At 36.6% G+C, this 57671-nt stretch carries 56 protein-coding genes, 1 pseudogene, 1 riboswitch and 1 other annotated feature (2 of these 59 running past the window's edge); of the genes and pseudogenes, 31 read left to right on the plus strand and 26 right to left on the minus strand.

Features of this window, described 5'->3' with window-relative positions; all coding sequences use genetic code 11:
• The 3 genes in view from MHI40_RS02295 to ptsP are tightly spaced (at most 24 nt apart) and all read left to right on the plus strand, a layout consistent with a single transcriptional unit that may run on beyond the window.
• Window positions 1-1122, plus strand: partial view of a mannitol-1-phosphate 5-dehydrogenase gene (locus MHI40_RS02295; RefSeq protein WP_340761351.1) — the 3' portion only. 45 nt of this gene lie to the left of the window's left edge; the window shows 1122 of its 1167 coding nt (coding positions 46-1167); its start codon lies beyond the left edge, outside the window; it ends in the stop codon at window positions 1120-1122.
• A 24-nt stretch (window positions 1123-1146) separates the two neighbouring features.
• Entirely contained in the window at window positions 1147-1410 is a 264-nt protein-coding gene (locus tag MHI40_RS02300; protein ID WP_340761352.1) for a phosphocarrier protein HPr, read from the plus strand.
• Between the two features lie 2 nt (window positions 1411-1412).
• On the plus strand, window positions 1413-3131 hold the full coding sequence (gene ptsP / locus MHI40_RS02305) for a phosphoenolpyruvate--protein phosphotransferase (RefSeq protein ID WP_340761353.1): 1719 nt from the start codon (window positions 1413-1415) through the stop codon (window positions 3129-3131).
• Between the two features lie 55 nt (window positions 3132-3186).
• On the opposite strand, the gene MHI40_RS02310 is transcribed toward ptsP, so the two are convergent.
• Together MHI40_RS02310 and MHI40_RS02315 are read right to left on the minus strand one after the other, a co-directional pair.
• The gene (locus MHI40_RS02310; protein ID WP_139219902.1) at window positions 3187-3342 is read right to left on the minus strand and encodes a YfhD family protein; all 156 of its coding nucleotides are present in this window, start codon (window positions 3340-3342) and stop codon (window positions 3187-3189) included.
• A gap of 207 nt (window positions 3343-3549) precedes the next feature.
• Window positions 3550-3981, minus strand: a complete 432-nt coding sequence (locus tag MHI40_RS02315) for a hypothetical protein (protein ID WP_093536064.1) — start codon at window positions 3979-3981, stop codon at window positions 3550-3552.
• Between the two features lie 210 nt (window positions 3982-4191).
• On the opposite strand from MHI40_RS02315, the gene MHI40_RS02320 reads away from it, so the two are divergent.
• Window positions 4192-5178 (plus strand): SEC-C domain-containing protein, encoded by a 987-nt coding sequence (locus MHI40_RS02320; protein WP_340761355.1) that lies wholly within the window; start codon window positions 4192-4194, stop codon window positions 5176-5178.
• Between the two features lie 284 nt (window positions 5179-5462).
• Here the strand turns inward: MHI40_RS02320 and MHI40_RS02325 are convergent, their stop codons facing one another.
• Window positions 5463-5657 (minus strand): hypothetical protein, encoded by a 195-nt coding sequence (locus tag MHI40_RS02325; RefSeq protein WP_093536058.1) that lies wholly within the window; start codon window positions 5655-5657, stop codon window positions 5463-5465.
• Between the two features lie 136 nt (window positions 5658-5793).
• On the opposite strand from MHI40_RS02325, the gene MHI40_RS02330 reads away from it, so the two are divergent.
• The 6 genes from MHI40_RS02330 (at window position 5794) to MHI40_RS02355 (ending at window position 11164) form a co-directional block, all read left to right on the plus strand.
• Window positions 5794-6021 (plus strand): hypothetical protein, encoded by a 228-nt coding sequence (locus tag MHI40_RS02330; RefSeq protein WP_340761356.1) that lies wholly within the window; start codon window positions 5794-5796, stop codon window positions 6019-6021.
• Window positions 6022-6107: 86 nt separating this feature from the next.
• A complete protein-coding gene (locus MHI40_RS02335) occupies window positions 6108-6545 on the plus strand; it encodes a YusW family protein (protein ID WP_340761357.1) in 438 nt (145 codons plus the stop codon).
• 888 nt (window positions 6546-7433) lie between these two features.
• A complete protein-coding gene (locus MHI40_RS02340; RefSeq protein ID WP_340761358.1) occupies window positions 7434-8279 on the plus strand; it encodes a general stress protein in 846 nt (281 codons plus the stop codon).
• Between the two features lie 99 nt (window positions 8280-8378).
• Entirely contained in the window at window positions 8379-9296 is a 918-nt protein-coding gene (locus MHI40_RS02345; protein WP_340761359.1) for an exonuclease domain-containing protein, read from the plus strand.
• Window positions 9297-9367: 71 nt separating this feature from the next.
• Window positions 9368-10216, plus strand: a complete 849-nt coding sequence (locus MHI40_RS02350) for an MBL fold metallo-hydrolase (protein WP_340761360.1) — start codon at window positions 9368-9370, stop codon at window positions 10214-10216.
• A gap of 102 nt (window positions 10217-10318) precedes the next feature.
• Window positions 10319-11164, plus strand: coding sequence for a DUF1028 domain-containing protein (locus tag MHI40_RS02355; RefSeq protein ID WP_340761361.1), 846 nt, complete (start codon window positions 10319-10321; stop codon window positions 11162-11164).
• Between the two features lie 100 nt (window positions 11165-11264).
• Here the strand turns inward: MHI40_RS02355 and MHI40_RS02360 are convergent, their stop codons facing one another.
• From MHI40_RS02360 to MHI40_RS02390, 7 genes are all read right to left on the minus strand, one after another.
• A complete protein-coding gene (locus tag MHI40_RS02360; RefSeq protein ID WP_340761362.1) occupies window positions 11265-14984 on the minus strand; it encodes a DUF6359 domain-containing protein in 3720 nt (1239 codons plus the stop codon).
• A 364-nt stretch (window positions 14985-15348) separates the two neighbouring features.
• Window positions 15349-16263, minus strand: coding sequence for a hydroxymethylglutaryl-CoA lyase (locus MHI40_RS02365; RefSeq protein WP_340761363.1), 915 nt, complete (start codon window positions 16261-16263; stop codon window positions 15349-15351).
• Window positions 16264-16281: 18 nt separating this feature from the next.
• Window positions 16282-17637, minus strand: coding sequence for a tripartite tricarboxylate transporter permease (locus tag MHI40_RS02370; RefSeq protein ID WP_340761365.1), 1356 nt, complete (start codon window positions 17635-17637; stop codon window positions 16282-16284).
• Window positions 17634-18080 (minus strand): hypothetical protein, encoded by a 447-nt coding sequence (locus MHI40_RS02375; RefSeq protein WP_340761366.1) that lies wholly within the window; start codon window positions 18078-18080, stop codon window positions 17634-17636. Before MHI40_RS02375 ends, MHI40_RS02370 begins: the two co-directional genes overlap by 4 nt.
• A gap of 1 nt (window position 18081) precedes the next feature.
• Window positions 18082-19350: a hydroxymethylglutaryl-CoA reductase, degradative gene (locus MHI40_RS02380; RefSeq protein ID WP_093536037.1), complete on the minus strand. Its 1269-nt coding sequence runs from the start codon at window positions 19348-19350 to the stop codon at window positions 18082-18084.
• 199 nt (window positions 19351-19549) lie between these two features.
• Complete coding sequence (locus MHI40_RS02385; protein ID WP_093536035.1) at window positions 19550-20113, minus strand: helix-turn-helix domain-containing protein; 564 nt, start codon at window positions 20111-20113, stop codon at window positions 19550-19552.
• Between the two features lie 251 nt (window positions 20114-20364).
• Complete coding sequence (locus MHI40_RS02390; protein ID WP_340761368.1) at window positions 20365-20865, minus strand: TspO/MBR family protein; 501 nt, start codon at window positions 20863-20865, stop codon at window positions 20365-20367.
• 134 nt (window positions 20866-20999) lie between these two features.
• Here MHI40_RS02390 and MHI40_RS02395 point away from each other — a divergent pair, with 134 nt between their 5' ends.
• Window positions 21000-22388, plus strand: a complete 1389-nt coding sequence (locus tag MHI40_RS02395; protein ID WP_340761369.1) for a bifunctional metallophosphatase/5'-nucleotidase — start codon at window positions 21000-21002, stop codon at window positions 22386-22388.
• Between the two features lie 29 nt (window positions 22389-22417).
• A complete protein-coding gene (locus MHI40_RS02400; protein WP_093536716.1) occupies window positions 22418-23443 on the plus strand; it encodes a DmpA family aminopeptidase in 1026 nt (341 codons plus the stop codon).
• 177 nt (window positions 23444-23620) lie between these two features.
• Here MHI40_RS02400 and MHI40_RS02405 read toward each other — a convergent pair whose 3' ends face one another.
• Window positions 23621-25759, minus strand: a complete 2139-nt coding sequence (locus MHI40_RS02405; protein WP_340761370.1) for a type IA DNA topoisomerase — start codon at window positions 25757-25759, stop codon at window positions 23621-23623.
• Between the two features lie 233 nt (window positions 25760-25992).
• On the opposite strand from MHI40_RS02405, the gene MHI40_RS02410 reads away from it, so the two are divergent.
• The 4 genes from MHI40_RS02410 to MHI40_RS02425 are packed head-to-tail and all read left to right on the plus strand — an operon-like array spanning window position 25993 to window position 28734.
• Window positions 25993-26763 (plus strand): isocitrate lyase/PEP mutase family protein, encoded by a 771-nt coding sequence (locus tag MHI40_RS02410; RefSeq protein ID WP_340761371.1) that lies wholly within the window; start codon window positions 25993-25995, stop codon window positions 26761-26763.
• Between the two features lie 21 nt (window positions 26764-26784).
• A complete protein-coding gene (locus tag MHI40_RS02415) occupies window positions 26785-27357 on the plus strand; it encodes a bifunctional transcriptional activator/DNA repair enzyme AdaA (protein ID WP_340761372.1) in 573 nt (190 codons plus the stop codon).
• The gene (locus MHI40_RS02420; RefSeq protein ID WP_340761373.1) at window positions 27357-28265 is read left to right on the plus strand and encodes a DNA-3-methyladenine glycosylase family protein; all 909 of its coding nucleotides are present in this window, start codon (window positions 27357-27359) and stop codon (window positions 28263-28265) included. Before MHI40_RS02415 ends, MHI40_RS02420 begins: the two co-directional genes overlap by 1 nt.
• Window positions 28258-28734, plus strand: a complete 477-nt coding sequence (locus MHI40_RS02425) for a methylated-DNA--[protein]-cysteine S-methyltransferase (protein WP_340761374.1) — start codon at window positions 28258-28260, stop codon at window positions 28732-28734. Before MHI40_RS02420 ends, MHI40_RS02425 begins: the two co-directional genes overlap by 8 nt.
• Window positions 28735-28982: 248 nt before the next feature.
• Here the strand turns inward: MHI40_RS02425 and MHI40_RS02430 are convergent, their stop codons facing one another.
• The gene (locus MHI40_RS02430; RefSeq protein ID WP_093536009.1) at window positions 28983-29303 is read right to left on the minus strand and encodes a general stress protein; all 321 of its coding nucleotides are present in this window, start codon (window positions 29301-29303) and stop codon (window positions 28983-28985) included.
• Between the two features lie 154 nt (window positions 29304-29457).
• On the opposite strand from MHI40_RS02430, the gene MHI40_RS02435 reads away from it, so the two are divergent.
• Together MHI40_RS02435 and MHI40_RS02440 are read left to right on the plus strand one after the other, a co-directional pair.
• Window positions 29458-29955 (plus strand): flavin reductase family protein, encoded by a 498-nt coding sequence (locus MHI40_RS02435; protein ID WP_340761375.1) that lies wholly within the window; start codon window positions 29458-29460, stop codon window positions 29953-29955.
• 462 nt (window positions 29956-30417) lie between these two features.
• Window positions 30418-30666 carry a hypothetical protein gene (locus MHI40_RS02440; protein WP_093536005.1) on the plus strand — a complete coding sequence of 83 codons (249 nt, stop codon included), beginning with the start codon at window positions 30418-30420 and terminating at the stop codon, window positions 30664-30666.
• 225 nt (window positions 30667-30891) lie between these two features.
• On the opposite strand, the gene MHI40_RS02445 is transcribed toward MHI40_RS02440, so the two are convergent.
• From MHI40_RS02445 to MHI40_RS02455, 3 genes are all read right to left on the minus strand, one after another.
• Window positions 30892-31623, minus strand: coding sequence for a metallophosphoesterase family protein (locus tag MHI40_RS02445; RefSeq protein ID WP_340761376.1), 732 nt, complete (start codon window positions 31621-31623; stop codon window positions 30892-30894).
• Window positions 31624-31640: 17 nt separating this feature from the next.
• Window positions 31641-32330, minus strand: a complete 690-nt coding sequence (locus tag MHI40_RS02450; RefSeq protein WP_340761377.1) for a TVP38/TMEM64 family protein — start codon at window positions 32328-32330, stop codon at window positions 31641-31643.
• 135 nt (window positions 32331-32465) lie between these two features.
• Complete coding sequence (locus tag MHI40_RS02455; protein ID WP_340761378.1) at window positions 32466-33668, minus strand: MFS transporter; 1203 nt, start codon at window positions 33666-33668, stop codon at window positions 32466-32468.
• Window positions 33669-33730: 62 nt separating this feature from the next.
• Window positions 33731-33991: a binding site (T-box leader), on the minus strand.
• Window positions 33992-34113: 122 nt separating this feature from the next.
• Here MHI40_RS02455 and MHI40_RS02460 point away from each other — a divergent pair.
• Window positions 34114-35361: an erythromycin esterase family protein gene (locus tag MHI40_RS02460; RefSeq protein WP_340764360.1), complete on the plus strand. Its 1248-nt coding sequence runs from the start codon at window positions 34114-34116 to the stop codon at window positions 35359-35361.
• 50 nt (window positions 35362-35411) lie between these two features.
• Here MHI40_RS02460 and MHI40_RS02465 read toward each other — a convergent pair whose 3' ends face one another.
• A complete protein-coding gene (locus MHI40_RS02465; RefSeq protein WP_340761379.1) occupies window positions 35412-36077 on the minus strand; it encodes a DUF1129 family protein in 666 nt (221 codons plus the stop codon).
• Window positions 36064-36408, minus strand: a complete 345-nt coding sequence (locus tag MHI40_RS02470; protein ID WP_340761380.1) for a PadR family transcriptional regulator — start codon at window positions 36406-36408, stop codon at window positions 36064-36066. Before MHI40_RS02470 ends, MHI40_RS02465 begins: the two co-directional genes overlap by 14 nt.
• Before the next feature lie 215 nt (window positions 36409-36623).
• Between MHI40_RS02470 and dacB the strand changes: the two genes are divergently transcribed.
• Entirely contained in the window at window positions 36624-38105 is a 1482-nt protein-coding gene (dacB, locus tag MHI40_RS02475) for a D-alanyl-D-alanine carboxypeptidase/D-alanyl-D-alanine endopeptidase (protein WP_340761381.1), read from the plus strand.
• Window positions 38106-38226: 121 nt separating this feature from the next.
• On the opposite strand, the pseudogene MHI40_RS02480 reads toward dacB, so the two are convergent.
• Window positions 38227-38828, minus strand: a pseudogene (locus tag MHI40_RS02480) (SDR family NAD(P)-dependent oxidoreductase).
• A 203-nt stretch (window positions 38829-39031) separates the two neighbouring features.
• On the opposite strand from MHI40_RS02480, the gene MHI40_RS02485 reads away from it, so the two are divergent.
• Both MHI40_RS02485 and MHI40_RS02490 read left to right on the plus strand, forming a co-directional pair.
• Window positions 39032-39610: a TetR/AcrR family transcriptional regulator gene (locus tag MHI40_RS02485; RefSeq protein ID WP_340761382.1), complete on the plus strand. Its 579-nt coding sequence runs from the start codon at window positions 39032-39034 to the stop codon at window positions 39608-39610.
• Window positions 39611-39678: 68 nt separating this feature from the next.
• Window positions 39679-41805, plus strand: a complete 2127-nt coding sequence (locus MHI40_RS02490; protein WP_340761383.1) for an MMPL family transporter — start codon at window positions 39679-39681, stop codon at window positions 41803-41805.
• Window positions 41806-41856: 51 nt separating this feature from the next.
• Here MHI40_RS02490 and MHI40_RS02495 read toward each other — a convergent pair whose 3' ends face one another.
• The 3 genes from MHI40_RS02495 to MHI40_RS02510 form a co-directional block, all read right to left on the minus strand.
• A complete protein-coding gene (locus tag MHI40_RS02495; protein WP_093535987.1) occupies window positions 41857-42426 on the minus strand; it encodes a manganese catalase family protein in 570 nt (189 codons plus the stop codon).
• A 15-nt stretch (window positions 42427-42441) separates the two neighbouring features.
• Window positions 42442-42708, minus strand: a complete 267-nt coding sequence (locus MHI40_RS02500) for a spore coat protein CotJB (RefSeq protein ID WP_340761384.1) — start codon at window positions 42706-42708, stop codon at window positions 42442-42444.
• Between the two features lie 340 nt (window positions 42709-43048).
• Window positions 43049-43936, minus strand: coding sequence for an AEC family transporter (locus MHI40_RS02510; RefSeq protein ID WP_322788065.1), 888 nt, complete (start codon window positions 43934-43936; stop codon window positions 43049-43051).
• 193 nt (window positions 43937-44129) lie between these two features.
• On the opposite strand from MHI40_RS02510, the gene MHI40_RS02515 reads away from it, so the two are divergent.
• From MHI40_RS02515 to MHI40_RS02530, 4 genes are all read left to right on the plus strand, one after another.
• Window positions 44130-44696 carry an NADPH-dependent FMN reductase gene (locus MHI40_RS02515; RefSeq protein ID WP_340761385.1) on the plus strand — a complete coding sequence of 189 codons (567 nt, stop codon included), beginning with the start codon at window positions 44130-44132 and terminating at the stop codon, window positions 44694-44696.
• A 108-nt stretch (window positions 44697-44804) separates the two neighbouring features.
• Window positions 44805-45575 carry a 3-hydroxyacyl-CoA dehydrogenase gene (locus MHI40_RS02520; RefSeq protein WP_340761386.1) on the plus strand — a complete coding sequence of 257 codons (771 nt, stop codon included), beginning with the start codon at window positions 44805-44807 and terminating at the stop codon, window positions 45573-45575.
• 457 nt (window positions 45576-46032) lie between these two features.
• Window positions 46033-47184 (plus strand): thiolase family protein, encoded by a 1152-nt coding sequence (locus MHI40_RS02525; RefSeq protein WP_340761387.1) that lies wholly within the window; start codon window positions 46033-46035, stop codon window positions 47182-47184.
• An 11-nt stretch (window positions 47185-47195) separates the two neighbouring features.
• Window positions 47196-48344 carry an acyl-CoA dehydrogenase family protein gene (locus MHI40_RS02530; protein WP_340761388.1) on the plus strand — a complete coding sequence of 383 codons (1149 nt, stop codon included), beginning with the start codon at window positions 47196-47198 and terminating at the stop codon, window positions 48342-48344.
• A gap of 87 nt (window positions 48345-48431) precedes the next feature.
• Here the strand turns inward: MHI40_RS02530 and MHI40_RS02535 are convergent, their stop codons facing one another.
• The gene (locus MHI40_RS02535; RefSeq protein WP_340761389.1) at window positions 48432-48737 is read right to left on the minus strand and encodes a hypothetical protein; all 306 of its coding nucleotides are present in this window, start codon (window positions 48735-48737) and stop codon (window positions 48432-48434) included.
• A 157-nt stretch (window positions 48738-48894) separates the two neighbouring features.
• Between MHI40_RS02535 and MHI40_RS02540 the strand changes: the two genes are divergently transcribed.
• The 3 genes from MHI40_RS02540 to MHI40_RS02550 are packed head-to-tail and all read left to right on the plus strand — an operon-like array spanning window position 48895 to window position 52562.
• Window positions 48895-50070: a hypothetical protein gene (locus MHI40_RS02540; protein ID WP_340761390.1), complete on the plus strand. Its 1176-nt coding sequence runs from the start codon at window positions 48895-48897 to the stop codon at window positions 50068-50070.
• Window positions 50071-50095: 25 nt separating this feature from the next.
• The gene (locus MHI40_RS02545) at window positions 50096-51961 is read left to right on the plus strand and encodes a hypothetical protein (RefSeq protein WP_340761391.1); all 1866 of its coding nucleotides are present in this window, start codon (window positions 50096-50098) and stop codon (window positions 51959-51961) included.
• A 13-nt stretch (window positions 51962-51974) separates the two neighbouring features.
• Entirely contained in the window at window positions 51975-52562 is a 588-nt protein-coding gene (locus MHI40_RS02550; protein WP_340761392.1) for a sortase, read from the plus strand.
• A gap of 68 nt (window positions 52563-52630) precedes the next feature.
• On the opposite strand, the gene MHI40_RS02555 is transcribed toward MHI40_RS02550, so the two are convergent.
• The 4 genes from MHI40_RS02555 to MHI40_RS02570 all read right to left on the minus strand — a co-directional run bounded on the left by MHI40_RS02555 (window position 52631) and on the right by MHI40_RS02570 (window position 56516).
• On the minus strand, window positions 52631-53737 hold the full coding sequence (locus tag MHI40_RS02555) for a 5-methyltetrahydropteroyltriglutamate--homocysteine S-methyltransferase (protein WP_340761393.1): 1107 nt from the start codon (window positions 53735-53737) through the stop codon (window positions 52631-52633).
• A gap of 1 nt (window position 53738) precedes the next feature.
• The gene (gene metC / locus MHI40_RS02560; RefSeq protein WP_340761394.1) at window positions 53739-54926 is read right to left on the minus strand and encodes a cystathionine beta-lyase; all 1188 of its coding nucleotides are present in this window, start codon (window positions 54924-54926) and stop codon (window positions 53739-53741) included.
• Window positions 54923-56041: a methionine biosynthesis PLP-dependent protein gene (locus tag MHI40_RS02565; protein WP_340761395.1), complete on the minus strand. Its 1119-nt coding sequence runs from the start codon at window positions 56039-56041 to the stop codon at window positions 54923-54925. The genes metC and MHI40_RS02565 overlap by 4 nt, the downstream gene beginning before the upstream one ends.
• Window positions 56042-56124: 83 nt before the next feature.
• A riboswitch (SAM riboswitch) is annotated at window positions 56125-56232 on the minus strand.
• Window positions 56233-56315: 83 nt separating this feature from the next.
• A complete protein-coding gene (locus MHI40_RS02570) occupies window positions 56316-56516 on the minus strand; it encodes a hypothetical protein (RefSeq protein ID WP_093535957.1) in 201 nt (66 codons plus the stop codon).
• Window positions 56517-56722: 206 nt separating this feature from the next.
• Here MHI40_RS02570 and MHI40_RS02575 point away from each other — a divergent pair, with 206 nt between their 5' ends.
• Both MHI40_RS02575 and MHI40_RS02580 read left to right on the plus strand, forming a co-directional pair.
• Entirely contained in the window at window positions 56723-57283 is a 561-nt protein-coding gene (locus MHI40_RS02575) for a TetR/AcrR family transcriptional regulator (RefSeq protein WP_093535955.1), read from the plus strand.
• A 294-nt stretch (window positions 57284-57577) separates the two neighbouring features.
• Window positions 57578-57671: the 5' end (the start) of a DUF2798 domain-containing protein gene (locus tag MHI40_RS02580; RefSeq protein WP_093535953.1), read on the plus strand. The gene runs 422 nt beyond the window's last position; 94 of the gene's 516 nt are visible here — the first part of the coding sequence; it begins with the start codon at window positions 57578-57580; its stop codon lies off the right edge, out of view.

Raw genomic sequence — 57671 nt, forward strand, 5'->3', positions numbered from 1 at the left:
ATCGGTTTATTATTGCACCAATCGGGATATAAAACATGTTTTGTAGATGTAAATGCAGAAATCGTTAATTTATTGAATGAGAAGAAACAGTATACTGTAAAGCTTGCGGAGGCATCTGGGAAAGAGTTAACCGTTGAAAATGTATATGCGATTAACAGTTTAAAGGATCCAGAACTTGTCGTAGACGAGGTAGCAAATGCAGATGTTATTACCGCTGCAGTAGGACCAAATATACTTCCCCTAATAGCGGGATTATTAGCTACTGGATTGAAAAAACGTCTAGAACAATCGAAAAACCCACTAACGATTATTGCGTGCGAAAATATGATTGGTGGAAGTGCCTTTTTAAAAGAAAAGATATTCGAAGAGCTGACGAATGAGGAGAAAACTCAATTTGACATGTATTATAGCTTTCCAAATGCAGCGGTAGATCGAATTGTCCCCAACCAGACTAATATTGATAAATTAGCAGTAACAGTGGAACCGTTTTACGAGTGGGTTGTAGATGAGTCTGAGATTAAAGGTGCTACTCCCCCAATACATGGAGTAACATTTGTTCAAGATTTAGAACCTTTTATAGAACGTAAATTGTTTACTGTTAATACAGGTCACGCAGTTGTTGCCTATTTTGGTTATTTGGCAGGGATACGTAACATGCATGAAGCTCTTGAAAATAGTGAAATTAGAGAAATGGTTGAGCAAGTACTAAAGGAGACTGGTCGATATCTGACTGCAACTTACTCGTTTGATGAAAAAATACATGCTGACTACGTACAAAAAATCATAAATCGTTTTGCTAATCCATATATTTCAGATGATACTACAAGAGTAGGACGTTCACCGATGCGTAAACTTAAAAAAAATGATCGACTTGTCCGTCCTGCGACCAAATATGTAGAAATGTTTAGTGAGAATCCTTTATACTTAACTAGAGGAATAGCAGCAGCTTTACACTATGACTTTAAAGAAGATCCAGAAGCAAACGAAATACAATTGATGATTGAACAAAAAGGATTACAGTTTACGATTGAAAGAACGACAGGTATTGAACCAGGTACAGGTTTATTTGAAATGATTCAAAAGCAATATGAAGAAATTGCAATAAAGAAAAGCAAAAAATAAAACAATTAAAGGGAGAAGATTATTATGACAAATCATACGTATACAGTAGTGGCAGAATCAGGAATTCATGCAAGACCAGCAACAGGACTTGTTCAAACAGCTTCAAAATTTGTTTCAGATGTATTTATGGAGTATAAAGGGAAAAGGGTTAACCTTAAATCGATTCTTGGTGTTATGTCACTTGGTGTTGGTCAAGGCGGAAGTATTTCTATATTTGCAGAAGGTACTGATCAACAAGAAGCACTAGAAGCAATTGAAAGCTTTCTAAAAACTGAAGGGATTATTTAATCATGACAGAAATATTAAAAGGAATTGCTGCATCCAGTGGTATAGCCATTGGAAAAGCATTCCTGATGACAGAACCAGATTTAACGGTGACAAAAAGTACAGTAACGAATAAAAAAGAAGAAATTACTCGATTTCATGAAGCTGTAAATGCTGCCAAATTAGAGCTTCAAAAGATACGTGACCGTGCTGAGGTTGACTTAGGGACAGAAAACGCCGCAATTTTTGATGCGCATTTACTTGTACTAAGTGACCCAGAGTTACTAGGTGCAGTAGAAAGTAAAGTAAATGACGAAGCAGTAAATGCAGAAACTGCTTTACAAGAAACGGCAGATACATTAATTGTCATGTTTGAACAGCTGGATAACGAATATATGCGTGAGCGAGCAGCGGATATACGGGATGTAACGAAACGAGTAATTGCAAGGTTATTAGAGGTTGAGGTCCCGAATATTGGATTAATAGATGAAGAAGTTATTATCATTTCCAAAGATTTGGCACCTTCAGATACTGCTCAACTGAATAGAGCATTTGCTAAAGGATTTACAACTGACATGGGAGGTCGCACTTCTCACTCAGCCATTATGGCTCGCTCATTAGAGATTCCTGCCGTTGTTGGTACAAAAAACGCTACATCTGCAATTAAACAAGGTGATTTAATCGTTGTGGACGGAGATAATGGGGAAGTCCTTATAAATCCTCCTACCGATGTTGTAGAGAGCTATGTAGAAAAAAGAAATGAACAAGAAGCAGAGAAGAAGCAACTCTCCTTGCTAAAGAATAAGAAAACTATCACATTAGATGGTATACAAGTGGAAGTTGCTGCAAACATCGGAACTCCCAAAGACGTCGAAAGCGTCCTTGAAAACGGTGGTGAAGGAGTAGGGCTATATCGTACCGAGTTTTTGTATATGGAACGAGATACTTTACCAACAGAGGAAGAACAATTCCAAGCATATAAGCAAGTGCTTGAAAAAATGGGTGATAAGCCCGTTGTTGTTCGAACATTAGATATTGGAGGAGACAAGCAACTTCCATATTTAAATCTTCCAGAAGAAATGAATCCATTCCTTGGCTTCCGAGCAATTCGACTGTGCTTAGAGGAACAAACAATTTTTAGAACTCAACTACGTGCATTATTACGAGCAAGTACCTTTGGTAATCTTAAAATAATGTTTCCAATGATTGCGACTCTAGAAGAGTTTAGAGAAGCGAAAAAATTATTACTAGAAGAGAAAGAACAGCTTCAACAGGAAGGTACACTTGTATCAGAGCAAATAGAAATTGGTATTATGGTAGAAATACCTTCGACTGCCATATTAGCTGATCAATTTGCTAAAGAAGTGGACTTTTTCAGTATTGGAACCAATGATTTAATCCAATATACAATGGCTGCAGACCGAATGAACGAGTCTGTTGCTTATTTATACCAACCTTATCATCCAGCTATTTTACGTTTAGTTAAAATGGTAATCGATGCTTCGCATGCTCAAGGAAAGTGGACAGGTATGTGTGGTGAAATGGCAGGAGATACAATTGCCATTCCATTATTGGTTGGTTTAGGGTTAGATGAGTTCTCCATGAGCGCTCCTTCCATGCTAAAAGCAAGAAATCAGATAAATCAGCTTACACAGCTAGAGATGAAACAGATTACGGAAAAGGCACTATCTATGCAAACTTCCGAGCAAGTGAAGCAATATGTAAAAGAAACCTTGAAGTTTTAGTATTTTCAAATAAAAGCACTAGGAAACCCACCTATAGAAGTGGGTTTCCTGGTGCTTATTTTCTTTTGACCTTCGGAGCAGTTTTATTTAGTTCTTCAAATTCCTTGGCAAATTCTTCTTGAATTTCGTTTGGTTTGATTTTAAGGTTTTTAGGCGTTTGAGGTAATGAATCTTTGTTGTTACTTCTACCTTTTTTATCGTCTCTTCCCATGTAAAAACTCCTCTCCATTTGTTCGATCTAACTTAATATGGCTAATTTCAAACGATTTACACGGGAGTTGGAAAAATATTAGTTTAGTATACAGAAAGAACTTCATTAAAAAACGTTGTTAGTTATACACGAAAAAGTATCGTAAGCTCGATAGCTAAACAAAAAACTCAAGTACATGGACTGAATTCTCCAAGTACTTGAGTTTTTTTACTTTTTATTGAAAAAGGTAGTTAGTTGTTGCTTCGTTGGGGCTTGAATTTTATAAGTTAACTCACGATCACCGCTATTTTCTATACGCGGAATGATGGACTCTATTACATTAAATTTCCAAAAAGACGGTTTACTTTTTGTACTCTTTTCCGTATCCTTTGTCATCATTTTACGTTGAAACGGGTGCAACTTAGCCATCAAAAACTTTTCTTTTATACGTATTAATAAGTATCCCTCGTCTGTTTCAGGATTGAACTTTTTCATTAGGGATTCACCTAACTCAAACGTATTCGATTTGTTTTGAACAGATGGTGATAGAACTAAAATATTCCCTTTACGGAACAATGCTGTATTCGACACTTGCTTGAGACCTAAATCGTTAATAAGAAAATCTAAGTTCACTTGAGACGCTTCACTAGCAACTGACATATTCCATACCTCCTCGACATTTACAGACTCCTATGTTAAGTATACCCTATTTTGCGGAGGAAATCTTAGTTACACACAGATTTGCTAGATATTTTTTGAAATATTTATAAAAATGTTATTTGTTTTCCTATCTATTTTAGACTAAACCTTAAATTTTGCTTGATTTCATGTTAAAATAAGCACTTACCAAAAGAGAAGGAAGTGTTATATATGGTAGGTCGAAATGATCCTTGTCCATGTGGTAGTGGAAAAAAATATAAAAAGTGCTGCGAGTCGAAGCAGAATGATTCTATAGAAGAGGTACAAACAGAGGAATTGGAAAGAATATTACAATCCTTTTATGATCACTATCCAGAACGTAAGGATATGGAAGATTATGCGGATCTTGTGAGTGCTTGGAGCAAAGTAATAGGTGATTATTTAGACTTAGAAATGATTGAAGCTATTGTAATGGACGAGTTCTTTTTCCATTACAAACAGGAAATATGGTTAGGTTATCTTAAAAAGCAGAAGAAAATAATGGTACGACCTTCTACACTAAGTGTATTAAACCAGTGGAACGAGCCGCAGGTTTTTGTAGGGAAAGTGATTGAAGTAAATGAGCACTATATGACGGTTTCACACATACTCACAAAAGAAAGCATTCAACTTAGACGAGAAAGTGATAAGCCGGTGCCTGTTGGAGTTCATGTGTACTGCTTCATCTTACCGGATAGCTCTGCCGAAGAAAATCATTATTTAGCTATTTCTAGCTTAGTTTTCTTCCCTGTCGATCACCAGAACGTTTTTGATAGTGTAGAAAAACAATTTGAAAAACAAGAAAAACTTTCTGCATCGGCCTTTTTAAAGGAACTGGGAGCAACTCTGTGGAAACTACTTGGACAAAATGGCTATGAAGGCGGAGAGTATACAAACTTTGAAGTGGGAGTTTTACAGGTTGCAATCGATTTCTTAGAGAAAAATAATCGTGAGTATGGTAACTTTATTGAAATAGTTGAGGACTATTTAGTGGAGCAACAGCCAAATGCACGTAAAGAAGTAGCGATTGCTGCTGGAGCCATTCGATTTGGTCAGGAAAATGGGTTATTTGAACCGTTTGATATGACGATTAAAGAGATTGCAGAGGCTTTTGATGTTTCCACCTCTTCTTTAAACAAGTACTATAATGATTTAACAGCGTATTATCAAGCAAAATAGTTGGAAAATAAAAGGTCGCCGTCTATTGAATTTTAATAAGCGGTGACCTTTTAATATTATAAGTAAATTCTGATTATTAATTTTTTTAGGTCTCTTGTGCTATATAGGGAGTAGAGAGAAATTGTCTACTCTTTTTATTGTTTATGGAGTTATACAATCTTAGTGCAAAACAGCTATGTGTGGAATTTGCAAAAGAAGGACAAATTGAAAGCCGACTTTCTATTGGAAGGTCGGCTTTCAGCATCAAATTTAATAGTAGCGATCATAAGATTTCTATTAAAGGTCTAACTAAATAGTCCACCTAAAATACCCTTGTCTTTGGAAGAGTTACTAGTTGTTTGATTTGTTTTGGTTCCTCGAATAGGAGTATTCGTAAAACTTTCGAATTGTTTTGCTATTTTGTCCCGTGATCCTTTATTTCTCATCAAAAATGCAGCTCCAAGACCTAAAGCGGTGATTGCCATTTTGTTTTTATTCATAAGTTCGTTTCCTCCTCAAATTATTTGTTATAAATTGTTTTCCCATATTTTTTGAAGTTAAACAAACAAGGTAAGATGTTTAGTAATTGAAAATAAGGATAAACAATTTAAAACACATTAAAGAGGAGTGGAAGAAATGACGAAAAAGCATCCAACAGATAAAGAGAAACAAGATATTTCCGGACGTATTATGGATAATCCGGATCTATTAAATACCGAAAAAGAAAGTATATTCGATACAGATGAAGATATGAATACAGTGGATCCTATACCGGTAGAAGAGTTGAATGAAAAGGTAAAAGATGAAAAAAATAAACGAAATACTAAATCAACATCGGCCAGTGAGGAACGTTTTCCTGGATAATTACTCGTGAGTAGTTTATTTCTTAGGAAAATGGAGATAACTCTAAATAGAAACCAATTTCATACGAAAATGAAGGAGTGCTTAAAATGAAAGTAAAAAAATATTCATTACTTGGTAGTGTAATTATGTCATCTGTTTTAATATTAGGGGCTTGTGGAGACAAGGAAGAAGTAAGTGAAGCACCTGACAAAGAGACCGCTCAAAGTGAATTTGGTTTTCAGTCATTTGATTTAGATATAGACACGGTAGATCAGAAGGATGCCGTTGATGCTTCTTTTGATATTGATGTCTCCGAAACAGAAGCGGAGTATACAAACCAAACAGAGTCAAAAAAACTTTCTGGTGACGAGGCTTATGCAGAGTTAGAGCCAATCTTTAAAGAACTTGCACTAACAAAAGATATGAGCAAAGAAGAAGTGATTGAAAAGGTTACTAAAGCATTTGGAGTAGAGGATTATAAAGAGTTTGAGCTAGAAATTGAGTTCTCTGATGGGGATACACAAGAGTTTAGCGATATAAAATAGAGTTTAAAAGCCTTGAGAGACGATGAATATCGTCCTTTAAGGCTTTTTTTTGACAAGATAAGAAAGTATATAAAAATACAGCATGAACACTGGATTTGCATAACATTTAAGAATGAAATGAATAATACTACTGATTTCCGCTACATGTGGAGAACAAAGGCTAAGAGAGCCACGTCTTTTGGCAATGCCTTTGTTACCAACAATCTGTTGGTCTCCGTGGGCACGGCTTCAATCTCCTCGTCACTACGAAAACATATGCTCCTGCGGTGCTTTCAGCTCACGTTGTTCCCATTGGTGTCGCCTATTTCACTACAATCAATTAAGTGAGTACTACTGCACGATAAGATTGTCTTTTTAATTAGCGATACTATTCTGCAAAGAGGGAGGAAGAAAAAGGATTCCCTATAATCCAGTGGAGTTAAAGAGAAATAGTAAGTGATACCTAAATAAAGAAGCGAACGAAATTGCATCTTCGTGAGCTTCTACAGAAATAGGAGATTTTCTTTTTTCTAGTTATCCAAAAACGAACTAACCTGTTTTTAAGTTGTAGAAGGAAGATGGGCAGTTAAAAGCCATAAAAATATCGAGAAAAAGAGGCTAGTCGTGACGTCAGTCACGACTAGCCTCTTTAAAAATCAAACGGTAATCTTATAGCAATACGGCTGTCCAACGCTCTTTGAAAACGATATAAACAGGTTTTGACGTACAAGGGCCTCATATTTTGCTCGGTTTTTCCTATAATATTTATCACTTCTATCAATAACCTTTATGTACTTGAATAATTACTGTTACATTACAAATCGATTAACATTAGCTGCATTGTGTTTAAGTTATAACTTAAGAAGGGTAAGGAAAGAATAACACAATAAATTTTGAGGAGGCAACACCATGAACATTGAATCGAATAGACGAATTGAAATTGCTCGTACCGAAGAAGAAATGTATGATAAATTGGAAGCCCTACAAAATCAAGGTTATGCAGAAAGCGATATACATGTAATTTCAACTGAAAATGCTCACTTAAATACACTTAGTCGTCACTCAGAAGTTTCTACACATGAGGCTGGAACATTTATGGATAAGTTCAAATCTTGGTTTACTGGAGAAGATGCAGTAGCGGAAGGTTTACGTAAATTAGATCTAAGTGAAGAAGAAAGAACAAAATATGCTGAAGAGGTGGCAAGAGGAAGTATTGTTCTCTACACAGATGTTTTAACACATAATGATGAACCAATGGTATACGGTACTCATGAGAATGAATTTGAGCAAGAGTATACAGATACAGTAGGTACAGATGTTGTACAAAACCGTTTCATGGAAAACGAAGAGCCGATTAGTGAATATGCTAAAGAGCAAGGTTTTACACCTTCTAACAATGAGTTTGTAAACGAAACTGATGGGCGCTTTGATGAACCACAGGACCGCTTTGCACGTGGAGAAACTTTTGCCACTGACCCATACTTAGCAAGAGAAGAAAATCATATTGGTCACTCTATGCAGGAAGATAAAGAAGTAAGAGAGTCTCGTCCGACTATTGACGAGAGCATTACAATCGAAGAAAAATCATACGGTGCTCACTCACCAGGAGCAGATCCGAATCTAGGTCCAGCGGCTTATGGGGGTGAATTAGTGGAAGAGGAAGAAGAGGAAAGACTTTCTCATGATCAACACGAAGAAAAGTTGGAATTTCAAAAGAAACTAGATGATATCCCTCCAACTAATAGACTATATTAATTTTAAGATAACGGATAGAGCCTCTCTAATTGGAGAGGTTCTTCTTTGTATTCTATTATGAGATAATGAGAGACGATCTAACTAAATGAGGTGAAGTAAATGGACTTTATAGCTATCGATTTTGAAACAGCCAATAATCTTCGTTCTAGTGTATGTTCAGTAGGAATCGTACAAGTAAAGAACGGGAAAATATATAGAGAAATACAATCCTTAATAAATCCGTTAAGTGAATTCCATTATTATAATACAAAAATTCATGGAATTACTGAACATATGGTGCATGGAGCACCAACCTTTGAGGAATTTTGGCCGAACATGAAAGATCTTATTGAAGGTCAAGTTATTATTGCACACAATGCAAGTTTTGATATGGGTGTTTTACAAGAATGTTTGCGTCAATTCCATGAACCATCTCCACATTTTGAATATGGATGTTCTTTTCGAATTGCCAAAAAAGTGTGGCCGCAATTATACAATCATAAGCTATCGACTGTATCGAATTATTTGGGTATTAGTTTGAGACATCACGATGCTTTAGAGGATGCTCGCGCTGCTGCTATTATTACATTAGAAGCCCTGCAGAGAACTCAGACAAGTACAGTGAAACAACTGGCCAAACTACATAATGTGACGATAAAGTCATCCATTCAAGCTAAAAAGCAACCAGCCCAACGCAAAAATAAAGCAGACATGACAATCGAGTTTTTAGAACCGGAAGATGCAGAACTAAATTCTAAGCATCCATTTTACAAAGCGCAAATTGTTTTCACCGGAAGAATGCACTCTATGACCAGAACGAAAGCAGCACAACTTGCAGTGAATTGTGGAGCAGTTTGTAAAGGGGCGGTGGATCATCAAACAAATTACTTAGTAGTGGGAGATAATGACTTAGCCAAATACTTACAGGGTATAAAAAGCACCAAAATGCAAAAGGTAGAAGGGATGATTCAACAAGGACTTCCAATTGAAATAGTTGGAGAACAAGATTTTTTAAGATTAGTTAGGTATTCAGTTTAAAGAGTTGGCTAAAAGTATAAATAAGCTATTCCGGTGAAATGCTAATGGCAGTTAAGGAAAGGGTGAATTACTTGGACAATTCAATATCATACGGTGACGATTACAAATATATACCAGCAACTTCGGTAGGAAGTGGTATAGGAATCGAGATATTACCGGACATTTATTGCCATACCATTCAAATCGTTAATATTTGTTTAGTTGGCGAACCTAATTCTGAGGACTTTGTATTAGTAGATGCAGGTATGCCTTACTCATCGGATGAAATTATTTCTGCAGTAGAAGAACGATATGGTGTTAACAAAAAGCCAAAAGCAATTATCTTAACCCATGGACATTTTGATCATGTTGGGGCAATAGTTGAATTAGTAAATAAGTGGAATGTCCCTGTCTATGCTCATGAACTAGAATTACCTTTTTTAACAGGTAAAGAAAGCTATCCAAAACCTGATCCAACAGTAGAAGGAGGATCTGTAGCCAAAATGTCTTTCCTATTCCCTGTGGATGCTATAAATCTAGGAGACCATGTTGAAGCGCTTCCAGCAGATGGAACAGTTCCTTTTATGGATGATTTTCAATGGATTCATACGCCAGGTCATACCCCGGGTCACATCTCCTTATTTAGAGAGAAAGACGGGGTATTAATAGTGGGAGATGCATTTGTTACAGTGAAACAAGAGTATTTGTATAAGGTGTTCACGCAGGAACAGGAAATAAGTGGTCCTCCAAGATATCTCACGCCTGACTGGGAAAAAGCTAGGGAATCGGTAATCAAGCTTTCGAACTTAAAACCTAAAGTAGCAATAACTGGACATGGTTTACCTATGAAGGGAGATTTACTTACTAGCAATTTACACTTGCTAGTCTCGGATTTTGACTCGATAGCATTGCCGCGCCATGGAAAATATGTAAAAGAATAATGACAGTGAAAATAGAAGATCTCATTCATATAATGGGATCTCTTTTAATTGTCAGAATAAAAAGTTAAAATATAAATAGATTGAGTGAAAAGGGGTATGCAAATGACATTTTCCATTGTTGGCTTCGATCCGCAAACAAAAGAATTAGGAGTTGCCGTTGCTTCCAAGTTTTTGTGTGTGGGAGCAGTTGTCCCATTTGCAAAAGCGGGTGTAGGAGCAATTGCGACTCAGTCTTGGGCCAATTTAGATTATGGCATCGATGGCTTGGACATGCTACAAGATGGCATGTCACCGGAAGAAGTTCTAAAAGAGTTGGTAGCGAATGATGAAAAGTCAGGCGCTAGACAAGTTGGTATAGTGGATGCAAGTGGTCGTAGTGCCATATATACTGGAGAAGATTGTATTGAATGGGCAGGAGGATTTGCAGGAACAAACTTTGCAATTCAAGGGAACATATTGGTCAATGAAGATACAGTTCAGGCGATGAAGACAGTTTTCCTCGAACATGAGGGAGCTTTTGCGGAACGCCTATTAGCTGCATTACAAGCTGGAGAAAGTGCAGGAGGAGATAAAAGAGGTAAACAGTCTGCTGCTTTGTTAATAGTAAAAGAAAATGGTAGTTATGGAGGTTACACGGACCGGTATATCGATCTTCGAGTGGATGATCATGCTGATCCCGTGAAAGAGTTAGCAAGGCTCTTAAAGCTACATCAACTATATTTTACAGAAACAGTTCCAGAGGATATTGTGGCTATTGAAGGAATTTTAGCAAATGAGATTCAAAATATGTTATATGAAAATGGTTTTTTAGACAGGGATCTTACGGAAATGGATGACTTATTGGATGCTATTCATTCTTACCACCTAATTGAAAATTTTGATGAACGAGTGCAAGAAAGAGGTTATATCGATACTAAAGTTATAGAATTCATGCGTATTAATAAGTAGGAATACAAAAATGGTGGTGTAAAAAGACTATCAAACCTTATATAATTTGAAAAAGAAAACGAGGGTCATAACGTTTGTTATGACCCTCGTTATTTAATATCTACTTAATCTTTTTGAACTTCCACTTTTTAGACTTTTGGTCGTAGTAAGCGGCTTCCTTAGTTCCTTTTTTCCCTTCAGTAGTGATGATAAAATAATCAGTAAATCCTTTTGTGATTTTTTGGTTACTGCTATCAAGGAAATTCATATCTTTAAGTTTCAAGTCGTCCTTAACTTTATGATTATTTTTTTCCTTTAGTAACCCTGGTGGTACATGGTAATCCAAGTGCAAAGTAAATTGCCCACTTGCTGCAAGTACATCAAAGTTCTTTGCAGTTATCGAGAATGTCCCATTCATAAGATTAATCACAACGTCTTTATTTGTAGCGTTAATCTTACTTGAAGCTGCTTCTGTAAAACGGATTTTAACATCTCCAGCATTATGCATCACAGAGCCATCCACCGTAATAATACTTTTTGAAGTATCTACTTTATCTTCAGTAATAATAGTTTCTCCATTATTTGCCGTATGGACAGTTACTTTAATCGTTACTGAATTGTCACCATACGTTGCTGTAATAATTGTTGTCCCACTTGACTTAGCGGTAATTTCACCTTTATTTACGGAAATAATTTTGCTATTAAAACCGCTATAGTTAGCTTTTTGTGTAACATCCTCAGTTGTATTTGAGCCCTCAGTTGTTTCAGTTAGCTTAATATTAGTTTTTTTGCCTTTTTCTAATTCAAATGCTGTTTTATTTGCTGTAAGAGTCTTAGTAACCGGCTCGTTCAAATCCACTTGAATAAGAACTGGGTCATGGTCGGAAGCACGTCCATGAATGTCCATATAGTTAGCATTAATGTGAATCATATCTACTTCAGTTTTATTTGCTAGATTATTTGTAACTAGAACATGGTCAAGTACTTGGTTATTCCCTTGGTAGAAATAGGAGAAACGCTCACCCACGGGTACTTTTTCTACCATATTTGTTAAGATGTCACCTTTTAGTGCAGCAAGTGTTGGGGTGAATTCGAAATCATTCATATCTCCAGCAACGATTACATTTAAATCTGGATTCTTTTCTATACCAGATTGGATAAATTGGTTAATCATCGTAGCTAACTCAATTCTTTCTGCCTCAGAGACAAGGAATGGAGGTTGGTTTTTACCGTATAATGGCTGGTCTCCACCTTTAGAATTTAAATGAGCACCAATTACTACTACTTTCTCTCCTTGGAACTCAAATTGTGCAGCTAATGGCTTACGTGTATTTTTTTGTGGTAAGTCAAGAATTCTGCCAGGATTCAAAGTGAGGTTTCCAGCTTCGTCCCATGCTACTTTATCAGTGGAACCTCCTTTTATTCCTTCGGAAAGGGATACGCGATTAGGGTTGTACAAGTAACCAACACGAATATTCCCACCAGGTTGTCCACCATCTTGGTCGTACTCCGGTGCTATATCGGTCCAAGCGTAAGCTGGTCCACCAGCAGCTACAATTGCTGTGATTAACCTTTGATAGCTTGCCGAGGCATCTGTATTTCCAGAAGCGGTAGGGCCATCGTTATCTTGAACTTCTACAAGAGTGATAATATCAGGTGATTTCATGTTCTCCACAAAAGACTTGGCAATTTTCGCTACTTTTTCATCAGGGGTGTTTTCAGTGTTTGTTGAAAAGTTTTCAACATTGTATGCTGCAACAGTTAATTTATCTTCGTTAGGTTCGATATTTGTCACTACATTTGGTTTTTCAACTCGAGTAATTGGAGGTAGAGTAGACTCCTCAGCCCAAAGCTTGAAATTACCAAAGCCGAAGCCCATCACTCCCACAATGTCCCCAGTATAATAATCACCTGATTTAGCATCATATTTTTCATTTCCTGTTAATACTAATATTCTCTCAGGATTATAGTCATTTGCAGAAATGTTTACTCCGCCTAATATATTGAACTGTGTGTTCGTAGAATTTCCTGCAATTACAGGTATTTCTCCATATTCTTGCGGTCCAATAACTTTTGCATCTGGTACAGCTATACGCATCAATTCAATGGATTCCCAAAAGTCTATTCCATCTTCTAATGGATCGAACGTAGTTAAACTATCATTATCAATTATTTCGGTTGGAGGAAAAATATCTTCACCAATTACTAAAGGTTCGGGTAATTCTGCTGTTCCAGATTTGGTAGCCGAAGTTGCACGAATTCTAGTAATAGGAAGATCATTTGCTTTCATATCTGAATAGCCCTCGTAGTACCATTCCTCCACGGATCCTGCTACTGTAACTAAGTCTCCAACTGCGAAACCATTAGAAGCCTTATTGACGATTAATGCTTCTGATGTAGTATTGTCATCATCGGCATTAACATCTTGAATGACAAAGTTTGCTGAATTGTAGAGATGAGTTACAACACCAGTAATCTCTTGAACTGTTGCACCTTCATAATTTGAGAAGTGGGATAGTCCCTGAATATCACGAATTGATAGGTTATTTGTTTTTAACACATCAAATGTAAAAGAAAATACTTCTGATGTTGTATCGGTAACGGCTATGGCCTTAATCGTCGTATTCGTTAATAAAGTAATTGGTCCAGTATATAGCATGCTTTCAGTAGAAGGTGTTGACCCATCTAGTGTGTAATAGATGGCTGCACCATCGATTGGAGTAAATAAAGAAATTTCAGTTCCTTCTGATATTGTCCCAGGGAATATATCCGTGTAGACTGCAGGTTTATTCACTAAGTTAAAGCTGTTTAAACCAAGTGTTTTTACTTGATAAGTTGTATTGAATTTAGACGCTATACCAGAAACATTAACTAAATCGCCTGCTTTATAGCGTTGAACAAACGTATTGTAGTCAAGACCATTTCTATTGTCATTTCGAATAACAACAGACTCTCCATTTTCGTGTGTTGCAGTAAATTCGAATGTTCCATAGTCATTGATTTTAGTCAAATTACTAATTATTACATTATTCAAATTTACTCGTTCACCTTGAGTCTCTTCATTGACTCCCGCTGGTGTAATGATTTGTTCTAGTGGTAATTCATTGCTTGAGGAAACTTTTGATATTTTAGTAGGTTGAATTTGTAATTCTCCACTGTATGGACTAACTTTACCTTCCAGCTCAATGACATCACCAGGATTTACATCTGCCGAAGAGGTGAATACATAAATACCTGCCGACGTGTCTTGAAGATAGAAGGCATTGCCGCCCCAATACCCCATCCCAGTAGTGACAGTTCCGGTGATTTTAACTAATTTGTCCGGGTTAGTAATTACTCGAGCTGCAGCAATATTTTCCAACACCTCTACTTCTGGAGATTCAGGTGGAGTTTCTCCATCAGAGATTATCGTGTAAGCAGTTGGACTTTTTAGACCTGGAACAGAAAAGTAAGCTTCTAATGATCCAGTTACGGTTACTTCTGCTTTTAAGTTTTCAGGATGATCTTTTAGATTCAGTGCTGTTCGAAGTGCTCCAGTCGGTAATTGAACCGGTAAAATATTAGATGGATTTGTTTCATTTGGTGAATCTGCTAATCCAATATTTGTAGCTACTGTAAAAGGAGCTTCCTGATCATAGGAAGTTCCAGAATTAGCAGTTCCCACGATATATCCTCGAACTGTCGCGGTCCCTGTGTTATTTGAAATTGCTTCTGAGACGCTAATAGGTTCTGCAGCTTGAACACTAGGTGCAATTATAAATGGGACAAACATGGAAACTACTAATATGAGGGAAACGGCAACCTTATTACAAGCATGATTCCAAAGACTCTTTTTTATCATTTTATCCACTCCTAAACAAATTTATATTTCGGATAGATTATAGCAAAAGAAAATGACAGGTTTGAGGGAAAATTGTAAAAATTAGAATATCTCCTTAAAAACAGGTAAGAAGTAGTTGGAGTAATTTATTCTCTGATAAAAAATAACTAATTCCTATTGAATATAAAGAACTGGAAAAGTAAAATTTATGTCGTTGCAAAGTTGCGTGTAAATTTAAGGTGTTTGGTAATTATATAATTGCTATAAACTAGAAAAATGATGAAAGTTAAGGGGAGTGTAGCAGGTATTAGTAAGGAAGAAAAAAATACCAAGTATCAGCCATTTATACTTGGTACTAGAAATTAGTCAATTAATTTTCTTTTCATTATTTATGTTGAGATTCATAGTATTTCACACTATAACTATCTAAAGGTTTTTGAAGTTTACTTTGTATATACAGTGCGGCTGCGTTGAGTTTTTTGGGATCTATATTTGTTTCAATACCCATATTTGTGAGCATATAATTTAAGTCATCAGTTGCCAAGTTGCCTGATGCTCCTGGAGCATACGGACATCCACCTAAACCACCCAGAGAGCTATCGAATTTAGAAATACCCATTTCCAATGAAGCCAGTGCATTTGCTAAAGCAGTTCCTCGGGTATTATGAAAATGCATTGCAATACTATCTGCGGGGTATCGTTTAAGAAGTTGCTCTAAAACTTGCTTCACTTGAACAGGATTAGCAATCCCAATTGTGTCACCTAATGATAATTCATTTATACCCATTTCAAATAGGGAATCTGCTAATCGTATTACCTGATCAGTTTCTATATTTCCTTCATAAGGGCAACCGAAAACTGTGGAAATATATCCTCGAATTGTTTTCTTATTGGAAATACTTTCTTTAACAACTTCCGATAAGACAATCTCTGTTTCTGAAATAGTTTTATTAATATTTTTCTTATTATGAGTCTCACTTGCAGAGATGAAAACAGCGACTTCATCAATACCACTCTCTAAGGCGCGGAATAACCCTTTTGTATTTGGAACAAGGGCAGCATAAGTGACGTCTGGATTTTTCTTAATATGTTTTGCAACATACTCTGCATCCGAAAGTGCAGGAATCCAAGTAGGATTTACAAAAGAAGTTACTTCTATATAATTTAAACCTGAATTAGATAAGTGATCTATCCATTGTATTTTCTCATCTGTTGGAATAAATTTGCTTTCATTTTGTAATCCATCACGTGGTCCTACTTCTCTAATGCTTACACTTTTAGGAAACCTGGGTGTTGTCATATTAAAAACTCCTTTTACTTATATTCCGAAGAGCGTCATCATAATCCAAGTGGACGCATAGAAAATCATAAATTGTACACCAGCGCCAATTCCAAGAATGCGATTTAGAAGACCACCAACTGCTGCCACTGTGAACGTAAGTACAATTCCAACAAGTTGTGCTTCGTGGAAGGCAAGTAAACAAGCAAGTCCAATGAACATAGCAACAATAGCTTCTTGACTTACAAGCTTCATCACTAGTACAGAAGCTTTTCTTGCATAGTTCATAGAAAAAGGATAGGCGATTAACGAAGCGATAATGAGTCCAATTGCACCGTAAAGGAAAAACTCCCATGAAGTTAGGTAGGTATGCAAATTATTTATAGGGTCGACAGTGAATACTGGTGGTGCATTAAATAATGGTGACCCTGGACCAAGAGCAACAGGACTTAGTGGAATCCCAAAAGCTATTAATGGGATGATTACTTCTGCGATATACGTAGACTCTGTTACCCCATTCATTACTGCTAAACTAGTAGTAGACTTCTTATAGGCACCTTTTGTACGGGAACCGACAATTTCACCCATTAGGGAAGTCATTCCTACAGGACTAAAAACAAAAGTAAGAGAAGAAATAAAAGTTGTAATGGAAGTGAATACTTGTTGTCTTCCAGTTAAAATTTTTAAAGGGTTCGGAAAGTATCCTTTCCACGTTTTTGTTTCAGGAGCCAGATGATATTCTTTAGCTTTATCTCTTTCAATAGTTTTTCTAGCGCTAGAGGAGGTCGCGAATAAAAGATCACAAAAAATTGGACCTATAGCAATTCCTAAAAAGAAACTGATAGATAAATGCTTATCGAGTATGCTAAAACTCACTAAATCTAAACTTTTAATAAAGAAAGCGAATGGAATAATCATTAAAACACTTACCCATTTACCTTTAGAGAAAAAGGCGATTAGAATAGCAGCTAGTGTAAAAATTATTCCTGTTGATGACTTGAAGAAGTCAGCGAATTGACCCAAAAACTGGCCTAATAGAACAGCAGTTGGTAAAGCAATGAATGCACCAATAATTCCACCTGAAATCATTTTCCTAAGTGCTATATGTGGCATACCCATTCTTCTTAAAGTGTTCGCATGATCTATTAATGGAACAGCTGTAGTATCACCGGGTATACCCATTAATGCAGTTGGTACGGCATGTGTAAGATGCTTTGCTAGAACTGCTGCCATAAAAAATGAAAAAACGGCAGCTGGAGGTGCACCAAGAAGGATTACTAACAAAGTAAGTGGGACCATAATCGCTGTCTCATCAGTACCAGATATCAATCCTATTAAAGAGAAGACAATTGCACCAAGTAATGCAAATAAAATAGCTGTAATTAGTAAACTCATTTCTTCTGCTCCTCTCTAAGTGCAAGAAAACTATTTAAAACTCCGAATTCTTCCAATTCTTTCTTAGTGATTGGATCATTTTCGATTAGTTCTAATTCTTCTAGAGGATCTAATTGTAAATCTTCAAAAACTTGTCTCATACTTTTAGAAGAAGTCTCTTCTTCAACTAATATTCTTTTTGGTTTAAAAAGAATGGAACAAAGTACTAAAGAGAAAACACTACCTAAAATCCCAATAAGCAATGAGTAAGAAGCTACCATACTTTCACTAGCGATAGAAGGGAGTAACCAAAGGCCGATATTGTAACCTCCTAAACTAATGCCTACGCTTATTAAAACCGCAAAAAGTAATTGATTTGGTAGAATTGTATCTCCAAGTATTTCTAAATATGTTTTTGTTTTTTTATTCAAATCAGTAGTTGGTGATTTATGGTTATCTGCCATCCTATTCACCTCTTTGAGTTGCTTTCGTTATTTCTAAGATACGGTCATATCTAAGGTCTTTCTCTTTGACAGCTTGTGCGACGATTCTATCTATATCTGATTTTTTTGCGCCAGCCATTACTGCTAAGTTTCTAGCATGTAAAGACATGTGACCTCTTTGAATACCTTCAGCAGATAAGGCCCGTAATGCTGCAGCATTCTGTGCTAGTCCTGCAGCTGCTATACAACCTGCAAGTTCTTCAGCAGAGCTAGCTCCCATTACTTTAAGGGCAGCTTGTGCCACCGGATGTGTTTTCGTTGCACCACCAACAATCCCAACAGCCATTGGTAACTCAATAGAACCGGATAAGTTGCCATCCGCATTTATTTCCCATTTTGTTAAAGATTTATATTGTCCAGATATAGAAGCATAGGCATGTGCTCCGGCTTCTACTGCACGAGTATCGTTTCCAGTTGCCAAGACTACAGCAGAAATTCCATTCATTATTCCTTTGTTGTGTGTAGTTGCTCGATAAGGATCATAATCTGCAAATTCGAAAGCGCTTACAATGTTATCCACAACCTCTTTGCCACCAAGTGCCTCTGTTGAAAAAATTGCTCTTGCGCGAACGAGTCTAAGGTCTGCTAAATTAGATATTATTTTTAATACAACCTTACCACCAGTAATTGTCTCAATAGTTGGAGAGACTGCTTCTGCCATTGTGTTAACAGCATTTGCACCCATTGCATCTTTTGTATCTACAATTAGATGAATTACTAACATTATTTGAGAGTTGGTTGGAATAATATGAACTTCTATATCCTTAGCCCCTCCACCCAATGAAACCAATGTTGGATCTTGCACATTACAATAAGCTAAAATTTCATCTTTATGTTCAAAGATTTTGGCTTTTGCAGCATAAGGATCTGCTACATTTAATACCTGAATTTGACCACGCATGATTGTTCCACTCATTGACGTGAAAAAACCACCATGGTCATAACTTGCTTTTGCTGCATTACTAGCAGCAGCTACAACAGAAGGTTCTTCCGTAGCCATTGGGATAAACATATCTTTTCCATTAATTTTAAAGTTGGTTGCAATTCCAAGTGGAATGCCTATTTGTCCAATTACGTTTTCTATCATTGAGTCTGCTAAATCCATCGAAAGTGGATTCTCTCCAGATAAATGCTTTAACTGATCATCTGTTAAATTGCGCCCTTCCGTAACAATATCAAATCTTTCTTTAGGTGATAAACGATAAAATCCTGGAACTCTTGTGTTTGACATGACATACACCCCTTATTTTTGTGTAATAGCATTCAACCTAGTTGAATGCTATTACACAAAAATACATTAATAATTATTACTTGTAAATACCAAATCTAAAATTTATTCAGAAATCGAAGTAAATTCAAAAAATAGAGAAATAATTATTAATGAGGACTAGTAAATATGAGAAAGGTAAAAATACGGGCAGTTCCATAAATTAAAGGGGGGTATTTTGTATAAAAAATGTCAGTACTTTTGCTTCCTTGTTCTTATCTGCAGAAATAAAAATATGAGGAGTGTTTCCTTCGAAATAAGCACTATCACCCTGTTCCAAGTAATGTAACTCCCCATCATAATAAAGGTTGATCGACCCGTTTAGAATATAAATAAACTCGTCTTCACTATGGGTAAATGGCGTTACATATTCAGCTTCAGGTAGGACGGTGACTATTACTGGTTCTACTTTACTAAAGCGAGGACGATTTGCGAGCGCTTCATAAGTATAGCCAATGTCTTTATTTCCAATTTTTAATTTTTTATCCTTGCTTTTCACTATGGATAATTTATTGTGAAGATTGGACTCTAAAAACCAAGACAAGGGAGTATCTAGCTCTTGTGCTATTTTTGATAGTGTTGCCACAGCAGGGGCGGCTTGTCCATTTTCTATTTTTGAAATATGACTTTTCGTAAGACTGCATCTTTCGGCTAGTTCTTGTTGAGTTAAAGTATTATTTAACCTAGCTTCCTTAACCTTTTTTCCAATAGTATGTTGAAGATAAATGGGACTCTCCTCCTAAATAATTTAAAACCTATAATAATCATATAATACATTAATTACTCTCATTTGTAATTCTTTCACCGGTAAATTTACAGCTAGATTATTGTGTGAATTTGTTCATTTACTGTAAAGAATTAGAATTTATCATATTAGTTCTTAGACTATTTAAGTAGTACAGAAATATTGAGGGGAAGAAGATAAGGGTCCTGATTTTAGCCGGGACCCATACATAGACTTCATGCATACTAAAGAATTTATTTATTCAATTTCCATACGGAATAATTCAGACCAAGTGCAAAGGTAACCCATCCTACATAAGGCATCATTAAAACTCCTGCAGTATTGTCCAATTTCTGAAACTCATACGCGGTTAACGCAATGGATGCTAGCATAAGGCTGATTTCTACAAGTGCAGTTCCTCGTAAGCCCCAACGGAAAAATAGAAATGACCATAAAAAATTTAAACCTAATTGTAAGTCGTATAAGGGGATAGCTGGTGTTGAGTCCGTTCTCATATCTTTCACCTTTTGGTCTACACGATATTTAGCAATTCCCATTGTTGCGTAAAGAGTGGTCCATACAATCGGAAAGACTGCCCCAGGGGGTGAAAATGATGGCTGTTTTAGTTTTTTATATTTTTCTTGGGCATTTTTATTGGCAATCCAACCTGTGATAGAGCCGCCAACTACCGGTATAAGAATACTTAGTGCTAATTTCTTTTTGTTTATCCGACCATTCACTTGTAGTAATTCCATTTTACAACCTCCTAGTTCTATTTATTATTTCATTCCCTAAACACTCCGGAATAATCTATATTGGTAAAAATAAATAATTAGAAAAATTAGAATATGGTATAATTATCAAGGGAAATCTGACTAGGGGTGTATAAATGAGACTTAAAATTATTCATACTAATGATGTACATAGTAATTTCGAGAACTATAAAAAAGTAGTTACGTTAATAAATCAACATAAAGATGAGAATACAATTGTTTTAGATGGCGGAGATTTTGCTGATTTTAAAAGCATTGAGCTCCAAGGAACTAAAGGTATGGCAGCTATAGAGTTATTAGAAGCTGGTAGCTACGATGCGATTACAATAGGTAACAATGAGATGTTCAATGGAATAGATACTCTAGAGAATATGGCGAGTAATAGTCCTATCCCTTTTATAAGTAATAACTTGTATAAAAAAGATCGTTCTCATATAAGTGGTGTTAAATCTAGTGTTATTTTAGAAAAAAACGGGCTTCGAATTCTCCTTACGGGATCTTCTCCCGATATGGGAGTATTTAATGAAGGATTAGGTATTTATATGACTGATTACACGAATGCTATAAAAGAAGAAATAGCCAATAATGAAGGTAATTATGACATATGTATATTACTTAGCCATGTAGGTACTTTTGCAGATGAACTGCTTGCTAAAGAGGTTAAAGAGATTGATATTATTGTTTCTGCACATGATCATAAATTATTTGAACAGGCACAGGTTATTAATAAGACATTTATGAATAGTGCAGGAAATTATGGAGAACATATAGGTATTATGGAAATAGAAATAGCCGGTGGAACAGTACATCTTCTCCATTCAGAGACTATCTCTACAAAGGATATACAAGAGAGTGAACAGATAGACTCTATTTTAAGGTTAAATAAAGAAAGAGCTGTAAAAGTTTTAAGTGAACCTTTGTATTCACTAGAACATTCTTTATGGCATGACGTAGTGGAAGAGAACCCTATTTCTAACCTAATAGCTGACGGATTGAAGGATATGTTAGGTACAGAAATTGGTCTTATTAATAGTGGTATTTGTAATGCGGGAATATTTCATGAAATGACAGAAAAAAAACTTATAGAGATATGTCCTTCTCCGTTAAATCCAACTTCCTTTGAAATTCAAGGTAAGTATCTAAAAGAAGCTTTAGAGCAATCGTTAGATTCTCAAGTATGTCTGGCAGATGGAAGAGGTCCAGGATTTAGAGGACGATTTGTCGGGAGGCTGCATGCATCAGGACTTCAAATAGAACATGATGGGAAGCAAATTCATTCAATCTATGTAAATGACGAAATATTAGAAGATGATAAATGGTATTTAGTAGGTAGCTCTGATTATTTACAAAGAGGTTCTGGATATCCCTGTCTTGCGAACAATCGAAATGAAAAATACTTAGCAGAAGAAATAAAAGATGTTCTTCGTTTATATGGTGAAAAATTAGACTTTTGCGAGGAGTCTTTTAGTCATAAATGGAAAGAAGTCTCTAAAATAAGGGGATAGAAAACGTGGAGCCTAAAAAAATTAGACAAATGGGAGTGACAATAGGAAGACTCCCTGTTGGGAAAAAGAACTGCATAACAGATGTACAAGATGTTAAAGTCGGACATATTACATTAGATAGCTCACTTGGAGGAGGAGAATATGCCTGTACAGGAGTCACAGCAATCTTGCCTCATGGGGGTAATTTATTTCAACAGAAAGTAGTTGGGGCGAGTTACATTCTAAATGGTTTTGGAAAAACCACAGGACTTATACAAGTGAACGAACTTGGCTTAATTGAATCACCTATCATGCTGACGAATACATTTGGTATTCCAGCGGTTGCGCAGGGAACTTTAGAGTATATGCTAGAAAGAAATCCTACAATAGGGGATTCTACTGGGACTATTAATATAGTGGTAGGAGAGTGCAATGACAGTAGGTTAAATTCAATTCGAAAGCTACCTATTGAACCGAAGCATGCGATTGAGTGTATTCAAAATGCTTCGTCAGAAACTTCACCTGAAGGAGCTGTTGGTGCAGGTAAAGGGATGATTTGCTTTGGTTATAAAGGGGGCATTGGTTCCTCTTCACGTATTGTTCAAGTTAGTGATACAGTCTATACTATCGGTTGTATGGTCCTTAGTAACTTCGGAAGAAAAGAGGAATTCCAAGCTTCACGGTATTTGGTGAATGAAAATGTGAATGTCCCAAACTTTCCTGAGCCTGCAGATGGTTCAATCATGATTGTATTGGCAACAGACGCACCTTTAAGCAATAGACAACTTACTCGACTTGCTAAGCGATGTGGGGTAGGGCTTGGTAGAACTGGTAGTCATTTTAGTAATGGTAGTGGTGATATCGTCATAGCTTTTTCGACTGCTCATAAAATTCAACACAGTTTGGAAGAAAGTGTGGAGACAAGGCAGCAATTAAGAGATGATCATCCCATTATGAATGACTTATTCCAAGGAGTGGCAGAGGTTACGGAAGAGGCGATTTTAAATTCTTTGTCACAGGCCGAAACCACAACAGGGAGAAATGGAACTGTCGTATATCCGTACCCATTTGAATGAATAAAGGCTGATCTTCGTTATGAAGATCAGCCTTTTCAATAGTAGTGACTTCTCAAACCAGGTATTTGATAATAATCGATCGACCACAGCTCAAAATCGATTGATGTCCCTAAATATTCGATCGATCTCCGCCGATAATCGATTGATGCCTCCGAAAAATCGATCGACCACTAAAAATTAGTCTTTTTTAAACTCTAATTTTATCTTACCTTCAACAAAAGTTAAGCTCGCATCAAACTTTTGACCGTTTTCAGCTTCAAATCCCTTGATCACGTTTGTTTTTCCTTTAGTGCAAAGCAGTTTTATTTGGCTAGCGGTTATTTTTTTCTTTAAAAAGTAGCCATTAAAGGTCTGGGTGCAACCATTTTTGTATTCTGTACATCCATAAAAGCTCTTATGTGCAATGATGGACCCTTTTTGACATTTAGGACATGTTACTATTGGATCTCTCTTAAATTTAGAGTCATACTTTGATGCCCGAGGCGCTAGCTTTATATTAATCTGCTTTGTTTTTAATTGGGTTGGAACCTCGTCCATCAAGCTTTGGATAAACTTAGCGATACTACCTAGAAAACGATCCATCGAGCCTTCTCCGTTTCCAATTTTACGTAAATAGGTTTCCCATTTAGCGGTCATAGATGGACTAGCGAGAAGATTACCTTCAATAGCCTGACAGAGGACGCGTCCTTTATCGGTTATAGAAACTATATTTTTCGTTACACTAATATAGCCATGGCGTTTTATCGTTTCTATAATTCCGCTTCGAGTTGCTTCTGTACCGAGACCTTCCACTTCTTTTAAGATTTCAGTTTCCATTTTATCCTCTACAAGCTTCCCACAGGTTTTCATCATGGCAATAAGCTGGCCTTCCGTATATGGCTTCGGAGGCAGCGTTTTTCCTTCTTTTATACCAATATTACTTTCTACCTTTTCCTGTACCTGTAGAGGTGGGAGAGGTTGTTCTTCTTTATCCTTAGTTGAGCGAGAGAATAATGCTTTCCATCCTTGATCTCGTTCCGTTTTTCCAGTTGTGAAAAAGGCTAAACCATTCACCTCTGTTGTAACCTTTGTTTCTGTATATAAGTAATCGGTATGAAACATACCCAATGTAGTACGGACAATCTCTTCATAGAGATTTCGCTCAATATTTGAAAGTCCTGCTAATTTTGCAGGTGTTGGGAGCTTCTTCGTTGGAATAATAGCATAATGCTCCTGAACTTTCGAGCTATCGACATATCGTTTTTTAGGAGCTAGTGAAGCTACTTCAAAAGGATGTCCAATGATTTGTTGATAAGCAGAAACCTGAGCCGCTATATAGGAAAATTCGTTTGGCGTAATATGTCTTGCATCAGTTCTCGGATAGGAAACTAACTTTTTCTCATAAAGACCCTGCATTGTCTTCAGTACATCTGCAGGACTCGTTTTCCATAATCGATTGGCGGTAGCCTGTAGTGTCGACAATGAATGAAGCTGAGGTGGTGGTATCCGCTTATCGACTTTTTCTATTGAACTAATTACTCCAGGAGAGTTAGGTTGAATATTATGTTGGGAAAGGAGTTCTCGAATCTTTTCTCTGTTGGAATCTTTCGCTTTTGCTTTCCCTTTATATTCCCCTTTTTCTGCCTGGAAAGTTGCCTCTATCTCATAAAAAGGCTCCGATACAAATTGTTCGATTTCTCTTTGACGTTGATATATCAAAAATATAGTTGGTGATTGAACCCGTCCTATAGGAAATACCTCTTTAATACCTTGTTGCTGCAACAGAAGTGAATATAATCTGGATCCATTCATGCCTACTAACCAGTCACTAATTTGACGAGCCTTGGCCTCATCGTATAATAAAAGATCTTTACGATTATCTTGTAAATTACTAAAACCCTTCAGTACTTCATCTACTTCCAATGAATTAATCCATAAGCGTTTAATCAATTGTCCACGGGCTCCACTTTGATTGTATATACTATAGAAAATATTGGACCCTTCACGGTCTACGTCACAAGCGTTAATAACAGTATCAGTAGATTTAAGTAATTTTTTTACTACGGAAAACTGCTTGAATTTCCCTTTGGCAACTTGAAATTCATAGCTATCCGGCAAAATAGGCAAACTAGCTAATGACCATTTATTCCATTTTGGATCATATGCTTTTGGTTCTTTAAGTTCAACGAGATGACCAATTCCCCATGTAATATAGGCTCCCTCTGGAAAAATAGGGCATGGATTGATTTCTATGTATCCTTCGTGACGTTTTACTTTAAAAGCATCTGCATATGCCTTTGCCTGACTAGGCTTTTCAGCAAGAATTACTGGCTTCATGACAAGACCTCTTTCACTGGTAAAAATGATAGTTCTACTATTATCGCATAGATTCAGAAGCATTTCTAATCCATGGTTAGGATGAAAGGTAAATGTAAACTATGTGGATTTTCTTTGTTTTCCTAATGTGTCCTGGCATTTTTTACTTTGCCGACCATAAGCGCAAGAATGAGGACGAAGTAGGCGCAAACTCCTTGTAAAATGAATGTAAACAACCATTAGGAGGAGTTAGAATGAATCTCATTCAGGAATTTAATAAATTACATTCATCAAAAGAAATATTATTTTTAGGTAATGCATGGGATCTGTTATCCGCTTTAACTCTAGAAAAGGTAGGTTTTAAAGCAATTGGTACAACAAGTTGGGGAATTGCGAACTCATTTGGATATGCTGACGGAGAATTAATTGATTTTGAAAGACATCTTGGAGTTATTAAAACGATTACAGTAAATGTGAAAATACCTGTTACTGCAGATATTGAGGCAGGCTATGGAGAAGATAAGGAAACAATTGTTGAAAATGTATTAAGGACGGCAGATGTTGGCGTTGCTGGCATTAATATTGAGGACTCACTCAAGAAACAAATGGGGCTCAGAGCAATTAATGAACATTGTACTCTTTTATCAGCAATCAGAATGGCATTAGATAATCATGGCTATCAAGATTTTTATATTAATGCTAGAACTGATACATACTTTCAAACAGAAAACCCTTTCTATGAAACAGTAAATCGTGCAAAGGCCTATGTTGAGAGTGGAGCTAGTGGAATATTTGTCCCTGGAATGATCGACTATGACGAGATTAAAGAAATCACAATGACCATACATGCTCCAATTAATGTATTGTCTTTACCGGAACTTACAAATTGTCATGTACTGCAGGAATTGGGAGTGCAACGTTTTAGCTTTGGTAATGCCCTATCTGATAAAATCATTTCCTTTTTAGACAGCAATGCTGCACAATTAATGGAGCTACAAGATACTTCATTGTTATACGATTACTGACCTAGAAAGGTGTGGAATTCAATGGAGGATATACTTAATCTTTCTTTTGATGAAATGTGGGATAAAGTCATGGCTTGCGATCAAAAGTATGATGGATTATTTTTTACGGCAGTAAAAACCACTAAAATATACTGTCGGCCATCGTGCAAATCTAGAAAGCCGAAAAAAATAAATGTAGATTTCTATTATGACATCAATAAAGTTGAACATGCTGGTTTTCGTGCTTGTAAAAGATGTCAGCCAGAAGTTGACCATTCCCCGCGTACTGAACTAGTCAGAAATGTAACTACCTTTTTAATTAATCATTATAAAGAAAAGTTGGTATTACAGGACATTGCCAATAGCGTCGGTGTTAGTCCTTTTTATCTGGAGCGTTTGTTTAAGCAGGAAACGTTAGAAACTCCGCGTACTTACTTGGAGAAAATAAGAATTGATAAAGCAGCCTATCTTCTATGCAGTGCAAATCTATCAAATCTTGAGATTTGCTATAAAGTTGGATTTCAAAGTCCTTCAAGTTTTTATAAGGCGTTTCGTCGTTTGAAGAATTGTTCACCAAGTGAATATCGAATTCTTGCGAAAAAGGAGCTACTGTAATGCAATGGAGCAATCACGGAACGTTTATTGAGATATATCCACCGAAGGAATTCAATTTTGATGAATGCCTAGTGTTCTTGGGTAGGTCCCAAGAAGAAGTGTTACATCAAATTAGAGATGAGTTACTATATAAGCTGATTAAAGTAAATGGAGAATTAATCTTGTGTAGAATCGGGTTCGCTCAACATGTAATTCGTGTAGATTTTCCCTCACAACCATTGTCTATCACCAGTTATGAAGAAATAGCCTCGTATATTTGGGAATGGTTTGATTTGGATCAAGACCTGAGCCTTTTTTATGAGGTAGCTAAACAAGACAAGATATTACAACAAATTCACAAGAGATATTATGGGTTACGGATGATGTGTATACCAGACTTATTTGAGGCGTTGACTTGGGCAATAATGGGACAGCAAATAAATTTGACCTTTGCGTACAAATTAAAGCAACGTTTTGTTGAACACTTTGGGGAGTGCCTTACCTTTGAAGGGAATACTTTTTGGCTATATCCAACATATGAAAGAATTGCGACTCTAAGCGTAGAGGAGTTAATAACACTACAATTTACTGTTCGGAAGGCTGAATATGTAATTGGAGTTGCAAAAGATATGACAAATGGCGAATTAACAAAAGAAATGTTGCTGCAAGAACCAACGTATGAGCAAGCAAAAAAGTCGTTACTGGGGATAAGGGGAGTAGGACCATGGACAGCGGATTATGCGCTGATGAAATGCTTACATCAATCATCTGCCTTTCCGATAGCAGATGTCGGACTTCATAATGCTTTAAAGGTTCCATTAGGGCTTAATCGTAAACCGACAATAGAGGAAATTAAAGACGTAGCAACAAATTGGCAAGGTTGGCAAGCGTATGCCACCTTTTATATATGGAGGTCTTTATATGAATAAATTAGATTACAAATCTCCAATTGGCATAGTAGAAATAGTGGGAACAGAGGAAGTAGTTAGTTCTATTATGTTTATTGAGGGCGATGAAGTGAGTAATACAGTAAACTCTGAAACCCCACAGGTTTTAGTGGATTGTTCTATTCAACTGGACGAATACTTTAAGGGTGAGCGTCATGTATTTTCATTTCCTTATAACTTGGAGGGTACAGAATTTCAAAAAAAGGTATGGAACGCTTTGACAACTATTCCATACGCTGAAACCGGGTCCTATAAAGATATTGCCACTGCCATTAAAAATGAAAAAGCTGTTAGAGCAGTAGGAACCGCCAATGGTAAAAATAGATTAAGTATTATCATTCCATGCCATCGAATTATCGGATCAAATGGAAGACTAACAGGCTATGCAGGTGGTTTGTGGAGAAAAGAGTGGTTACTTCAGCATGAGAGGTCTTTTAAAAGGGAAGAGTGAAACGAAGGATACTACAGTGAAACATTACGAATTTCATTGAAAATGCACGACATGTTTTGGGTAAGAAAAAATATTTGCTCTATTAGTCAATTGGAAAGTCTGAAGCTTAAGTCACGAATTCCGTACATAATACATTAACGGCATATATCGCTTAATCATTTACAAGTGTTCATCACCAGAACGCCAATTAGTGAATAAAATAATTAAAAAACCCATTCCTATGAAGGAATGGGATATACTTCGATTATTTAATTATGAGCAATGATTACTAGTTTACCCTCATCTAATTCTTTTTCAGCTGCTTCTGCTTCTTGCTTAGAAATACCAGCAGCTTCCATTTTGTTACGAAGCTCGTCTCCACGAGAAGTGAACATGTTTTTAAATGATTGTAAAAAGCCTTGTTCTTTCATCCCAACATCCGAAGTGTCTAACGCATCATTGATATCGTCGGCTCTTTCTTTAAAATGGGCGAAAATATGAATATTGTCTCGAACGTATCCTTGTGTTTCAAGTTTTTCAATTTCTTGTTTTGCTTGAACTGCATTTTCAACTGTTAGTTTGACTGTCATGTATAATTCCTCCATTTTTGTTAGTAATGTGTTCTAGTATATATTTACCCGATAATAGGGAGTTTAAACAAAATAGCTTGGAATGAATCCAAATGTGTGAAAGAAATGTATGATTTTGATATGCTTAAAAGAAAAAGAGAATGGATGTTATAAGATGGACAATAAAATAGATCAAGTAGCTAGCTTTAAAGCAGCAATGGGAAATTATCCTACAGGAGTTACAGTAGTGACAGCTTTTAATAGTGATGGGAAGCCAATGGGATTGACTGTAAATTCTTTTGCCTCAGTCTCGTTAGATCCATTATTAATATTATGGTCTATTGATAAGCGAGTATACTCATATGAAGAGTTTTTAAAAGTAGATAAGTTTACGGTAAATATTCTAGCTGCTGACCAAGGAGATATATGTAATTTATTTGCTAGTAAAGTGGAGGATAGATTTGCAGAGTGTGAATGGAACAAATCAGAATTGAATTTGCCCGTGCTTTCTAACTCGTTAGCAACACTAGAATGTAAAGTATTTAACAAAGTAGAAGCTGGTGACCATACAATTATGATAGGCGAGGTTCTTCATATTCAAAATGCAGCAAAAGAGCCTTTACTGTACCACCGCAGAAATATTGGTGCGATACCGACAGAATTTTATAAATGATTATAGACAAAAAAGGATATCCAGATGGATGTCCTTTTTATGTTATAGCTTGAAAATCCAAAAATATTATTGCTCAAGAAGGGGTTATTTAGCCTTTGTCCAAATTAAATGTTCCTAGGAATCTTCTTTAGCCTGCAAAATCCCGAAGCTGTCAGTAAAAGTAAAGGTTGTACAATGTTGCAATAGTGGTGGAAATCTCTATATTCACGTAGTTAGAGGTTTAGTTTTGGGAGCAGATGGAGAGTATTTACTTAAAGGGATATTCTCCATAAATGTTGTTGGTGGCTATATAGTGTAACGTTATTTGACTAAGTTTATATTCTCGAAGAACTAGTTGATGTAGGAGATTAACTGCTGCTTTTTTAAAGTAAAAATAGTGCAGTGAGTGATTTTAGATGAAAGAAGGACAGAGAGTTCCATTTTCTGTCCTTTTTCATTTAATTTAATGGAAGGGGATTTTATATGGGTAAGGAATCAATGGTGTCTTTAACAATACACCATTATATTTGGATCATTCTCTTTTGCATTTTCGGTATATTATTTGCTATTTATATATTAATCGCAACTGGGAATAACCCACCACTCGTTGTGTTTATTTTATCTGCTATTGGTACAGGAGGGACTGGTGCTATTATAGGTGGAATTATAGGGAATAGTCTTGTCAATTTTCACAAAGCATTATTCAAGGTGCAAGGACAAAAGAAACGTTAAAATATATTGGGATTTTAATAAAGGGGAGTATAGGTAGAGGGTAAAAATAATTCCTTATGGAAAATCAATTGATCGTATTTAGCTAACATGTCCTTTTATTTTTAGATTGTAATTAAATTTCGTTACGCAAGTGAATACAAGTAAAGAAATCGTAGCGTTAGTATATGACATCGAGTATATAAAGAATCTCTCCAAAGTGTAGTACTTGGGAGAGATTTGGATACATCAAATATAAAAAAGCTTAAACAGTATTTCTCTTTGTGGTACTTGAAGTGTTTCAAACTTTTGTAGAAAAGCTTCTTTGTCATAAGCGACGTGATGGATGGTTACATTTGGTTTGCTTGAAGTAAAATCTAATACTGCATATGGTGCGGTATTTCCTTTAGACACTCCAAGAGCTCCTGGATTCAGCATTATCTTGTTGTCCATTTGGAATAAATGCTCGGGATGATTATGCCCAAAGCAAATGATATCCGCCGGATATTCACTGAACATACTCCACGTATTTTCTAATGTAGGTTTTAAAATAGGATGAAAAGGCTCTTCTCTTATATGAGCTTCTAAGAGATGTGGCTCGATATGATAGTGAATTCCCAAAAGGCGTGTACCATTAACTTCTTTCGTTATAACTCGTGGGAGTTGCTCTAGTCGTTGGACATTTTGATGGGATAGTTGATTTGCAATCCACTCATGATGTTCACGTGTATGCTTGTAGCTCTCGGGATGTCCCTCCCCTGAAATAAGGGATAGTATTGCTTCATCATGATTTCCGGTAATCATTCGAACATCGGAGCGGTCAAATAGTATATTTAGAACTTCGTTCGTATCTGGTCCCATAGCAATCATATCCCCCAGACACCATATTTCCTGCACATCTGTTTTAGTATCTATTTCGTTTAATACTGCTCGTAATGCGAGTTCATTTCCATGTATATCCGTTAAAATAGCTACTTTCAAAAAATCACTCCTACAACTTATTCTGCCGGCTCCGTTTTTTCTTTCTCTTTCTTTTTATGGTGTTTCAAATATTTCACTAAATAATAAATAAGGATAGTCGCAAAAATAACACCGAAAATGACATACTCATCTACATCCGATGAAAGTATTCCAGCGGGAATCAATGCAAGAACAAAGAAATATAAGAAGTTCCCAATTGCAGTAGCTATTGTGAAAGGTATTATACGAATTGTACTTAGTCCAGACAAAATATTTATAAGACTAGTTGGGATAAATGGAAAGAGTCTACCTTGAAGTACGTAGGCAAAACCATTTGCATCTACCTTATCTATTAAACCTTTGTTGAACTTCTCGATAATAATTTCTTGGAAAACATAGCGAACCCCATATAACACAATAACGGATGCAATAATACTCGTAAACCAACTCCACAAAAAGCCATTTATAAATCCGAACAATGTGATATTGATTGTAATCACGAGAATAAGTGGAAATATAGTAAATGAATTTTGTATGATCATGACTAGTGCCATAAAAAATAGTGCATAGCCGATATTTCTTTCTAGAAAGAGTTGGACCTCATCTATATCTCCTTGTAATAAGGACGTCACAATATCTTTGTTTAATAAGACGAAAACTGAAACTAATAGCAAGGCGCCCCAAATAATCCATTGTCTTTTTGTAAGATGTTGAATTTTATTCTTCATTTGTTAACGTCACCTGGTCCTTCACACATTTATTGTCCAATCGTACCACGGTTTAAGGTTACTAAAAAACTTTTAAGGTCTATTCTTATAAAGATATTCAATTGAATTTTGTAAAGACCAAAAAGTTGAATAATATTAGGCTAATTTACTCCTAACTTTACTAGCTGAAAGTAAGGTTAAGTAAAGAGCTGTAGTAAACATTAGAGTAGAACATCCTATCACAACCTCTTTTACAGAAAACCAGTGAGAGGCTAATCCTACTAAAAGAATAGTGATGACTTGTATAAAACTCGCAAGCATCTCATAAATACTTGAGATTCTTCCCATCATATCGATAGGGATATTCGATTGAATGTATGTCATAAATCCCGTATTAGAAATAGATAGAAAAAATGAAAGTACAAAAAATCCGATGCTAGCTAACAAATAGGTTGTAGAAAAACTGTAGATTATATAACCAATGGAGACAAATAGTGTTCCTATACTCATTAACAGTTTAGCGGGAAAGAATCTTACTAGCACATTAGTGCAGATTGCACCTATTAAAAATCCGATACCAGCGATAGTGACAAGGGAACCATAGGTAGTATTGGAGAGATTGAGAATCATCTTGGCAAATGTTACTTCCATGGAATCTAATGCTGCAGTAAGTAGCATTACCATTTGAAACATCATATATAAGACGAAAAATGGGATAGCCTTTTTACTAAAACGTACAACTAAACTCCAGTCATTTCGGATATTTAACCAAGTAATTCTTGAATTTTCATGAGAAGCTGAAGACATTTGCTTAGGCAAAAGAAGTGCAAGAGCGGCACATAATAGAAAAATAAAGACATTTACAAATAATGCCTCCTTGAGGGAACCAATCATAAATAAAATCCCCGCAATTAATGGACCAGTTACAAATGCACCCGAATGGACAAAGCTAAGGATTGGATTAAATCGATGTCTTATACTTTCAGGTAGTAAAAGCGTCATATAAGTGAAGGAAGCTGGCTCAAAAATTGCACCAGCCATTTGTATGAAAAACACTAGTGTAAAAATAATGAAGACGGAATTAGAAAAAGGGATGAAGAAGATTAATATTGCTCTAAATAGGTCCAAGTAGACCATAATATGTTTAGTAGAAACACGGTCAATTATACTTCCAGCCCAAGGTCCTACTAACAACTGTGTGATAGGTTTGATAATATATAAAGTGGCAACTGCTAAAGCAGATCCTGTTATTTCTAATACCATTAAGTTAATTGCTAATAGGTATATCCATCCTCCAATATTGGCAACTCCAACGGAACTCAAATATAAAATTGGGAACTTCCATTTAAATGAGTACATTTTAAAACCTCCGACATATTTAAATTTGGTCAATAAAAAAACCCCACCCCCAAGACTGTTGTCTTAGGGACGAGATTAATATGTCGTGGTGCCACCCTAGTTTGCCCTAATGTCGCCATTAGTGACCTTTTCAAGTACGGCATGTATACATGCTTATACTCTAGCTCGATAACAGGAGCAACTGTCACATAATACCTTGTTCTGTACAAGTCCTATGTGAAGCTCAGAGGCTTGTTTCGGTAACTTCATTCTTACCCATTCACAGCTACTAGGGCTCTCTTTGAAGATATTCGATTACCTACTCTTCTCTTCATAGCTTTTTAATTTTTCCTATCATACCATATCCACTTCTAAATACTAGTTGTTTTTTATCTTTTGCAATAACTTTTTATCAGTATAAAGGATACTGGCGTAACGCAAACTTCTATGAAAAGGAGTGTTTACGATAACATCACTTACAGAAGCTATTAAAAAGTTTGCATTGCCATTTAATACTCCAGGGGATTTCACTCCTCTTTTAACAGCTATAGGAGAGTCTAGAGTTGTATTACTCGGAGAGGCTAGTCATGGAACTTCAGAATTTTATAAAGTTCGAGCAGAGTTAACAAAGCGACTGATTGAAGAAAAGGGATTTACTCTAATTGCGGTAGAAGGAGATTGGCCATCTACTCAGCGAGTAAATAGATTTATAAAAGGTTACGATACAGACGTCAACAAACAAAATGTACTAAATGTATTCGAACGCTGGCCTACTTGGATGTGGGCAAATGAAGAGATTTCGGAATTAGTTATGTGGTTAGAAAAACATAATAAGCAACTAAAAGATAACAGGAAAATAGGATTCTACGGAATTGATGTGTATAGTTTATGGGAATCTTTAGATGAAGTGATAAACTATTTGCGGAAAACAAATCCGGAGGGAACTGATATGGCTTTTGCCAAAAAAGCAATATCCTGTTTTGAGCCTTTTAACCGTCATCCCGAAACGTATGCATTTTCCTCTATTCACATCTCGGATGCTTGTGTGGAGGAAGTAACGAAGTTAGTTTCATCTATTCGCACAAACGAAAAGCAGTATGAAGATAAGGAAGAAGCACATTTAAATTTAAAGATAAATGCATTAGTAGCGCAAAATGCAGAAGAATATTACAGAGCGATGGTTCGCAGTGATGAACTTTCATGGAATGTTCGTGATGAGCATATGGTCGAAGCGATTAACGAAATAATGGATTATCATGGGAAAGATTCGAAAATAATAATTTGGGCACATAATACTCATATTGGAGATGCATCGGCAACAGATATGAAAAAAGAAGGTCTGACAAACGTAGGAGAAATTCTTCGTATGCAGAACAAGCGTGAAAATGTGTTTTCGGTTGCATTTGGTACTCATAGTGGCGAGGTTATTGCGGCAGATGAGTGGGGAACTACTCCTAAGAGAATGACTGTGCCACCTGCAAGAAAAGACTCCTGGGAAGATATGCTGCATGGTGTAGAAGCTTCTGATAAGCTTCTGATTTTTGACAAGGAGAATCGAACATTCTTTAATGATTGGGTGGGGCATCGGGCTATTGGTGTCGTGTATAATCCAGACTTCGAAGCCTATGGAAATTACGTTCCTTCTAGAATTGGGAGCAGATACGATGCTTTTATTTATATAGATAAAACGAATGCTATATCACCCATTGACTAAATATTGAGTGCAGATGGAGAGGGAGTAATTTCTCCATCTGTCTATGTTACTTAAATTCTATATTTCTTCATGATCCATGAAGTCAGTAACAATATAGCGCCTATACCAAGTGAAGACTGCCACGGTAATATAAAGGATGGACCTATCTCTTTTACAAAAAAACTGATGATCAAAATAACTAAGAATCCTCCTGCCCCATATAAACCAGCCCTAATCATCATCTTTTTATCAGTAGCATTTTCATCAAAAGATCTTTGACTTATTAAACCGAATATCATTTTTACTCCTAAAGCTGTCATAACCATTATCAATAGGATGAGAAGTAGGGAAGAAATGATATATACTTCTTCAGAAGCTTTAGTACCAATTATAGGAATAATTATGCTTCTCATTATTAAAAACCATCCAACCAAGTTTATAGCTATTTCATTTACGAATATGAAGCTCTTGCGTTTATTTTCACGCGGTAAATGACTAATAATCTCATCTGCATAACCCTTAGGATCATTGCCAAAGATTTCTTGCGCTGTTTTACCATCTTGTTGACCTTCCGTAAGATGATCTAACATCTCCATCAAAACTTCCTCTGATTGTTGCTCTGATAAGGTTAGCTTCGTTCGAATATAAAGTAATAAGTTCGTGTAATATTTCTCGTTTTCCTCCGTCAATAGTGCTCTTTTTTTGTTATTTTGTTCGATTAACTCACGTGCTTTCAAATGGTTCATCCCCTTTCGATAATAGAGCATTAATAGGTACTGATAATTGGTTCCATTCTATAGAAATCGTTTCAAGAGCTTCTTGTCCGGCTGAAGTCAATGAATAATATTTGCGATTGGGTCCAGATTCAGAAGGTCTCATTTCACCAATAATAAGATTGTTTTTTTGAAGTCTTAATAAAACAGGGTAAATCGTGCCTTCGCTTACATCCTCTAAACCGACTTTTTGGAGTTTTTTAGAAAGTTCATAACCGTAGACTGGTTCTTTTTCGATAACGGCAAGCACACAGCCATCAAGTATTCCTTTGAGTAGTTGACTTCTAATGGACATTTTTTTCTCCCTTCCACTAACTTGCATAACAAAGTAGTTGTATAAAGAAATGCTACCTTGCTTTGCAAAGTAGCTAAGGTAAGTATAAATTTAATTTGTAGTAATGTCTACTAGGTAATTGGTCCACTTTCTTGTAAGGATTAAAAAAGTTCCTTATTATCTGACAATTACGTGTTAAACTAACAGTAACTAAATGACGAATTAGGAGGAATAGAGTGAGGATTTGGAGAAAGCTATTAGTTTCTGTTGTATCAATTGTGATGATTAGTGGATCTGTTTTTATTTCTACAAGTGAAAATAATACCGTTGAGGCAGCTACTTCGTATAGTAGTTTAAAAACTAAACTCAATACTATTATGGCTGATAATCGCATGAAAAGTGCCTCTACAAGTGTCACGGTAAGGAATGCTGCTACTGGAGAAATTGTGTATGAACATTACGGAGACAAAAGGATTACTCCTGCTTCCACAATGAAATTATTAACTGGGGCAGCTGCACTGGAAACACTTGGTGAGAAGTATCGTTTCTCTACGACGGTTTTGACGGAAGGTAAAGTAGAAAAGGGTATATTAAAAGGAAATCTCTATTTAAAAGGTCAAGGGGATCCAACATTATTAAAAACACATTTAGATAATTTTGCAGCGACATTGGCAAGACAAGGTATCAAAAAGGTTAATGGGAATTTAGTCGGAGATGATACTTGGTATGACAAAGTTCGACTTTCTGCAGGTATTTTAGCTGAGGACGAGCCATATTACTATGCTGCACCTATCTCGGCGTTAACGCTTTCGCCAAACGGGGATTATGATGCAGGATCGGTTATTGTTACAGCAAAACCAAGTAAGAATGGTAGAGCAACAAGTATTACATTAACACCTGCAACAGGTGTTTTACAAGTAGTCAATAACTCCAAAACGGTACCTAAAGGATATAAAAACACATTAAAGGTAACTCGTAAAGTGGGAACTAATAAAGTAATTATTACTGGTAACTCTCCATTAGGAACTTCCGGTATAAAAGAATGGATTTCTGTTACGGATCCTACAGCCTACGCGTTAGACGTGTTTAAAAAGTCATTAGCAGAAAAAGGTATTACGTTTACTGCTGCTTCAAAAATTGTGCAGGGTAAAGTGCCAGTAAATGCAAAAGCTCTTGCTTCAAGGAAATCCATGGAACTAAGGGATTTAATGATTCCATTTATGAAACTAAGTAATAACACGCATGCAGAAGTATTCGCAAAGGAAATGGGGAAAGTAATACATGATGAAGGAAGCTGGAAGGCAGGCCTTCTTGTTATGAATGAATACGCATTATCGATTGGGCTTGATGCTTCCAAATGGACTTTTGAAGATGCCTCCGGAATGTCCTATTCCAATAAAGTTACTTCTAGCCAACTTTCGAAACTTTTGTACTTAGTACGCTTGGAGCCTTGGTATCCTATCTATAGTAAAAGTCTACCAGTGGCGGGATCTTCCGATAGATTAATTGGTGGTACGCTTAAAAACAGATTAAAAGCAAGCCCTGCTAGAGGTAATGTAACGGCCAAAACAGGCAGTCTAAAAAACATAAAATCTCTCGCTGGCTATGCAAAAACTAAAAGTGGTGAAACACTTATATTCACGGTGTTAACGGAAAAAAATAAGTCAAGTACAATTCCAGTAATCGATCAAATCGCCACAACAATTGCTAATTATTAATGCTAAAAGCGCCACCCTTTCAAAAGAAAGGGTGGCGCTTTTAGTATGGGGTTAATAATATTTTATAGATGTAGAGTAAAAACCAAATAGGTGGTTAGAACTCCCATCTAAGGGATGTGTCTTATTGATTTAATTGTCCACCGTCGACTGTGTAGATGGATTGAGTAACATAAGAAGCCTCATCAGATAATAAGAAAGATACCACATTTGCGACTTCTTCAGCTTCGCCGTAGCGTCCCATTGGAACGGCTGAAGCGAATGCTTTTGTAGCTGCTTCACCTTGGCCAGGTAGAGTATTCTCTTCAATTTGACGCATCATGCGTGTATTGATGATTCCCGGAGCAACGGCATTTACACGTACACCGAAGGGTGCTGCTTCAAGAGCTGCTACACGGGTGATACCAATCAATGCATGTTTTGACATGATATAACCCACCATACCTGGAGAAGCCATTAGTCCTGCTCCGCTTGCTGTGTTAACGACCGCACCAAATCCTTGTTTTTTTAACACTGGTAACACATATTTCAAGCCTAGGAAGGCTCCTTTTATAATGCACGAGTTTCATCTAAGCCTAAATCAACGATTACTTGTTGAACAGCTTCTAAATTTAAATCTACAAGAGCAAGTTTTGCTCCCTCATCAGCTAATTTTTTAGCCGTTACTTTTCCAATTCCACCTGCTGCACCTGTTACGATTATTACCTTATTTTCAAATTTACCCATTAAAAAAACTCCCTTTTTAAATAAATTACTTTGCATGCGAGATAGTATAGTGGTCAAAAATTGTCAATTAACTCGATTTCACACTGTTCTTTAAATATTAGTAACTCTAAGTTAATAAAAAGATAAATTTAGTTCACTAAGGTAAGTATGGTTTAAATTTGTACATCTATGTACTATACTATTTGTGTAGTGAGGTGAGTTATGTGGCACGTGAACGTAAGTTTACTGATGAAGAGTTATTTAAAGCAACGAAGTTATTGCTAATTGGAGATGGTTACGATGCTTTCACATTTAGTAAGCTAGCTTCGATGATGGAAGTTTCTCGTGGAAGTATATATAAATATTATGAAAACAAAGATGAATTAATCTTAGAGTTTCTTATGTATGAAATGAATCGATTTCTTCAAGAATTTAATGAACTTGATAAAAATGGGGATTTCCAAACACAGTTTTCAATAGTTATTGATTTTATTTTTAAACATAGTGAAATTCATCAAATACTGGAGATTATTAGCCAAATTCCTAAAAAATCTCCCAATCAAGTCATTTCATCCAATCAGGCACAGTTAACTGGATACTACAGGGATATGTATAAACAGTTTCAAGGTTTAATTGAGCAGGGGAAGAATGAGCAGGTGATTAAGAGGCATCTATCGGATGCTATAATTCTGGGAATGATATTTCAAACTATTGCTATTCCCAATCATTTTGGTATACCACGTGACGAATGGGTAGCTTCTATTAAAGAGATTTTAAGTGAAGGTATGTTTCAGCGCGATTGATTGACATACATGTCACTTTTACACATAATGTAAATGACAGGTATGTTTTTTTATCCAAAGTGACACTGATGTCACTTAAATTTAAAAAGAAAGAAGTGGACTTATTGAAAAAGGTACTAGGTAGAGTAACTGATTTTATTGCAACTCGAAAAGGGATGTGGATTACTTTAGGTATTTGGATAGCAATTACTGTAGTACTTACAATAGTTGCACCAGGTGCAGGCGATCATAAAGTTTCTAGTGTAGCCTCATTACCTGAGGATGCCAAGTCGGTTATTGCACAGGAAAATATTGACGAGCATTTTAAAGATGCAGAAAGTTTACCGGGAATTTTAGTTCTACAGTCTAAAGAGGAAATAGACATGGAAGTTCTTGTAGCAGCTTTAGATAAAGTTGCGGCTGCAAATATAAACGGTTTAAAGGAAATGATTCCTTTAAGTAGTTTGCCACCTCAAGCACTCGAAGGATTTTTCTCAGCAGATAAGAAAACATCTGTTATTCCACTAAGTTTTATCACTTCTTTGGAAACCTCTGAATTAGAGGAAAGCCTGGATCAGGTGAGTGAAATTGTGACCGAGGAAACCGGTTCGACAGTATATATGACTGGACCAGCTGGAATTGCTGTAGATACCACGAATCTATTTGAACGTGCTGATCTTGTTTTAATATTATCGACAGTAGGCATTATTTTAATTCTGTTAATTGTCATTTATCGTTCTCCATTATTAGCACTAATTCCGCTTTTAGCAGCAGGTATTGTGTATCAAGTAGTAAACCAGTTGCTTGGGATTCTCGGAGCTAACGGGTTAGATTTAGCAAGTCAGTCATTATCAATCATGTCCATCTTATTGTTTGCGGCAACAATTGATTATTCATTGTTTGTATTTTCTCGTTACAGAGAAGAGTTAAAGAATTATGAAACTAAATTTGACGCTATGAAGTACGCAATGCGTGAGACAGGAATTCCTGTATTTTTTGCAGGTGGTACAGTTTTAGCAGCAATGCTAGTATTATTCTTTGCATCATTCGGAGATTATCGTAATTTTGCACCAATTTTTGGAACAACAATGCTTGTTATTATGCTTGCCGCTGTCACATTAATCCCAGCATTATTTACACTTTTCGGTCGAAAATCATTTTGGCCACGTATTCCAAAGTACGGGGAGACAGAAGTAAAAGCAAACTCTCTATGGAGCAAAATTGCATCATTTGTTGTCCATAAACCTATAGTTGCAGCCGTTTCTATATTAGTTATTTTAATCGTTTCGGCATTAAATCTGTTCAATTTAAATTATGAATTTGATACGATGAAGTCTTTCCCTGATGATATGCCATCCCGGGAAGGCTATGAAATTATAGAGAATGAATTTGCAAAAGGGGATTTAGCTCCTACAACTGTTTTATTTGAATCTGAAAGTGAAATTACGGAAGAGACACAAGCTAGTCTAATCGAGCAGTTATTACAGCAAGATTTAGTTAGTACTGTTAGAGCTACGGGGATTTCAGAAGATGGACTTGCAGCACAATTCCAATTGACATTTGAGGAAAGTCCATATTCAACAGAGTCGATGGATGCTCTTGAAAAAATGATAGAGGATGAGGAAAGTATTGTTAAAGATAGCAATGCTGAGGGTGATTTATACTTTGCAGGTGAAACAGCTTCACAAGTAGATGATCGTTCAGTAAATAGTCGCGATCTAATCCTTATCGTTGTACTGGAAACAATATTAATCTTTATTTTATTAATCGTGTTAACGAAATCTGTCAAAATGCCAATATACATGATGGGAACTATTCTATTGTCGTTCCTGGCAGCACTTGGTCTAGGTATGTTCTTATCGAATTTATTCTTCGATATCGATACGATTAGTAATCGTGTTCCGTTGTATTCATTCGTATTCTTAGTAGCACTAGGAATCGATTATAATATTATTCTTATTTCTAGGTATTTGGAAGAACGAGAAAAACATCCTGTGAAAAAGGCTGTAGAAATTGCAGTATCTCACACAGGTGGAGTTATTTCATCTGCAGGGATACTACTTGCAGCAACGTTTGCTGTATTGATGACGCAGCCAATCCAATTGTTATTCGTTTTTGGATTTATCGTAGCTGTAGGAATTATTTTGGACACATTCTTAATACGCGGTATTCTATTACCTGCATTGATTGTCCTATTTGAAAAAGATAAAAAATAATATAACCGCATGGTCTTTTAGAATAATTCTAAGAGGACCATGCGGTTTTTTTTAGAAGACTTTCTTTCTATCCCTTTCATCTTTTAGTAATTCAACTGCCTCACGAAAACGAAGTGAATGAATATTTTCTCTTTCTCTTAAGAAACGTAAAGCATCATTGATACCGGGATCATCTGATATATCGATTAACCATTGATAGGTGGCACGTGCTTTTTCTTCTGCAGCAATATCCTCATATAAATCTGCAATAGGGTCTCCTTTAGATTGAATATACGTAGCTGTAAAAGGAACACCCCCAGCATTCTCATAAAATAGGGAGTGTCCGTGATTAACGAAATGTGCACCTAAACCAGCTTTTTCTAATTGTTCAGGGGTAGCATCCTTCGTCAATTTATAAATCATCGTAGCAAGCATTTCAAGATGTGAGAATTCTTCGGTGGAAATGTCTGTAAGGAGTCCGATTACTTTATCCGGAACGGTATAACGCTGATTCATATATCTAAGAGCAGCCGCTAGTTCTCCATCAGCACCTCCATATTGTTCCATCAGATATCTAGCGAGCATCGGATTGCAAGTAGTTACCTCAACTGGATAAAGTAACTTTTTTTCATAAACCCACATCTAATTTCTCCTTTCTCATAATTGCCATGGCCAAGGATCTTGGTTCCAACGCCAACCTAATTCAAGCGCCTGCCTTGAGGGGATGGATTTAAGTGATAATGGACCAAACTTATTTTCGTATTGTTTGCGTGCCACTGCAGCATTTTTAATAGCTTCTCTCCATTGTTCTAAAGCATCTTCATCATTTTGATGTGTATCAGTGTATAATGTCCATTCAACCACAACGAAATCCATTTGTTGTACTGTTTTTAACAGTCTCATTCTTTCATCAAAAACATTCATGAAATTCCTTCCTCTCGGGAAAAGCCATCCACAAATTTGGGCCAAAGAGAACCTTGCATTAGTGCTTCCTCTGGAGAATTTTGAGGTAGACCTGGTTGTTGGAAGTTAGTGAAAATCTGTGGTGGTAACACAAAATACTTTATGGTAATAGGGGGACATGGGTCTCGTGGTGAAACGAAAGGCTTATAACTTCCTCGGTAACTTGGATTTTGCAAATGCAATCACTCCTTCTATTCATCCTATGGAGCTAGAGCTTGTCTAATTCTTAAGTATATAAAAAATCCTTATAAGTTTAGAAAAACTAATAAGGATTCGTTAATGATAAATTCTCTATTACACTCTAAGATATCCCTAAGAAAAATAGAACTAGCGGAATAGAAATAATGCTGATAAGTGTGGTAACAAGAGTTGTAAATGAAACGAGATCGGGTTCCGTATTAAATTGCAATGCTAGCATCGTGGTATTAGCAGCGGTTGGCATAGCCGCTAGTATAATTGCAACTTGCTTAACCGTATCATTAACTGGCAGGAAGTATAAAATTCCAACAGCAAGTAAGGGAGAAATAATTATCCGAATAACAGAAACTGCGGCTACATACCGATAGGCAACCTTTTTACGAGAAATGACGGCTAATTGCATCCCGAGAACGAGCATTACGGTTGGTATCGAGGCATCTGCTACAAGCCCGACTCCTTCCATTACTGCCTGTGGCACAGTCAATTGTGTTTCTTGTAAAAGAATTCCAAGTGCAGCTGCATAAACGACTGGCATTCTAATAACTCGGTGCAGTGATTGTTGCCATGTTGCTTTCTCCCCTCCACCAAGAGACGCAAAAAATATACCAAATGTATTGATAAACAAACCATGTAAAACCATAATCATTACGGCATAGTCGAAACCGGTAGTCCCTAAAGCAAATAACACTACTGGAGCTCCATAATTTCCACTATTCATAAACATGCCACCTAAAATCATCGCAGAAAGCTGCGACCGCGATGATTTCATAAGAGTTCCAGTAACCCAAGTAATTATTAGTAATATAAAAGCTAAAACTAGGCAAAATATTACGATATAAAAATATTCCAGCGTTAAGGCATTTGTATAAAATGTTCGGAAAGCTAAAAACGGAGACATTAGGTATAGTGCGGCAGTTGAGATAGATTTAATATCAAAACCAATAAATTTTTGTCCAACAAATCCGATAAAGAAAATAATAAAAACCGGCAAAATAATCAACACCAGCTCCAATTCAACACCTTCAATCTAAATGGTCAATTTATAATTATTAAAACCACTATAGCATATTTTTAAAATATAGAATGATAGGTGTAGAAATCACTCAAATGGAAATGATATATATTATGTCAGTAGTGCAGAAGACTATCAATAATTGATAAAAAGTCTGAAGGAGGAAAAAATTATGGCAATAGAAAAACTTAAAATTGGCATTGTAGTAGGAAGCGTTAGAAAAGGGAGAAACGCGGAGGCTGTATCGAAATGGATGTATAACTTTGCTCGCAAACGACAGGATGCTGACTATGAATTAGTAGATTTGATAAATTATAGATTACCACTACTTGGCCAAGAGATACATGCAGAACAGCAGGAAGAAGCAAACTCTGCCATAAGAAATTGGTCTCAGAAAATGGCTACATATGATGGCTATATTTTTATAACTCCGGAGTATAACCATTCAGTAGGCGGGGCTTTAAAAAATGCATTAGATTACTTAAAACCTGAATTAAACAATAAGGCGGCTAGTTTTGTAGGATACGGAAGTTTAGGAGGGGCACGTGCACATGAAAACATGCGTCTAATCTTAGGAGAACTACAGGTGGCAGATGTTCAAACCGCAGTGAACTTCTCGTTAATGACTGACTTTCAAAATATGACCTTATTCAAGCCTGCTGATTATCATGAAGGTAACGCAAATAAAATGCTAGATCAATTACTAGCGTGGAGTGGTGCTTTAAAAACACTACGGTAAACAAAAGGTAATGGAGTCCAAGGGAATAATACTTTTCCCTTGGACTTTTTACGTTATAATTAAAATGTATTATTGAAAATATTCGGATAATATAAAAGGGGTGTGGCAATGGATATTCAGAACAGAGTAGCAATTGTAACAGGTGGAGCATCCGGATTGGGGCTTGCTACTGTTACACGTTTACTCGAAAAAGGGGCTAGGGTAGTAATTTTTGATTTAAATGAAGAATTAGCAAAAAAGGCCACTCAAGAATTCGGAGATAACGTCACATACCAAATAGTTAATGTGACCAACGAAGAATCTGTCATTAAGGCAATACAGCATACGGTAGAAAAGTTAGGATCCATACATATTTGTGTGAATTGTGCAGGTATAGCTCCTCCACAAAAAGTAGTTGGAAAATCTGGAGTAATGCCTTTAGAAAATTTCAAAAAAGTTATAGATATTAATTTAATTGGAACGTTTAATACCTTAAGGTTAGCGGCTGCGGAAATGACGAAAAATGATATAAACGAGGAATCCACTGAACGAGGCGTTATTATCAATACAGCATCAGTTGCGGCATTTGAGGGTCAAATGGGGCAAGCAGCTTATAGTGCTAGCAAAGCCGGAATAGTAGGGATGACACTTCCAATTGCAAGAGATTTATCTTCATTTGGCATACGTATAAATGCAATTGCCCCAGGATTATTCCGTACACCGATGGCAGAAGGTTTAGGAGAAAAGGTAATAGAAAAATTAGAGTCTCTAGTAGAATTTCCAAAAAGATTAGGGAGACCAGAGGAGTTTGCTAATTTAGTAGTATTTATGATTGAAAACGAATATATCAATGGAGAAGTAATTCGATTAGACGGAGCAATCCGAATGCAACCGAGGTAAAAAGAAAAGCGAAAGCGCCTATGGGGAAGGCAGTCTAAGTTCGCGACATCGTGTCGCAACGACTGCATGACCCGCATCGTGCGGGCCTACAAGCACTGGAAGGATTTCGGAAAAGGCGTCCTTTGCCTTTATCGAAATCCTGAAGTGACTCGAAGGGCTAGGCGCTGTAGCTAGACAGTAAGAAAAGCGGAGGGCACCATCTAGCCTCGATAAGCGCTGGAAGGATTTCGAGTAAAGGCGTCCTTTGCCTTTATCGAAATACTGAAGCGACTCGAGAGGCTGGTGCCCAGAGCTGGACAGGAAGAAAAGCGAAAGCGCCTATGGGGAAGGCAGTCTAAGTTCGCGACATCGTGTCACAACGACTGCATGACCCGCATCGTGCGGGCCTATAAGCGCTGGAAGGATTTCGACTAAAGGTGCTGTAGCTGGAAGTAGAAAAACGAAGGGTGGAAATGAGATGACAGAGGTTGTAATAGTAGATGGGGTAAGAACAGCAATAGGTAGAAGAAAAGGGGCATTTTCAGAATATCGTCCTGATGAACTTGCAGCTGTTGTTTTAGATGAGTTAGTAAAGCGTGTAGGTGTGGATAAAGCAGATGTAGATGATGTCATTTTAGGGTGTGTGACACAAATAGGGGAACAAAGTGGGAATATCGCTCGAACATCAGCGTTAATTGCAGGTTTCCCAATACATGTACCAGGCGTTACTATTGATCGTCAATGTGGTTCGAGTCAGCAAGCAGTCCATTTTGGGGCGCAAGCAATTGCCTCGGGAGATATGGACATAGTCATAGCTGGAGGCGTAGAAAGCATGACACGGGAGCCTATGTTTTCAAATGTAGGAAATACAAAAGTAAGTCCTAAGCTTAGCGAGAAATATGAAATTATCAATCAAGGGTTATCTTCAGAGCGAATGGTAGAGAAATGGAATTTAACGCGTGAAGAGTTGGATAAGTATTCATCAGAAAGTCATATTAAGGCCTTCGAAGCAATTGATAAAGGTCATTTTGAAAAAGAAATTATTCCAGTAGACGTTTTACAAGCAGATGGAACAATAACAAGCTTCAAAATTGACGAGGGTCCCCGTGCAGGCTCAACTGTTGAGGTATTAAGTGGATTGAAACCAGTATTTGATGAAAATGGTGTAATTACAGCGGGGAATGCCAGTCAAATGAGTGATGGAGCTTCTGCAGTTCTTCTGATGTCTCGTAAAAAGGCAGATGAGCTTGGCCTAAAACCTAAAGCTCGTATTATTGCTCGCAGTGTAACGGGGTCTGACCCGACGCTTATGTTAACTGGTCCTATTGAAGCGACCAAAAAAGTCCTTTTAAAAGCTGGTCTTTCAATTGAAGACATGGACACCTATGAAGTGAACGAAGCTTTTGCGCAAGTTCCACTAGTTTGGCTTAATGAAACGGGTGCCAACCCTGAAAAGTTAAATCCAGATGGAGGAGCTATAGCACTCGGTCATCCGTTAGGAGCTACAGGGACAAAGCTATTAGTTACGATGCTGCATAGGCTAGAACGCACTGGTGGACGCTATGGTCTACTAGCTATTTGCGAAGGTATGGGTATGGCGAATGCAACGATTATTGAAAGAATTGAATAGGGGGTCTAATAATGGGCAGATATAGATTTGAGACGGAAGAGCATGTGATATTCCGTAAATCTTTACAAAATTTCCTACAGAAAGAAGCTGTCCCCCATTATGATTCATGGGAAAAGGACAGATTAATTCCAAAGCAATTTTGGAGAAAATTAGGCGAGATGGGATATTTATGCCCACAAGTAGAGGAAGAGTATGGTGGGCTAGGTTTAGACTTTAGTTTTGGAGTAATTATTTCGGAGGAATTAGAAAGGGTTGGTTCAAGTCTAGTGGGGGTCGGATTGCATAATGATATTGTTGTGCCTTATATAGAGTCCTTTGGTTCACAGGAGCAAAAAGAACGCTGGCTTCCAGGCTGTATAAATGCAGACTTTATCACTGCAATTGCGATGACCGAGCCAGGAGCTGGTTCAGACTTGGCTAATATTCAAACTACAGCAATCCGCGATGGAGACCATTATGTTTTAAATGGACAAAAGACATTCATCACTAATGGTATTAATGGCAATCTATTTTTAGTAGTAGTGAAGACGAATCCAAAAGCAGAACCGAAGCATCAGGGTATAAGTTTAGTGGTTGTAGAAGAGGGGGCTCCTGGGTTTTCCAAAGGGCGCAAGTTAGACAAGGTTGGTTTACATGCACAGGATACATCCGAATTGTACTTTGAGGACTGTCGTATTCCAGTTTCTAATTTAATCGGAGTAGAAGGAAAAGGCTTTGGTTACTTGATGGAGAAACTACAGCAGGAAAGATTAGTAGTAGCTATCTCTGCTCAAATTGCATCAGAGGACATGTTAGAAATGACAATGGACTATGTGAAGTCTCGTAAAGCTTTTGGAAAACCAATTGCGTCCTTCCAAAACACACAGTTCAAAATAGTAGAAATGGCTACCAAAATAGAACTTGGCAAATCGTTTTTGGAATCACTAATTGAGGATCATATTGCAGGGAAAGAAATAGTTACTAAAGTATCGATGGCGAAGTATTGGCTAACCGAAACTGCCAGAGAAATTTCAATTGAATGTATGCAACTACATGGTGGGTACGGCTATATGGAAGAATACAAAATTGCACGAAGATACCGAGACATTCCAGTTGCATCTATTTACGCTGGAACAAATGAAATAATGAAGGTAATTATCTCAAAAAACTTAGGTTTATAGTTTTAAACAGTTAAAGCTCAGCACATGAATTAAAGTTTCATTGTGCCGAGCTTTATTAAGTTTTTTCTTCAATTAATTAGTTATTAATTAGTTCCCAGCATGTCTCCATTGTGTAGGAGTATCTCCCTTAGGGCAATTTGGAAAAGTAGAACCCTCTGCTAGGTCTAACTCATCACCATCTTCATCTATATATCGGCCTGCTTCTGATACTGGTTCACCTGAATTATGGTGATGACCTTCAGCATGCTTCCAATAAGTAACTACTTCTGATTCTGGACAAGAAGGGAATTTATCACCCTTATTTAATCTTATAGTAGTTCCGGCTTCGCATGTATAGGCACCGGTTTCTTCTACTACTTCATCTGTTGCATGCTCGTACTGTTGACTACCCATGTTAAATTCCTCCTTCATGTTTATAACCTCTGCTCTATATTTACCCATTGCAACCTACCTAAAACATTGCAGGTAAAACTAAATAAGTTTAATATTCTGATATTACGGGGAAGTAATCTATAGATGAAGCTATTTCTGAAGGCTGGGAGGTGACAATATGGTGAAAAAGATAATAGCTATGATTATATTAGGAATGTTTTTTATAGCTCCATATCAGGTTCAAGCAGAAGAATCTAAGGAAAAAACTGGCGGTATATTAAGCGAAACGACGGACCAATTATTAGGAACAACAGAGGACCTAGTAAAAACGGTGCAAACAACAATTCAGGATGTAGAGAATGCTATTCCTGACTTAAAACCGGTTACTAAGGTTGTTTCAGAAGTTGAAAAAATTACTTTGCCAATAATAGAGGATGTAGTAATAGGTGTTACAGATACGACTGAAACTACACTCACTAAAGTAGTAGAAGGTGTAGATAAAACTGTAAACACATTACCAACAGTACCGGTTGTCACACCAATTTTTACAACAACCACCCATACGTTAAATGGAGTAGTATCAGAAGTTAAAACAGTAGTGAATTCGAGCGGAGAAACAGTTAAAAATGTAGTAGATATAGTGGTAGAAGAAAAGGAAAGAAATCCTATTGTGGAGATTCCAAAAGATCAAGCTATAGTGGGAAGTCCCAAGGATCAAACTATTGTTGACTCTTCAAAAGATCCGATAATTGAGGATACACCTCCAAAAACATCTATTGAGACAATTCCAATCAATCAGCCCATAGAAAATTTAAACCAAGACAGTACTAATCTTTCTTTTGAAAAAGAGAGTGTTTACCCAATTATAGAAAAAAAGACTCCTATTGACGATACTGTTGCAATTGAAACAGTGAAAGAGGAAACTTCTCTTACAGAAGTAGCTGTTGAGGATGATTTGAGACTAGCTGAAAAAGATTTTGAAATTTACTCAAATAATATGGAAGTGCTTGACGCAAAAATGGCTCTGGATAATCGAATAAAGATCCAAGCCGAAGTAATCCAGAATAAGGATGTACAACTTCCAGTTAATCCCGCTATTCCGTTAGGACCAGATTCACAAATGGTATTAACCTCCGGAATTACATGGAATGGACAGGGAAATTCATTTTCATCAAGTGGATCATTCTTATCGAGTGGAAATGACATTTTACTAGGGTTCTTGCCTGCTGAAGAGATGTTAAAGGAAATGACCAAGAAAAAATGGTATCACAAAAATAGCTATGCAATCATTCAATGGATTCATACGCCTTTAAGGAAACCGCCAGAACTAACTCCTTTTTTATACGTGATTTAATTCATAATAAAAAAGGAGAGAAAAAATGATGAAAAACAATAGCTTAAAAGTAATTGGATCCGTACTTGGTCTAGGGACGTTTCTAATGATAGCACCATCATTAGTAGCAGCGGAGGAAAGTGAATCCACGATACCATCAATTAACATAAATTTATTGAGTCAAGATAATGAACATGCTGGAATTCTAGATGTGAAAGTCAGTGACTTGATTATAATTGATAATATCGATGTGAAGATTCCAAACGTTGAAGAAAATGCTGAGGAATTAGCGCACGTTTCAATTACGAATGAGGAGATAGGTACGATTGAAGCAAATGTGTTAACGAAAACCGAAACAGTTGCACCAAACGAACAAGCGGTTGTAGATATAGGAATTCAAGATATACCTATTGTGAATAAAGTAGATATGGAAATACTAAAACAAGTAGAAAACACATCTACTGATTCGAGCTCTAATGAATCAGCTTTAGTAGATGTTGCGATAGAAGATTTAATCGTGACTGAAAACGTAGATGTGGAAGTAATAAAACAAGTAGAGAACACATCAACTGATTCTACTTCAAGTGAGTCAGCTTTAGTAGACGTTGCGGTAGAAGATTTAATCGTGACGGAAAACGTAGATGTGGAAGTACTAAAGCAAGTAGAGAACACATCAACTAATTCGTTCTCCAATGAATCAACTTTAGTAGATGTTGCGATAGAAGACTTAATCGTGACGGATAGAGTAGAAATAAGTGTGTTAGATAGCGAGAACTTTATGAAGGACGAAAACAAAAAAGAAACTCAAAAGGGTGTTCATTTAAAACTAAGTAACCTTCCGTTACTTGGAACGTTACATGTAGGAGTTTTAGAAAATCAATTCGTTAAAAAGAACCAAAACCAACAGAAAGATTCATCGCTAGTTACTATAGGACTTGGTGAAGAGTCATCGTTATCAAATTCACTTATAGATAAAGTGGAGTTAAATGTGCTAGGAAATAGTCAAATCTCTAGTAAGAATCTTCAAGCAGAAAAGTCAGCTGTCGTAGGACTTGAACTAAATGATACAAGTTTAGGTGATCTTTCCACATATGTTTTATTATCTGAGTCAACAATGGACAAAGGAAATAGGACGAATAATAGTGGTTTGTTAGAAGTTAATACAGACGATTTACTTCTTCTTGAAGATATTCATCTAGGTGTATTAGATAGACATGTAGATGAGGGTGAAGAAGCTTTTTCTTTATCTGAGGGGTTATTACAGTTAGATCTAATATCAGACTTAACGGATGAAATAAGTATTGATGTTCTAACGAATGATGAGTTTACAAATAATAGTGGAACTTACCAAAATGGAAAAACTATTTCTATTGGATTAAAGAATGATTTAGTCGGAGAAATAAATGTAGATATTCTACCGACCAACTCTGTAGCGGCAACTCCGACTAATCCAATACCACCAATGGAAGATGTTGTAGAAGAAGTGGAGGGTAACGAGGGAGAGGACGGTAGTAGCGAAGAGATTATCACGGACCATATTCCAGTTGCAGAGAATGACCTTGTTACTGAAAATAATCCGGTTATAAATGAAGATGAAGATAGTGCAGATGAGCAAAATGCACCGAATGATCAAGGAATTATTGTAGTAGAGGAAGAGGGTTCAGATTCCTCAGCAAATACGTTGATTCCCAATCCCAATTTGATAGCAGATGGTGATGATGAAATTTTAACTGAAGAGAAAATAACAGAAGACGATGAAACTAGCTTGGGTGCCAATTTCTTTAATAATGATGGCAATTTTTTCAACGGTTCATCCTTACCGCAAACTGGTGGTTTTTTTACAGGGATAATGCTTTTAGTTATAGCGCTAAGTTTACTGAGTGGCGGTTGGACTATACGTAAGATTGCATAGAGGAGACCTACAGATGATAAAAAAATATGTAGGAAATATATTAATGACAATTGGAGTCGTTTTACTATTCATAGTTATCTATGGGATGTTTGAAAATAAAACACATCAAAATGAGTTAATTGAATCTTTTCATGCTATAAAAACAGAAGCCGCTTTATCTTTAAATGGAAATGTGGAAGAAAAAATAACCGAAAAGGACTCCCAGGCTGTGAGCATTTTAAGGATACCTTCCATCCAATTAGAATCTCCGATTTTAGAGGGAGCAACTTCTGTTCAGTTAAATCGAGCACTTGGAATGATAGAGAATATGGATGAACCAGGCACTATAAATGGCAGTTCAGCAATTGCAGGGCACCAATCACATCAGTTTGGACAATTTTTCAATCGTCTCAATGAATTGCAAATTGGGGACAGCTTTGAATTAGAAACAAGCAAGGATGTATTTGTCTATGAAGTATTTGATATTCAAATAGTAAGTCCAAACAATGTGGAAGTATTGGAGCGTCAGGAAGGAATATCCCTATTATCACTTGTGACTTGTTATCCAGCAAGATCTAATAAATATCGTTTAGTAGTACAAGCAAAGCAGATAGAAGTATGAGAAAGTGAGAAATTTATAAAGGTGTGCATCCATACTATCTGGATGCACACCTTTAGTTTAAAAACTCATTACTTCCATACATCCTGAGAAATTTGAATCACATGATGAATCTTAGACCATTGCTCTTTCTCCGTTAAAAGGTTTCCTTCTTCGGTTGAAGAAAACCCGCATTGAGGACTCAAGCAAAGTTGTTCTAGAGGAACATATTTAGTGGCTTCAGTAATTCTATTTTTGACAAGTTCTGTATCCTCTAAAGCTCCATGTTTGGATGTGATTAATCCTAATACAATTGATAAGTCTGAACGAGTAACGTGACGAAGTGGTTCAAATCCACCTGAGCGTTCATCGTCAAACTCTAGAAATAGACCGTCTACATCTAGTCTTGCAAAAATAGTTTCTGAGACTAACTCATAACTACCGCTTGTAATATATGTGGACTTGAAGTTTCCTCGACAAATATGCATAGTAATTAACAGATCATGGGGACGTTTTGCAATAGATTCATTGATGGCACGTGCCGATAAAGCTAACGCCTCATCTAATTCCATCCCTTTTTCTTTTAAAGAAGCAATGCCTTCCTCAGAAAAAGTAGTTGCCCAAGAAGTATCATCAATTTGAAGGTAACGACAGCCCTCGTCGTAGAACGCTTGAATCACATCTTGATAAGCAACAACTAAATCTGCAAACAATTCTTCTTGGCTCGCATAAACTCCCTCTTCAATAGTAGCACGGTACAATAACATATTAGGGCTAGGTATAGTAAATTTAGCTACAGCTTCACCAACTATTCCTTGAAGAAACTTAAAGTGTTCAATCATATAGTGCGTGCTAAACCGGATCTTTCCGGTTACTTTAATACCATGTGCTCTTGTTTGTACACCTTTAAACGTTAATCCTTTGTCTGTTTCATAAAACTCTACCCCGTCAAATCCACTAAGAAAATCGAAATGCCACCATTTACGTCTAAATTCTCCGTCCGAAATAGACTGGAGTCCTATATCTTTTTGTTTGGTGACTAGTTTTGTAATTTCTTCATCTTCTATTTGTTTTAAGTGATCTGCAGTTATTTCATTATTTTCGAATTGTAGACGAGCTTCTTTTAAGCGAGCTGGTCGTAAAAAACTTCCTACGTGATCTGCTTTGAATGGTGTATTTACAACTAGTGATTTTGACATTTTATATTCCTACTTTCTCCTGTTGTTTGGATGCTATTTCTAACGATTGTTCAAAGTCAGCTATTAAATCATCAACATTCTCTAATCCAACGGAAAAACGTAGAAGGCCATCTGTTATGCCCCGCTTTTCTCTTTCGGCTTTAGGCATTGCTGCATGAGACATTTGAGCAGGGTGGGAGAGGATGGATTCTACTCCGCCAAGACTAACTGCGAATACAGGAATCCTAATATTTTCTACGAATGACTTAGCAATGGATCTATTTGGTAAACGGAAGGAAAGAACTGCACCGGCACTACTCGACTGTCTGTTATGTGTATCAAATCCTGGATGAGTGGACAGTCCAGGAAAATAGACTTTTTCGACTAAATCATGCCCACTTAAATAGTTGGCAATTTTTCTCGCAGTTTCAGCAGATTTTTCAAATCGTACACTTAGTGTTTTTATCCCTTGTATGAGAGAAAATGAATCTTGTGCACCTAAAATAGCACCGAATGAGTTCTGGATAAATGCTAAACGATTACCTAAATCATCATCTTTTGTAACTGCAAGTCCTGCAATAACATCGCTATGTCCGGATAAAAATTTTGTGGCACTATGTAAAACGACATCTACTCCCAAGTCCAGTGGACGTTGGTATAATGGTGTCATAAATGTATTGTCTAAAAAGGTTAAACAGTCATGGGACTTTGCAAGCTCTACTACTGCATGAATATCAGTGATACCCAAGCAAGGGTTCGAGGGTGTCTCAATGTATATTAGTTTTGTATTGGGTTGTATTGCTCTTGTAATTGCATCGATGTCAGTAAAATCTGCAAAGCTGTGCTCAATCCCAAAACGAGGCAATACTTCGGTAACAAAGCGAAAGGTACCGCCGTATACATCTTCTGTAATAACGATATGATCGCCAGAAGACAAAAGCATAAAAGCAGAAGAAATAGCTGCAATTCCCGAAGCAAATGCAAGTCCTCTAGTTCCTCCCTCTAGTTCCGCAATGGTTTTTTCAAGTGCTTCTCTTGTAGGGTTTCCCGATCGACTATAGTCATAAGGGCCGAAATTATCAAAGCTTTCTTGATGAAAGGTGGAGGATAAATAAATAGGAACATTGACAGCTCCCGTTATTATTTCTGAATTTCCACGAGTAGAGGCGACGACTAGACTAGTTTCCAATGACTCTTTGAAATCACTCATTTTAAACCCTCACTTTCTAAAGTATTAAATACTTGTTGTAAATCTGTTATTAAATCTTCGACCTCTTCAATTCCCACCGAAAAACGAAGGAGACTATTATCAACCCCTCGTGCAATTCGTTCCATCTCCGGTATATCCGCATGTGTTTGTGTAGCAGGATAAGTGATAAAGCTTTCCACACCGCCAAGACTCTCTGCAAATACAATTAATTTCAAATTCTCTAGGAAAGGGGCAACCCCCTCGCTTTTATGTAAACGGAAGGATAACATCCCACCAACCCCAGGATATAATACATCTTTAACTGCAGGCTCTTGCTTTAAAAACTCTGCAATTCTTTTAGCGTTTAAATCATGTTGCTTCATACGTAGATGAAGCGTCTTTAATCCTCTTATGAGTAACCAAGAATCGAAAGGAGAAAGGACGGCTCCTGCTGCATTATGATTAGTTTGCAGCTGTTCACTAAGTTCCGCACCCTTCGAGACGACAAGTCCCGCAAGAACGTCATTATGTCCACCAATATATTTGGTACCACTATGAATGACAATATCAGCACCCATTTCAATAGGTCGCTGTAAGTAAGGAGTAAGGAATGTATTGTCTACGATTAAAAGTAGATTATGCTCTTTTGCAACCTCAGCAAATAGTTGGATATCAATTTCCAACATCAAGGGGTTTGTTGGGGTTTCAATAAATAAAGCTTTTGTATTTTTGGTTATCAATGCTGTTACTTCTTCAGCTGATTCAAACTTTGCATAAGTGGTACGAATATTATAAGAATCTGCATACTGGTTAAATAACCGGTAGGTTCCACCATATAAATCATCAGGCGCAATTAATTCATCCCCTGAGCGAAAAAGGGACAAAACCAATTGTATAGCGGCCATGCCAGAACTACAGGCAAAGCCAGCATCTCCATCTTCTAACTTTGCAATTCCATCTTCTAAAATAGCGCGAGTTGGGTTTTTAGTTCGTGTGTAGTCATATCCTGTTGACTGCCCGATCCCATTATGTTTGTAAGCTGTTGAAAGATAAATAGGGGGATTTACCGCACCAGTTTTCTCATCACTATGGTTGCCCAATTGAACTAACTGTGTATCGATACTGTTCTTTGACATTAGATGCTCATCCTTTACAATTAAAATAAAAAAAGAGGATTCTCTAATAAGAAGAGAATCCTCAAGTAATATTGAAGTTTGTCTTCTTATCTTCAAGACGTCAAACGTCTATTTGGAATTAGCACCATACCTAAACGTGGCTGGTTGCTGAGACATCTACGGGCCAATCCCTCCGTCTCTCTGGATAAGAAAAATATATTAAATTATCACAATTTTGAATTTAAATAAGCTTAACACGTAGATGTGTTTTTAACAAGATGCATTTTGTTCAACATCATAACAAAAATGTCCATATTAAAACAATTACACCGAGTATTAATGATATCCAACCTACTATTAACTTGTGAGAATAAGCTAAAGCTACTAGCCCCAAAAGAACTGCTCCAGCACCTAGCCAAAGCGGAGCATAAAAGAAACCTAGCACCCCTAAAACGATGCCTAACAAACCAACCCATAATCCTGTAGAAGACTCCATCGTATCCACCTCCCATCTTGTATTGTAGGAACATAAGGCATAATGCTCCTCGTAATATTATATGAAGGTTTAGGAAAGGGAGATAAACAATCGAGGGTGTATTGGGTGCTTTGCTATTTATTTAAATAAACAAAATACTAGAATGTTGTTAAAAATTTGTTATACTAACAAACAGACCCGTCGGTATGTTAGGAGGAAATTCAGATATGGATACTAAATCACTCATAATTGAAACTGCTACAACACTGTTTCAACAAAAAGGCTACAAAACTGTAGGACTAACAGAAATTTTAAAAGCATGTAACGTTACAAAAGGGGCCCTTTACCACCACTTTCCAAATGGCAAAGACGAACTCTTAATAACTTGTTTACATGCTTTAAAAGAAGATATTACAACAGATATTAAAGTGATTTTCAGTAAGCATCCTTCGACTGAAGATGCCATAGTTTCCATGATTGATAAATTAATTCGTAGTTTTGAAAAGGATGGGACCATCACTGGCTATACATTTAGCAGTATCGTTAGTGAGATGGCGACAATGAGTGAGCCTGTCCGAACCGCTTGTAGTGATTTGTATGAAAATATAGAGCAAATTTATTATATTAAACTATTAGCGGATGGTTTTTCGGTTGAAAAGGCTACTGCCATTTCATTATTATTGACTGCTTCAATTGAAGGAGCAATGATGCTGTGTTTAACTCAGCAATCAACTAATCCCTTAATAAAAATTTCAAAACTATTACCAACTTTATTAAAGAATTTCTGAAAAGGAAATCCAATATATAAAAAGAGTACAGTAACTCTGTAATATTGTAGGAATTGTCGGCTGTTTAATGAAACAGCTTTTAATAATGCACTCAGGAATCTGTGGACTAGCTTTAATCCAAGCGAAAACCCATATTAACATGGTTTGCATATAGGATTTAAATGAAAAAATTATGGACACTTCAAAGAGTTTTTTCTCTCTATAACGTTATCCTCTATTATAAAAATCGACTGTTTTGCTTCATATTAATTGCCAAGGTCTAAATAAGCTTTTTGAAAGGAAGATAAGTAAGATATGCATCAAGATAAAAGACTACCAAAGAATGGTAAAGAAGGCGCAATATTTGGCGCAATCATTTGTACATTATCAGTACTATTTATAGGATCAA

Source organism: Psychrobacillus sp. FSL H8-0510, assembly GCF_038008345.1.
GTDB classification, from domain to species: domain Bacteria; phylum Bacillota; class Bacilli; order Bacillales_A; family Planococcaceae; genus Psychrobacillus; species Psychrobacillus psychrotolerans.

Excerpts from the sequence above, each read along its gene's own strand:
- metC (WP_340761394.1), bottom strand. The coding sequence starts at position 54,926 with ATGAGTGATTTCAAAGAGTCATTGGAAACTAGTCTAGTCGTCGCCTCT.
- MHI40_RS02500 (WP_340761384.1), bottom strand. The coding sequence starts at position 42,708 with ATGAATGTTTTTGATGAAAGAATGAGACTGTTAAAAACAGTACAACAA.
- MHI40_RS02565 (WP_340761395.1), bottom strand. The coding sequence starts at position 56,041 with ATGTCAAAGAACAGTATCGATACACAGTTAGTTCAATTGGGCAACCAT.
- MHI40_RS02300 (WP_340761352.1), top strand. The coding sequence starts at position 1,147 with ATGACAAATCATACGTATACAGTAGTGGCAGAATCAGGAATTCATGCA.
- MHI40_RS02430 (WP_093536009.1), bottom strand. The coding sequence starts at position 29,303 with ATGACAGTCAAACTAACAGTTGAAAATGCAGTTCAAGCAAAACAAGAA.
- MHI40_RS02335 (WP_340761357.1), top strand. The coding sequence starts at position 6,108 with ATGAAAGTAAAAAAATATTCATTACTTGGTAGTGTAATTATGTCATCT.
- MHI40_RS02375 (WP_340761366.1), bottom strand. The coding sequence starts at position 18,080 with ATGGCAGATAACCATAAATCACCAACTACTGATTTGAATAAAAAAACA.
- MHI40_RS02320 (WP_340761355.1), top strand. The coding sequence starts at position 4,192 with ATGGTAGGTCGAAATGATCCTTGTCCATGTGGTAGTGGAAAAAAATAT.
- MHI40_RS02455 (WP_340761378.1), bottom strand. The coding sequence starts at position 33,668 with ATGTACTCATTTAAATGGAAGTTCCCAATTTTATATTTGAGTTCCGTT.
- MHI40_RS02515 (WP_340761385.1), top strand. The coding sequence starts at position 44,130 with ATGGCAATAGAAAAACTTAAAATTGGCATTGTAGTAGGAAGCGTTAGA.
- MHI40_RS02495 (WP_093535987.1), bottom strand. The coding sequence starts at position 42,426 with ATGTGGGTTTATGAAAAAAAGTTACTTTATCCAGTTGAGGTAACTACT.
- MHI40_RS02570 (WP_093535957.1), bottom strand. The coding sequence starts at position 56,516 with ATGGAGTCTTCTACAGGATTATGGGTTGGTTTGTTAGGCATCGTTTTA.
- MHI40_RS02405 (WP_340761370.1), bottom strand. The coding sequence starts at position 25,759 with ATGAAGCCAGTAATTCTTGCTGAAAAGCCTAGTCAGGCAAAGGCATAT.
- MHI40_RS02520 (WP_340761386.1), top strand. The coding sequence starts at position 44,805 with ATGGATATTCAGAACAGAGTAGCAATTGTAACAGGTGGAGCATCCGGA.
- MHI40_RS02525 (WP_340761387.1), top strand. The coding sequence starts at position 46,033 with ATGACAGAGGTTGTAATAGTAGATGGGGTAAGAACAGCAATAGGTAGA.
- MHI40_RS02355 (WP_340761361.1), top strand. The coding sequence starts at position 10,319 with ATGACATTTTCCATTGTTGGCTTCGATCCGCAAACAAAAGAATTAGGA.
- MHI40_RS02470 (WP_340761380.1), bottom strand. The coding sequence starts at position 36,408 with ATGTCCATTAGAAGTCAACTACTCAAAGGAATACTTGATGGCTGTGTG.
- MHI40_RS02400 (WP_093536716.1), top strand. The coding sequence starts at position 22,418 with ATGGGAGTGACAATAGGAAGACTCCCTGTTGGGAAAAAGAACTGCATA.
- MHI40_RS02330 (WP_340761356.1), top strand. The coding sequence starts at position 5,794 with ATGACGAAAAAGCATCCAACAGATAAAGAGAAACAAGATATTTCCGGA.
- MHI40_RS02575 (WP_093535955.1), top strand. The coding sequence starts at position 56,723 with ATGGATACTAAATCACTCATAATTGAAACTGCTACAACACTGTTTCAA.
- MHI40_RS02345 (WP_340761359.1), top strand. The coding sequence starts at position 8,379 with ATGGACTTTATAGCTATCGATTTTGAAACAGCCAATAATCTTCGTTCT.
- MHI40_RS02440 (WP_093536005.1), top strand. The coding sequence starts at position 30,418 with ATGGGTAAGGAATCAATGGTGTCTTTAACAATACACCATTATATTTGG.
- ptsP (WP_340761353.1), top strand. The coding sequence starts at position 1,413 with ATGACAGAAATATTAAAAGGAATTGCTGCATCCAGTGGTATAGCCATT.
- MHI40_RS02420 (WP_340761373.1), top strand. The coding sequence starts at position 27,357 with ATGCAATGGAGCAATCACGGAACGTTTATTGAGATATATCCACCGAAG.
- MHI40_RS02545 (WP_340761391.1), top strand. The coding sequence starts at position 50,096 with ATGATGAAAAACAATAGCTTAAAAGTAATTGGATCCGTACTTGGTCTA.
- MHI40_RS02395 (WP_340761369.1), top strand. The coding sequence starts at position 21,000 with ATGAGACTTAAAATTATTCATACTAATGATGTACATAGTAATTTCGAG.
- MHI40_RS02490 (WP_340761383.1), top strand. The coding sequence starts at position 39,679 with ATGTCACTTAAATTTAAAAAGAAAGAAGTGGACTTATTGAAAAAGGTA.
- MHI40_RS02425 (WP_340761374.1), top strand. The coding sequence starts at position 28,258 with ATGAATAAATTAGATTACAAATCTCCAATTGGCATAGTAGAAATAGTG.
- MHI40_RS02365 (WP_340761363.1), bottom strand. The coding sequence starts at position 16,263 with ATGACAACACCCAGGTTTCCTAAAAGTGTAAGCATTAGAGAAGTAGGA.
- MHI40_RS02390 (WP_340761368.1), bottom strand. The coding sequence starts at position 20,865 with ATGGAATTACTACAAGTGAATGGTCGGATAAACAAAAAGAAATTAGCA.
- MHI40_RS02410 (WP_340761371.1), top strand. The coding sequence starts at position 25,993 with ATGAATCTCATTCAGGAATTTAATAAATTACATTCATCAAAAGAAATA.
- MHI40_RS02380 (WP_093536037.1), bottom strand. The coding sequence starts at position 19,350 with ATGTCAAACACAAGAGTTCCAGGATTTTATCGTTTATCACCTAAAGAA.
- MHI40_RS02540 (WP_340761390.1), top strand. The coding sequence starts at position 48,895 with ATGGTGAAAAAGATAATAGCTATGATTATATTAGGAATGTTTTTTATA.
- MHI40_RS02415 (WP_340761372.1), top strand. The coding sequence starts at position 26,785 with ATGGAGGATATACTTAATCTTTCTTTTGATGAAATGTGGGATAAAGTC.
- MHI40_RS02535 (WP_340761389.1), bottom strand. The coding sequence starts at position 48,737 with ATGGGTAGTCAACAGTACGAGCATGCAACAGATGAAGTAGTAGAAGAA.
- MHI40_RS02340 (WP_340761358.1), top strand. The coding sequence starts at position 7,434 with ATGAACATTGAATCGAATAGACGAATTGAAATTGCTCGTACCGAAGAA.
- MHI40_RS02530 (WP_340761388.1), top strand. The coding sequence starts at position 47,196 with ATGGGCAGATATAGATTTGAGACGGAAGAGCATGTGATATTCCGTAAA.
- MHI40_RS02555 (WP_340761393.1), bottom strand. The coding sequence starts at position 53,737 with ATGTCAAAATCACTAGTTGTAAATACACCATTCAAAGCAGATCACGTA.
- MHI40_RS02450 (WP_340761377.1), bottom strand. The coding sequence starts at position 32,330 with ATGAAGAATAAAATTCAACATCTTACAAAAAGACAATGGATTATTTGG.
- MHI40_RS02360 (WP_340761362.1), bottom strand. The coding sequence starts at position 14,984 with ATGATAAAAAAGAGTCTTTGGAATCATGCTTGTAATAAGGTTGCCGTT.
- MHI40_RS02310 (WP_139219902.1), bottom strand. The coding sequence starts at position 3,342 with ATGGGAAGAGACGATAAAAAAGGTAGAAGTAACAACAAAGATTCATTA.
- MHI40_RS02435 (WP_340761375.1), top strand. The coding sequence starts at position 29,458 with ATGGACAATAAAATAGATCAAGTAGCTAGCTTTAAAGCAGCAATGGGA.
- MHI40_RS02315 (WP_093536064.1), bottom strand. The coding sequence starts at position 3,981 with ATGTCAGTTGCTAGTGAAGCGTCTCAAGTGAACTTAGATTTTCTTATT.
- MHI40_RS02550 (WP_340761392.1), top strand. The coding sequence starts at position 51,975 with ATGATAAAAAAATATGTAGGAAATATATTAATGACAATTGGAGTCGTT.
- MHI40_RS02325 (WP_093536058.1), bottom strand. The coding sequence starts at position 5,657 with ATGAATAAAAACAAAATGGCAATCACCGCTTTAGGTCTTGGAGCTGCA.
- MHI40_RS02370 (WP_340761365.1), bottom strand. The coding sequence starts at position 17,637 with ATGAGTTTACTAATTACAGCTATTTTATTTGCATTACTTGGTGCAATT.